The following is a 57,671-nucleotide window of genomic DNA, read 5'->3' on the forward strand; positions in this document are numbered from 1 at the left end:
TTAGTTAAGGCTCTTAAATATTCAATCCCTAGTATATTATTAGGAGATTCTAGAATTTTTTCTAAAGTGCAAGGTGAAAAGCCCAAAGCTGTAAGAGAGTGGATTAAAGCTTTTTGTCTTGCACGAGGAAAGCTTTCACCTTGTTGAAGTGCATGTTTGAGAGTCTGAGAAAAAAGAGGAGTTTCTTTTGATAGAGTAGAGGCAATTGTTTGGAGAAGCTCTAGATTTCCTACTTCACTACCAAAGGAAAGTGTATGGGTACAGCCTGTCTTGTGGAGAAGAGAGACAGCTGCTTCTGAAAAACGCTCTGCACTAGCTGTTGCGAAGGGAACAGGTAGTTCAAGAACGAGGTCGATACCACTGTGAAGAGCCATTTGAGTACGTGTAAATTTATCTGCAATACTTGGAAGGCCTCTTTGTGTAAAATGACCGCTCATAACAGCTATAACAAAATCTGAACCTATTTGTTTTTTGCAATAAGTGAGTTGATACAAGTGCCCATTATGAAAAGGGTTGTATTCGGCAACGATTCCTGTAACGTGCATAATTACCTCCAATTTAGATGTCGAATAAGCTTTTATTTTTATTGTAACGGAAACTTTTTAAAAAAGAAAGGCGATAAATTTTTGAATTATGTCTTGTATACACGAGATACATTGCATATAATAAGAAATGAGGGCATAATGAAATTATAATTGAAAGGGGTCATTGTAAATGTCATTTATTGAAGATATTAAAGCAAGAGCAAAAAGTAATAAAAAAACAATTGTATTACCTGAAACAACAGATATACGTACTTTGAAAGCAGCCCACCTTGTATTGCAAGAAGAGATTGCTAATGTAATTCTCATTGGTGATGCAGCTGAAATTCAAGATAAAGCAGAAGGCTTAGATCTTAGCCAAGCGGAAATTATAAATCCTAAAACATTTGAAGAAATGGATACGTATATAACAGAGCTTGTAAAACTAAGAGAGAAAAAAGGAATGACAATTGAAAAAGCAAATCAACTCTTACATAACGATCCTTTATTCCTAGGCGTTATGATGGTTAAACAAGGTAAAGCAGATGGGATGGTAGCAGGTGCAATTAATGCAACTGCAGATGTACTTAGACCTTCTCTTCAAATTCTAAAAACAGCACCTAATACAAAACTTGTTTCAGCTTTCTTTGTAATGGTGGTACCAGACTGTGACATGGGGGCTAATGGTACCTTTATTTTCTCTGATGCAGGCCTTAACCAAAATCCTAATTCAGAAGAGCTAGCAGCTATTGCGCAAAGTTCAGCTAAAAGCTTTAGTCAGCTTGTAGGACAAGAGCCTGTTGTAGCTATGCTTTCTCATTCTACTTATGGTAGTGCAAAACATGCAGATGTGGATAAAGTAGTAGAAGCAACTCGTATTGCAAAAATGGAAGCACCTGACTTAAAAGTAGATGGGGAGCTACAATTAGATGCAGCAATTGTAGCATCTGTTGGTAAAGCTAAGGCACCATCTAGTTCAGTAGCAGGACAGGCTAATGTCCTTATCTTCCCTGATTTAGATGCAGGTAATATTGGGTATAAATTAGTGCAAAGGCTTGCAAAAGCAGAAGCTTATGGACCTATTACACAAGGTATTGCAAAACCTGTTAATGATCTTTCAAGAGGCTGTTCAGCAGAAGATATTGTAGGTGTTGTAGCGATTACAGCTGTTCAAGCACAATAAATTAGTAGATAAAATTAAAGGAGTGGAAACTAAAAATGAACGTATTAGTTGTAAACTGTGGGAGTTCTTCCCTTAAATATCAATTATTAAACATGGATAATGAGTCTGTTATTGCAAAAGGAATTTGTGAACGCATTGGTATTGATGGTTCTTTCATCAAACATACAACAGAAGGGCAAGACTCTGTAAAAGTAGTAGTAGATTTTCCTAATCATAAAGTAGCACTTGAAAAGATGCTTGCTATGTTAACGCAAGGTGAAACAGCTTGTGTTAAACCAGAAGAGATTAATGTTGTAGGTCACCGTGTTGTACATGGTGGGGAAAAATTCAATGGTTCTGTTATTATTACTGAGGAAGTTGAGAAAGCAATTGAAGAGTGTAGTTCACTTGCACCCCTTCATAATCCAGCTAACTTACTAGGAATTGACGCGTGCCGCGAACTGATGCCTAATGTACCAATGGTAGGTGTATTTGATACAGCCTTTCATCAAACAATGGCGAAAAGTGCTTATATGTATGCTATCCCACAAGAATATTACAAAAAGTATGGTATCCGTAAATATGGTTTCCATGGAACTTCTCATAAATATGTTTCTGAAAGAGCAGCACAGATGCTTGGTAAACCTCTTGAGGAAACCAAAACTATCGTTTGCCATTTAGGAAATGGGGCAAGTATTTGTGCAGTAGATGGTGGAAAATCTGTTGAAACAACAATGGGATTTACACCACTTGCAGGACTTATCATGGGAACACGTTCAGGGGATATCGATCCAGCTATCGTAACGTTCCTTATGGAAAAAGAAGGTCTATCTGCTAAAGAAATAGATACTATTTTAAACAAAAAGTCAGGTGTTGAAGCACTTTCTGAGTTATCAAGTGACTTCCGTGAAATTGAAGATGGCGTTGTAGCTGGCGATCCAGCTTGTCGTTTTACAATGGATGCTTATCAACATAGAGTAGTAGCTTATATTGGTGCTTATGCAGCACTTATGAATGGTGTAGATGCCATTGCCTTTGCAGGTGGACTTGGTGAAAACAATGCTATTATGCGTGAAGAAATTGCTAATATGCTTACTTGGTTAGGTGTTGAAATTGACCCAGAAAAAAATAAATGCCGTGGGGTAGAAAGAGATTTAACAAAGCCATCTTCAAAAGTAAAAATGCTTCTTATCCCTACAAATGAAGAGTTAATGATTGCAAGAGATGCTGTGACATTAGTTGCTAAATAAGTCATTGACAAATAATCCTAAGCTATGTATAATTACAGAAGTGTTACTTAATGGAGTGAAAAAATGAAGATTGATATCCATGAACTTTTAAACAAGTCGGAAATTGTCTTTAGAGGTGAAGAAGTCATTAGTCTTCTTGAACACAATTTATCTGACCAAACACATGACTACAAAGTAAATGTGGAAGGAAAAGTGACGAAGCAAGGCAACCGCTACTTGGTCCAAGGAACATTATCTTCTACATTAAAACTGTTATGTGACCGTTGTATGAAAGAAGTTGAATATCCTATTCATACGGAATTATACAGGGTATTTTCATCTGATTTGAATGAACAACATCAAGATGAGGATGTTACTCCGTTAACAGAGTCAAGTGTTGATTTGTCAGATGCGATTAACGAAGCAATTGCCTTGGAAATTCCAATGAAGGTACTTTGCAAAGAGGATTGTAAAGGGATCTGTCATGCATGTGGACAAGACTTAAATGTGACGTCTTGTACTTGTGAAAAAGCAGACATAGACCCAAGACTTGAAAAGTTAAAAAATATTTTTCACCCTCAGAGTGAAGAGTAGTATTAAGAGGAGGTGTTAATATGGCAGTGCCAAAAAGAAAGACATCGAAAGCTAGAAGAAATCAAAGACAAGCAAATTGGAAACTTTCTCCACTTAATTTAGTGAAATGCCCTAAATGTGGTGAATTAATGATGCCACACCGTGTATGTAAAGCTTGTGGTTCTTACGCTAATCGCGTTGTAGTAAAAGTAGATTAATTCCCTAAAAAGACAGCTTCTAGCTGTCTTTTTGTCTATTTAATTTCATGTATATTTAATGGATGTAGAGAGAATGATAAGGATGATGCAAATGTCAAGAATAGCTATAGATGTTATGGGTGGGGATAATGCCCCTTATGAAATAATAAAAGGGTGCGTGGAAGCAAGCAAAAACATTTCTTCTACGTTGGTTCTTGTAGGTAATGAACAAATCATTAGTGAGCAACTTAAGGGTGCTACTTATAATAAAGATAAAATAGAAATCATTCATGCAGAAGAAGTAATCACAATGGAAGATGCACCCGTACAAGCTATCCGTCAGAAAAAGCAATCTTCTATGGTAATTGGCCTAAAACTTTTAAAGGATAAACAAGTGGATGGGTTTATTAGTGCAGGAAGTAGTGGTGCTCTCTTAACAGGAGCTACTTTAATTGTAGGGCGGATTCGTGGAGTGGACCGTCCAGCTTTAGCACCGATTATCCCTACTAAGACAGGTTATAGTTTACTTATTGACTCAGGAGCCAATGCAGATGTTAAGCCAGGGTATTTAGTACAGTTTGCGCGTATGGGTTCTGTTTATATGAAATGCTGTATGGGGGTAGAGAAGCCTAAAGTAGGGCTTATCAATATAGGTGTTGAAGAAGAAAAAGGGAATCAACTGACTAAAGAGGCATTTAAACTACTTTCTGAGGATACTCAAATAGCATTTTCGGGAAATATAGAGGCACGAGATATTCCATCAGGTAAAGTAGATGTTTTAGTGTGTGATGGATTCGTTGGTAATGTGGTATTAAAATTTATGGAGGGCTTTGGAGGCTGGATTTTATCTATGCTTAAAGCGGAATTTATGCGTAATTTTAAAACAAAATTTGCTGCATTACTTTTAAAGAAAGGTATTTATACCATTAAAGATAAATTTAGTTATTCTACTAAAGGAGGGGCACCTTTCTTAGGAGTAAAAGGACTTGTGGTGAAAACACATGGTAGTTCCAAAGCCCAGGAGATTTATAGTACAATTTTTCAAACAGAAGGCTTTATACGTGAAGGGCTTATTGAAAAGCTAGAAAGTAATTTAAGTGAAAATATAAATTAAATATTGACTAGCTCGTAACTATATAATATTATCAAACTATAAATATTTATAAGAGGTGTTGACATGGTATTAGATAAAGTGAAAGAGATAATTAGTGAGCAATTTAATATTTCACAAGAAGAGGTAACAGCGTATACGTCTTTTACAGATGATTTAAATGCAGATTCTCTTGACATTTTTCAAATCATAATGGCAATAGAAGAAGAATACGAAATAGAAATTTCCAATGAGGATGCTGAAAAAGTATCTACAGTAGGAGAAGTTGTAGAATATATTAAAGAACAAACTGGATTAGAGTAATGAAAGGGCCTCGCATAGCGAGCTTTTTAGTATATGAAAAGACATAGGATAAGGAGATAAATGCATGGGAAGAAAAATAAATCCAGAAAATCAAATACAAGTAATGGAACGCCTACAAGAAGTAATAGGTTACGTATTCAAAGAACCTTTGACTTTGAGAGAGGCCTTAACACATAGTTCATATGCTAATGAACATCGTCATAAGGGTTTAAAAGATAATGAAAGACTTGAATTTTTAGGCGATGCTATTTTAGACCTTATTATTAGTGAGTATTTATTTAGGAAATGCAAGGCAATGCCTGAGGGGGACTTGTCTAAAATAAGAGCTAGTATTGTTTGTGAAGGTTCTCTTGCTCAAACTGCCAAGATATTGCAGCTAGGAGATTATTTGCAGCTTGGCAAAGGAGAAGAAATGACCGGTGGAAAAACAAGGGCTTCTTTATTGGCAGATGCTTTTGAAGCATTAACAGGGGCTATTTTTTTAGATGGTGGGTTTGAGCAGGCTAAAGCTTTTTTGGAAAAGACTCTGGTAAAGGAAGTAGAAAAGTTAGGACCACTAGAGGATTTATATAAAGATTATAAGACACTTCTTCAAGAGCATATTCAAAAGGAAAGTACGACCCCTCTTATTTATGAAGTGACAGGTGAAGATGGACCGGACCATGATAAAAACTTTTATGTAGAGGTTTATCATGATACAATATGTCTTGGAAAGGGTGTCGGTAAAAGTAAAAAAGAAGCTGAGCAGGATGCTGCAAAAAGGGCTCTTTATACAGTAAGACATTAGAGGTGGAGTATGTACCTAGATAATATAGAGATTCATGGCTTTAAATCTTTTGGAGATGCCGTGAAATTAAATATTCCCCATGGAATTACAGGGGTTATTGGTCCGAATGGAAGTGGAAAAAGCAATGTAGCGGATGCTATTAGATGGGTATTAGGGGAACAAAGTGCAAAAAGTTTACGTGGAAGTAAAATGGAAGATATTATTTTTGCAGGAACCTCAAAGCGTAAATCCTTAGGTTATGCAGAAGTAGCGATGGTTATTAAAAATCCTAATAAAATCATGTCTATAGATTACTCGGATGTAGTGATCAAAAGACGCATTTACCGTTCAGGGGAGAGCGAATACTTTATTAATGGAAGTCAGTGTCGTTTAAAAGATATACAAGAACTTTTTATGGATACAGGGGTGGGGAAAGAAGGTTATTCCATTATAGGACAAGGTCAAATTGATAGAGTACTTAGTTCTAAACCAGAAGAACGTCGTACACTTTTTGAAGAGGCAGCAGGAATTTATAAATACAAGGTAAGACGCCTAGAAGCTGAAAAGAAACTTGACAAAGAAAGAGAAAACTTAACACGTGTAAAAGATATTCTAAGTGAAATTGAAGGACGTTTAGAACCTTTAGAGAAAGAAGCTGAAAAAACAAAGCAATTTTTGCGCCTCAAGGAAGAATTAAAAACATTAGAGCTTACTATCTTTTTGCATGAGGTAGACCGCTTAGAGCAAGAACTTACTACATTAAAATTAAATAGTAAAAATCTACAAGAAGAAAATCAACAAGTTACCTTAGAGAAAGAAAACTTAAATATAAAAAATGTGGCTTATAAGAGACAAAAGAGTGAGTTGTATGAAAATATTGAAAAACTTATTGAACAAATAGCTTTAATTGAAAAAGAAGAAGAAAAAAAGAATAGCCAAATAGAACTCAATAAGGAGCGTATGCTTCATACAGAAAAACTTCTGACTCAGCTTAAAGAGGACCAGGAGAAGCAGGAAGCTACTCATAAGAATCAGCAAGAAAAAATAGCTTTATTTGAAACCAAAAGTACTGCCTTAGAAATGGAAAAAGCTTCAAAAGAAGCTGTTTTAAAAGAAGCAGAAGAAGCATTTATGATACTTAATAAAGAGTTAGAAAATATGGAAGGTACTATTGATATATCTAAGGCTGAATTTTATAAAAAACTAAGAGAAATGGATGCTTTTAAAGCAGAAATTCAAAAGAATAGTAGTGTGGAAAGTCAGCTTGATTATCGCATAGCTCAAATTACAGAAAATATTGCGATTATGAATAGTGAGATCCAACATGAAGAGGTGCATATCAGCGTACTTGAACAAAAAGTGCAGCAAGTAGATGGGCAAATACGTCTTTCTAAGGAACGGTTAGTAGAGGAAGAAAGTACTAAAAAAGATCTAGAAATACAATATGAAACGCAAAATCAAAAGACAATTGTCAACGAGCAAAATCTTATGCAAGCTACTAGACAATTGAAGTGGCTTCAAACTATTAAAGCAGAACACGAAGGCTATTTTGCAAGTGTGAAGCAAGTTTTAAAGCAAGTAGCAGAAGAGCCTAAAAAGTGGTCAGGCATTATAGGGGTAGTAGGAGAGATTATTGAGGTACCTCAAAAATACGAAACCGCTATTGTCACAGCGCTAGGTGGGGCTATCCAATACATAGTGACTGAGACAGAACAAACGGCAAAAAACATGATTAGATTCATGAAACAAAAAAATATTTCAAGAGTGACTTTTTTGCCTAAAGATACAATGGCAAGTGGAAATGACATTAACGAACCGAGTATGCTACAAGAAGAAGGTTTTTTAGGTGTGGCTAGTCATTTAGTTACTTATGAAAAGAGTTATGATGCCATTATACAATCTTTATTAGGACGAATTCTAATAGTTGATAATATGGATAATGCTTCCCGTATTGCTAAGAAATATCACTATAGGTATAAATTAGTGACACTAGAAGGGGAAATTTTTAATGCAGGTGGAGCTTTAAGTGGAGGTAGCACTAAAAATCAAAGCAATAATATTTTTTCACGTAATCGTGAAATTAAAGGTTTAGAAGAAAAAGTAAAAGATTGTACAAAAGAAGCAAAACTGTATAAAGAAAGTTTAGAGCAACTTAAGGAGCAGTTATTAAATGTTCAAATGAATTGGGAAAATTGTAGACAGCATGTGCAAGTATTACAAGAAGAAGCTAATAATATTAATCTTGAACTAGAAAAAAAGAGACATGCCCTAAGGCTTATTAAAGGTAATCAAATTCAGCTGATAACAGAACGGAATAATTTAGAAGAACAATTAGAAAAATTAAAACAAATAAATGGAACTATTGAAGAAAAATTAGAGTTTTTACAAGAAACGATTGGTCAAGAAGAACGTTCTATTACTACTTTAGAAGGTCGCTTAACACAACTTAAAGAACAAAAGGAAAAGGCTTTACAAGAGGTAACAGAAAAGAAAATTAGTTTATCAGTGACAGAACAAAATAGAATTTATCTTAAACAGCAACTTTTAGATTTGCAGGAACAATTAGTACAACATTCAGCCAAAGAGGTAGAGGTAGAAGAACTATTAAGAAGCTATGAAGAAGAAAAAGAAAAGCTTTTAAAGGCTAATGAAATGATTAGGATACAAATAACTACCTTAGAAGAGCAAAAGGAAATCTGTCATTTCAAACGTCAGGAATACAATGTACTAAAAATAGAGTTAGAGAATCAAGAGCTCGAAATGGAAAAACAAATGGAAATTAATAATGAGCGTTTGGAAAAGCTAAGGGAAGAAAGATTTCGTTTAGATAACAAAAAAGAAAACTTAGAACTCCAAAAACAAACTTGGGGGAATACTATTTGGGAACAGTATGAACTTACTTATAATCATGCACAGGCTTATAGACAGCCCTATACTCATATTGGAGAACTTAAAAAGACGAGTGCAGATATAAAATTTAAAATTAAGCAAATGGGAAGTGTAAATACCAATGCTATAGAAGAGTTTTCAGAAATCTCACAACGCTTTCATTTCCTAAATAATCAAAGGTTAGATATAGAAAAAGCAGAAATGACTCTTTTAGAGATGATTCAAAATCTTACGGAGCAAATGCAAGCTATCTTTAAAGTACAGTTTGAAAGTATTGCAAAAAACTTCTCAGTAGTTTTTAAAGAACTATTTGGTGGTGGCGAGGCCTATTTGGAATTAACGAATCCTGAAAATATACTCGAATCAGGCATCGAGATTATTGCTATGCCACCAGGTAAAAAATTACAAAACATGACATTACTTTCAGGTGGCGAACGTACACTAACAGCTATTTCACTTATATTTGGTATTCTTACCTTAAAGCCATCCCCTTTTTGTGTGTTGGATGAAATCGAAGCAGCCCTTGATGATGCTAATGTTATTCGGTTTGCAGACTACTTAAGTCGTCTTTCTCATGAAACTCAATTTATTGTTATTACACACAGAAAAGGAACAATGGAAAGGGCGAATACTCTTTATGGTGTAACAATGCAAGAACGAGGAGTATCTACTGTTTTATCTATTCAACTAGAAGAAGCAAAGGACTATCTTGAAAATAAAAAGACTAGCTAGGAGGAACAAGTGTGAGTTTATTTAAAAAATTATTCGGTAAAAAAGAAGAAATCAAGCCAGAAACAGCTTTAACAGACAGGCCTGAAGAAGGAATAGTATCTGCTAAAATAGTTGAAAGTATAGAGGATGGAAAAGACGAAAAGAAGCAGGCCATACTTGAAGAAGTATCTGAACCTTTATCTAAAGTTTTGGATAAAGAAGAAGGCATTACAAGTGAAAAATTAGAAGAGAGTATTCAAGTAAGAGAGGATGAAAAGGAAGAGGTGATAGGGGCACCTAAGCAAGGATTTATAAAAAAATTATTTAGTGGTCTTACTAAAACCCGTGATACCTTATTAAAAGGAGTTGATGAGGTATTAGGTGCTTTTAAACAGATCGATGAAGACCTTTATGAGGAATTAGAAGAAGCACTCATCATGGCGGATTTTGGAGTAGATACGACTTTGCACATCATGGAAGAGTTAAGAAGTTATGTAAAAGCACATAAAATTTCTGAGCCCTCTGCTTTAAAAGAAGCCTTACAAACGATTATTACAGAAATGATTATGGCTCAACCAGAAGATTTAATGGTTCAAGAAGGGCCTACTGTTGTCCTTGTTATTGGTGTGAATGGAGCAGGTAAAACAACAAGTATAGGAAAACTAGCCCATCTCCTAAAACAAAATGATAAAAAAGTTCTTTTAGCAGCAGCAGATACTTTCCGAGCAGCAGCTATTAATCAACTTCAAGTATGGGCAGATCGAGCAGGGGTAGACCTCATTAAACATGAGGAAGGATCTGATGCGGCGGCAGTAGTATTTGATGCTATTGCAGCAGCTAAATCACGTAAAGTAGATGTGCTGATTTGTGATACAGCTGGACGTCTTCAGAATAAAGTTAATTTAATGAAGGAACTAGAAAAAATATCTCGTATTATTGAAAAAGAGTATCCAGAAGCCAAAAAAGAAATTTTAATTGTTTTAGATGCTACAACTGGTCAGAATGCTTTACAACAAGTAAAACTTTTCAAGGAAGTAGCTAATATTAATGGCATTATTTTGACCAAGTTAGATGGGACTGCAAAGGGTGGAGCAATTGTAGGGATCTATTCAACCTTCCAAGTACCTGTTAAATATATTGGTGTAGGAGAAAAGATAGATGACCTTCAACCCTTTGATTCTGAAGCTTTTGCTAAAGCACTTTTTAAAAACAACTAAAAGTTTTTTGAAATAATGGTTGACAAATAACAAGGTTTTCTTTATAATTCAGGTGTAAAGTAAAAAGGGCTGACAGTAGTCGAGGTGGAAGATGGAAAAGTTTGTAGTCATCACCTATTTATTTGATTTTTATCAAGAACTTCTTACAGATAAACAAAGAAATTTATTAAGAGAGTATTATTTTGAAGATCTTTCTTTAGGTGAGCTTTCGGAGCAACATCAAATTAGTAGGCAAAGTGTATTTGATACTATTAAAAAAGCCGAGCAAAAATTACTCGATTATGAAAGCAAGTTAAACCTTTTTTCGAGGCATCAAGTAGAACAGCAAACCTTCCTTAAGATAAAGGCGTTGTGTGAGAAAATGTATGCACATGTAGAAGGTGAGTATGCAATAGCTCTGAACGAGATTGTCACATTAGTAGATGGATTTATTAATAAGATTTAGGAGGACTTTTAGATGCCCTTTGATCAATTATCATCTAAATTGCAAGATGTGTTTAAACAACTAAAAGGTAAAGGTAAGCTTACAGAAAAAGATTTGAAGGTAGCTTTGCGTGAAGTAAAGCTTGCTCTTTTAGAAGCAGATGTTAACTTTAAGGTTGTTAAGAATTTTATTAAGACGATAGAGGAACGTGCTGTTGGACAAGAAGTTATGGAGAGTTTAACTCCTGGACAGCAAGTGATTAAGATTGTTAATGAAGAGCTTATTGCTTTAATGGGTTCGACTCAAAGTAAGCTAACTTTTGCAACACGTGGTATTACGACCATTATGATGGTAGGGCTTCAAGGAGCTGGTAAGACCACAACAAGTGCCAAACTTGCGGCACTAATAAAGTCCCAAGGCAAGCGTCCTTTATTAGTAGCATGTGATGTTTATAGGCCTGCTGCTATTGAGCAACTTACGAAGGTAGGTAAACAAGTTAACGTCCCTGTTTTTTCCATGGGGATAGATGTGAATCCTGTAGACATTGCTAAAGCCAGTATGGAATATGCCAAAGAAAATAACTTTGATGTCGTATTAATTGATACAGCGGGTAGACTCCATATTGACGAGGTGCTTATGGATGAACTTAAGTGTATTAAATCCTCTCTAAAGCCTCAAGAAATTCTATTAGTAGTAGATGCGATGACAGGTCAAGATGCAGTAAATGTGGCAGAAGCCTTTGATAATGCTTTAGGTTTAGATGGGGTAGTCATGACAAAGTTAGATGGTGACAGCCGTGGTGGTGCCGCTTTATCTGTTAAGGCAGTTACTAATAAGCCTATCAAATATGTAGGGATGGGTGAAAAGTTAGGTGATCTAGAGCCTTTCCACCCAGAGCGTATTGCTTCGCGTATACTAGGAATGGGTGATGTGCTTACACTGATTGAAAAGGCACAACAAAATATAGATGAAAAAAAGGCAAAAGAGTTAGAAGCTAAATTTCGTAAGGCAGAGTTTAACTTTGAAGATTTTCTTGAGCAAATGGAACAAGTAAAGAAAATGGGGCCTATTAGTCAGCTTATTGGGATGATCCCAGGATTAAATACAGCTAAACTAGGGGATGTCCAAATAGATGATAAGCAAATGAATTATGTGGAAGCTATCATATTATCTATGACTAAGGAAGAGCGTCTTAATCCTAGCCTTCTCAATATGTCACGTAAGAAACGTATTGCAAAGGGATCAGGAAGAGACATTCAAGAAGTCAATCGTCTGATTAAGCAGTTTGAACAAATGCAAACAATGATGAAGCAATTTTCAGGCGCTATGAAAGGCAAAAAAGGTAAATTTAAATTTCCTTTTATGTAAATAAATAATTTAATTATAAGGAGGTGAAAAAAATGGCAGTAAAAATTCGTTTAAAAAGAATGGGTGCAAAAAAAGCTCCTTTCTATAGAATCGTTGTAGCTGACTCTCGTTCTCCAAGAGATGGTCGTTTCATTGAAGAAATAGGTTACTTCAATCCTTGTCAAGAACCAAATGAATTAAGCATTAATAAAGAAGCTACTCAAAAATGGCTTAACAATGGTGCACAACCAACTGATACAGTTAAAGATTTACTTAAAAAAGCAGGTATGGAAATGTAATTCCTTATAAGGGAGGCAATCCTATGAAAAGTTTATTACAAACAATTGCTAAAGAATTAGTAGATTATCCTGACAAAGTTACTGTGTCACAAAAAGAAGAAGAAGACAAAATTATTTTAGAGCTTAAAGTAGCCCCAGAAGATATGGGTAAAATAATTGGTAAACAAGGTCGAATAGCTAAGTCTATTCGTACTATTATAAAAGCTGCAAGCCTTGATGTAACTAAAAAGGTTGTAGTGGATATTGTTGAATAGGTTAGGGATTTTCCCTAACCTTTCTTCTATATTTTAGAGAATACACGTTTATACTATGAAATAAAAGATTCTCTATGAATGAGGATAATTTATTTTATAGTATAACTATTTAAACAGATGAAAAGGGTGATAGACAAATGGAAACAATGTTTACAATTGGCAAAATCGTAAATACACATGGCGTAAAAGGAGAACTCAAAGTGGTGCCTATGACAGATGAACCTCAACGCTTTAGTTTGCTAAAAGAAGTTTTTATACAACGAAATACATTAGAGAAATATGAGATTCAAGGTGTACGTTATCATAAAAATTTTGTACTCTTAAAACTAAAAGGTGTAGAGGATATGGATGCAGGTGAGTTTTTTAAAAATGCTACACTTAAAATTGAGCGTAAAGATAGCTTACCTCTTAAAAAAGATGAATATTATATAAGTGACCTCTATGATTTAGAAGTCTATACGGAGGAAGGCCGCTATTTAGGAATTATAAGTGATATTATTTATACGGGAAGTAATGATGTTTATGTTGTTAAGCGTCCAGAACAAGGAAAAGACTTATTATTACCAGCTATTAAAGAGGTTATCAAGGAGGTTAATTTAGAAGTAGGTAAGCTGACTGTAAAACTTTTAGAAGGGCTTGAAGATCTATGAAAATAACTATCATGACCTTATTTAAAGATGTTGTTGAGCAGATGCTTAACTATAGTATTATGGGACGTGCACAAAAAAACAATGAAATGGAGTTTGAAGCAGTTGACATTCGTGACTTTGCTGGAAATAAACACTCACAAGTAGATGATTATCCTTATGGTGGAGGAGCAGGGATGCTAATGATGGCGCCTCCTATCTATAATTGTTTTGAGCATATTCAAATGACAAATACTTGTAAACCTTCTCGAGTAGTTTACGTGACCCCAAAAGGGCGTACATGGAATCAACAGATGGCACAAGAATTTTCAAAAGAGGAGCATATTGTTATTCTGTGTGGGCATTATGAAGGGATAGACCAGCGAGTACTAGATGAGATTGTAACAGATGAAGTTTCTATTGGTGATTATGTTCTAACAGGAGGAGAATTAGCCGCTCTTGTTATGGTGGATAGTATCGTTCGTTTAGTACCTGGTGTATTAGGTAAGCAAGAGTCTTTTGAGGAAGAATCCTTTAATGAAGGCCTTCTTGAGCATCCTCATTATACGCGCCCTGCTGTGTTTAGAGGTAAGGTTGTACCAGAAATTCTTTTGTCAGGTAATCACAAAAAGATTGAAGCTTATCGTCGTGAGCAATCTTTGATTGAAACGTATCATAAACGACCAGATTTACTAGAAAAGGCACCACTTACAGAAAAAGATAAAGCTTTTTTACAAGACTATGCAAAAAAAGTTGCTAAATAGTACAAGACATGTTATAATGCTAAATGTTATTACAGGTGGTCCGCTGTCACGCTCGTGTTAAGAACATCTTAGAAAAAAGGAGAAACGATTATGAACCCAATTATTAGAGAGATTGAAAACGCACAACTTAAAGCAGAAGTACCTTCATTTAACGTAGGTGACACAGTACGTGTTTATGCAAGAATCAAAGAAGGTCAAAGAGAACGTATACAAATGTTTGAAGGAATCGTTCTTAAAAGACAAAATGGTGGCGTACGTGAGACTTTCACAGTTAGAAGAATGTCTTATGGTGTAGGCGTTGAAAAAACATGGGCTCTTCATTCACCAAACGTTGAAAAAATTGAAGTAGTTCGTTTAGGTAAAGTAAGACGTGCAAAACTTAACTACTTACGTGACCGTGTAGGTAAGAATGCAAAAGTAAAAGAACTTATTAAATAATAAAAAAAGGACTTTCAAAGTCCTTTTTTTATTATTATCTTATTTTAAAGTAATAGACTTGTGAGAAAGAGCTCAAATGCATATAATAAAGATAGGGCTTTATTAAGCAGACTAGAAATAAACAATTAGCAAAAGTAAAGGTGAAAGCATGAATATACAATGGTATCCAGGTCATATGACCAAAACAAAACGATTAATTGAAGAGAATATTAAATTAGTAGACATTGTTATTGAATTATTAGATGCACGTGCCCCTTATAGTACAAAAAACCCAGATATTGATAAATTAGCTGGTAGCAAGATGCGACTCATTATTTTGAATAAAGCAGACTTAGCGGATGAAAAAATGACAGAAGTATGGATTAAATGGTATAGTGGAAAAAATATCAAGGTCATCCCCATTATTGCCACCAGTGGGAAAGGTATTAAAGAAGTTATAAAAGTAGCTGATGATATGATGCGTGAAAAAATAGAAAGAGATAAAGCAAGAGGACGTATTTATCGCCCCATACGTGCCATGATTGTAGGAATTCCTAATGTGGGAAAATCTACTTTTATCAATTCTTTAGTAGGAAAAGCTAGCACTAAAACAGGTGATAAACCAGGTGTAACTCGGGGAAAACAATGGGTAAAAATTAAAAAGGGCTTTGAACTTTTAGACATGCCAGGTATTTTATGGCCTAAGTTTGAAGACCAAGAGGTGGCTTGTAATTTAGCCTACATCGGTTCTATTAATGATAATATACTAGACAATCGTGAATTAGCCATTGGCCTCATTAAGCTAGGAACAAATCAATTTAAAGAAAAGTTAGAAGAACGCTATAAAGTCTCTTTACAGGAAGATGCCTATGAATCCTTTAAAGCCATTGCCTTAAAAAGGGGACTTATCAAGTCGGGTGGAGAGTTAGATGAGTTAAGGGCTTCACAAATTATCCTTGATGAGTTCAGAGCAGGAAAATGGGGACGTATTACTGTAGAAAAACCTAAAACCCATTAACAGAGAAAGAGAGATAACGATGGAAAATACTATGAATCAAGTGAAAAAAGGAATTGAATTTATTAAAGAGCTTGTTTTGGCTGTTTTGTTAGCATTACTTTTTACATCTTTTATTATGAGTCATAATAAAATTCCTACAGTATCTATGGTGGATACGATTAATGTAGGTGACCATATTTTAGTAAATTTACTTCCTTATTATTATCGGGATCCAGTTCAAGGAGAAATAGTTGTTTTTAAACAAGGTAAGGAGAGCTGGGTAAAACGTGTTATTGGCGAACCAGGAGATCTTATTGATATTCGTGAAGGCAATGTATATGTTAATGGTGAGAAATTAGATGAAAGTAGCTACTTAGCTGGAGAAGGGATTTCTGAGCCTACACATGCCACTTCGATTATATTTCCTTATCAAGTAGGAGAGGATGAATATTTCCTTATGGGGGATAATCGCCCTGAAAGTGGCGATTCACGTTATATTGGAGCAGTAAAGCGTGATAAAATTTATGGAAAAGGATGGATTAAGATTTATCCTTTTAATCAAATGGGTTCTTTAAATTAAAAAGTTATTTAACATAAATGGAGAAATGAGTGGCTGGTTTGAAAAATTATGAGCATTCTATAAAAAAAGTAATCGAATGGATAAAAGAACCTTTACTGGCTGTTTTGGCAGCTGTAATGCTATCTTGCTTTATTATCAGTCATACACATGTTCCTACAGGTTCTATGATTCCTAATATTTATCCAGGAGAACACCTGATTGTTAATCGTATGCCGTACTACTATAGGGATCCTAAGCCAGGTGAGATTGTTGTCTTTAAATTAGGAGGAGAAAATCTTATTAAACGTGTGATAGCTGTTCCTGGTGATATAATAATGATTCAAGAAGGAAAGGTATACATTAACGCCGTTCCACTAGATGAAGTAGATTATGTAGAGTCAGAGGAAAGCACGTATCTTTTTTCTGATTCCCCACTTACCTTTCCTTATAAAGTGCCTGAAGGTTATTATTTTATGATGGGAGATAACCGGAAAAATAGCAAAGATAGTCGCTATTTTGGGGCTATTCCTAGGGAAAGGATTTTTGCAAAAGCGGGTTTTTGTATCTATCCTTTTGAACGTGTCGGGTTAGTAAGATAGGAGAAATGATGAAAATATTAGAAATAGAAAACGATTTAAAGAAACTGAGTATAGAAGAGCTAAATAAAGGTATTGAAAAATATAAAGATGATGAGCGTTTAGGTGTAGTTAAGCTCCTTCAAAAATATGAAAAAAAGATGATGAGTTATCAAAAAGAAAAGCAAGAATGGCAGGAAAAGTGTGGTTTTGACAGAAGCTATCATCAGCAATCTCTTACACTTGCGGGTGTAGATGAGGTAGGGAGGGGGCCACTTGCAGGACCAGTAGTTGCAGCGGCAGTTATCCTTTCACCAGAGGCAAAGCTTATAGGGGTAAAAGATTCTAAAAAGCTTAGTGAAGAAAGACGCGAGGAACTCTATGATGCTATTATAAAAGAGGCGCTTGCAATAGGTATTGGTATAATAGAAGCACCTATTATAGATGAGATAAATATTTTACAAGCGACTTTTGAAGCAATGCGTCAAGCACTTCATTATTTAAAGAAGCCTTATGATTATTTACTAGTAGATGGTGATAAAACGATTCCTTGTATAGAAGTTTCTCAAAGTGCTGTTATTAAAGGAGACGATAAGAGCGCAAGTATTGCAGCAGCGAGTATCATTGCTAAAGTTACTAGAGATAGATTAATGAGAGAATATGCTAAAGAATATCCTGGATATGATTGGGAAAACAACAAAGGATATGGTAGCAGTAGGCATTATGAAGCTATTCAGCGATTAGGACTTACACCACTTCATCGTAAATCTTTTTTAAAAAATGAGGGGATAGATTGATTAATCGAGTAACAGTATTCCAAGAATTAATAAGTCAGATAAATAAAAATCAGGTAAAGGGATTCACCGATTCCCGTTTACTCCTTCAGGCGAAGGAGTTATTTTTAACTCAATTAAATGTAGGAGATATAGTACAAGGAGTTATATCTAAAGGGGATACAAATAAGCTTTTATTAGAACTTAAAATGGGTTTAAGTTTACCTATAGAACTTGATGGACAGGTGGAGATTGGAAAATGGATGCAGTTTATTGTACAGGACAAAACACAGGGAAAATGTGTTTTAAAACCTCATGATATAGGAAAAGAGGTAGGTGTTGTAGATAAAACACTGCAAGAATGGAAGTTGCCTGATAATTCTCAGATGAGAGAAATAATTAATGATTTTATAAAGAAACAATTACCTATGAATAAAGAAGTTTTAATGAAAGTGTATGGTTTAGCTAGAGGGCTAGAATTACCAATTAAGGTTTTAGTAAACTTTATAGAGGGTGGAATACCTTTAACAGAGAATAAGGGACAAATATTAGTTCAACTTAAAACAGGAGGTCTTGATGAACTGGTACGGTCTATAAAGGAGTTACTTATAAAGATAGAAGAACCTATTCTTTTGAAAGAGGCATTTGAAACCTTAGCAGCGAAAGTATCACCAGGAAAGCTAGAAGATGTTTTAAAGAGTCTTGTAGTAGAAAATATAGTCTATAATGAAAAAGCACAAGGTCCTATATTGATCAATAAAGATGGAGGAGCCCTGTTTTCAACTAACCTTACCTCAGAGCTATTTAACCAAGAGAAACAGGAAGGGTTAAATAGTATACAAGGAGAGGCATTTTCACGTCTTTTACAATTTGTTGAAAAGCAACCTTTTCTTTTGAAGAAGGTAGTAAGTTTACTCTATGATGAAAAAATAGTGTTTCAGCCCAAGGACACAAAAGCAATAAAAGAAGAGGCAAGTAAGCCGGTAGCAACTTATGAAGTGCTTGAAAAGCTTACAAAAACCTTAGAAAAAGCAAATCTATCTCTAGAAGATAAAGAGATACTTCATCAATTAAAACAGCCACTAACTGTTTTAAAAGAAGCGAATGTGGAAGGACAGTACTATCTCTTCCCTATTGCAACACCACAAAAAAATGTGCAAGGTGAAATGTATTTTTTTGAATCTAAAAAAGGAAAAAACAAGAAAAAGAATTCACTTTATGTTGTTCTTGCACTTACTTTCCCACATTTGCATAATATGGAAATACATATTCAAAAAGAAGAAAAGACTCTTCTGTTTCAACTCAAGGTAGAGGATGAAAGTATTAAAAATCATATTTTACCGTACTTGCCAAATCTTCAGCAATTAGTAGAGGAGACAGGCTTTACTATGCAAGGGCTGTTTTGGAGTTATTTAAAAGAGGAGGACCTTCCTGTTGAACCACTTAAGGATGGTAGCTTACAGCATATGGATTACAAAGTGTGAGGTGAGAAATGAAATATAAACATGAGAGAAAAGCAGCAGCTTTGTCCTATAACGAAGAAATGACTGCACCTACTGTTGTGGCAAGTGGTAAAGGTAAAGTTGCTGAAAATATTTTGAAAGAAGCAGAAAAGCATGGTGTACCTGTTTATCAAGATAACAAACTGGCTACAATCTTAACAGAAATAGAAGTAGGAAATCAAATTCCTGCAGAACTTTATGAATTAGTAGCAAAGATTATGGTGTTTGTAGGAGATATGGATAAATTATATGCAAAAACAAAAAGTACACATGAATAAAAGAGAACTAGGTAACTACTATGAAGAGTTAGCTGTTCAATATTTAAAGGAAAAAGGTTATAGAATACTAAATAAGAATTTTTATTGCCGCTTTGGTGAAATAGATATTATTGCTGAGCAAAATAAAACACTTGTATTTGTAGAAGTTAAATATAGGCAAAGCAGTTATTTTGGTTATCCTTGTGAAGCAGTTAACTATAAGAAAAGACAACGGATTGGACGCACTGCCTGTTTTTATTTAAGACAGTATTATCGTTATGAAGTAAGTTGTCGATTTGATATTATTGAAGTTTTAGAGGGCAATATACATCATATAGAATCAGCTTTTTAAAAGGAGTAAGAAATGAACGAAAAGTATCCTTATCGATTGATAACGAATAAAGAGGTGACTTATTTACAATTTAGTTTATGGGAAAAAGAAGACAAACTAGTCCATGGATTTACCACAAGGCACGGTGGTGTAAGTACGGGTATTTTAGCTAGCCTAAACCTGGGTTTTAATAGAGGTGATGACAAGGAGAAGGTATATGAAAACTATCAACGAGTATGTAAGGCCCTGGAGGTAGAGTGTTCTTCTTTGGTTCTTTCTAAACAAGTACATGAAACACATATTGAAAAGGTGACAGAAGAAGAAAAAGGAAATGGGTTTAATCGACCCAATAAGTGGGAGAGTGTAGATGGTCTTTATACACGCACAAAGGGAGTAACATTAGTTACTCATTTTGCAGATTGTGTTCCTCTCTTTTTTTATGCTCCTGGTTATGATATTGTAGGAATGGCACATGCAGGTTGGCGTGGAACGGTGGGGCAAATAGGACGAAAGATGGTAGAACTTTGGGTGGAAAAAGAATGTATACCTCTTTCGGCTATTCAAGTAGCTATTGGCCCTTCTATTGGCCCTTGTTGTTTTGAAGTAGATAAAGAGGTAGCAGATATTTTTAAAGCTGTTTTTGGTGAGGAAGATTTTATACAAAACACATCTAAAGAGCAAAAATATAACATTGATTTATGGGCCTGTAATAAGCAGGTACTTATGAATTGCGGAATCCTTGAACATAATATAGTAGTAAGTAAGCTGTGTACATGTTGTCACGATAACTTGTTTTTTTCACATCGCAAAACGAAAGGACAACGAGGAACATTAGGAGGATTTATGGCTCTGAAAGACTAAGGAGATGAGAGACTTGAATTATAAAGAACATAAAATTATGGCAGTTGAGCCAGAAAGTATTGCAGAAGAAGTAGGAATAGAGGCAGGTGATACACTGCTTGGGATTAATGAAGAAAATATACAAGATGTTTTTGATTATCGTTATCTTATAGCAGACGAAGAAATAACGTTAGCTATTCGTAAGGCTAATGGAGAGGAATGGGCCATTGAGATAGAAAAGGAATATGGTGAAGATTTAGGGTTAGTATTTGAAAATAGTTTGATGGACGAATTAATCCGTTGCCGTAATAAGTGCCTTTTCTGTTTCATTGACCAACTTCCTCCCAATATGCGTGAAACGGTTTATTTTAAAGATGATGATTGGCGTATGTCCTTTTTAAATGGAAACTATATTACATTAACAAATATGGCGGAAACCGATATGGACAGACTTATTAAATATCACTTATCGCCTATCAATATTTCTATACATGCTACTTCTAAAGAGATTAGAGAACATATGCTTACTAATCGTTTTGCAGGTGATATTATTAGTCAAATTAAACGTTTAGTTGAAGCAGGTATTGAAATTAATGGACAGATTGTACTTTGTAAAGGGATTAATGATGGCGAAGTACTTGATCAAACGATTCGTGATTTAAGTGCCTTTATTCCACATATTTTATCACTTACTGTTGTACCAGTTGGCATTTCAAAATTTAGGGAGGGTCTAGCTTCTTTGAAGGGATTTGATAAAGAGTCTTCTAGAGAAGTTATAGATATTATTCATAGTTGGCAGAACTATTATTTGGAAAAGATGAAGACACGATTTGTTTTTGCTGCTGATGAATTTTATATAAAGGGGGAGGTACCACTTCCTACCTATGAAGAGTATGAGGATTTTCCTGTTTTAGATAATGGGGTAGGGATGGCTACCAAGTTTAGACATGAGCTCCTAGAGGCACTTGAGCAAAAGGATTGGAGTAAAGTCTCACAAAAACCTTTTAAAGCCAGTATAGTGACAGGATGTCTTACCGAGGATTTTATGAAGGAATGCGTTCAACTTTTAAAAGAAAAATGTCCAAGTCTTACCCTAGAAGTTTATCCAGTAAGTAATCATTTTTTTGGCGAAGAGATTACTGTAACCGGTTTATTAACGGGACAAGATATTTTAAGAACCTTAAGGCAAAAAGAAAATTTAGGACAAGTCGTGCTTTTAGCTGAAAATATGTTAAAATGTGGTGAAAACATTTTATTAGATGATTACAGTATAGAGCGTCTACAAGAAGAACTACGTCTACCTATTGTGATTGTTCCTAATCAAGGGAGCCTGTGGCTAGATCAAATTATAGAATTAAAGGAGAAACAAATATGAGCAAACCAATTGTAGCTGTTATAGGGAGACCAAATGTTGGAAAGTCTACCCTATTTAATCGCTTAACAAAATCAAAAACATCCATTGTTGATGATACACCTGGCGTGACACGTGACCGTATTTATGGAGAAGTAGAATGGCTTACCCATAAATTCACCTTAATTGATACAGGAGGAATTGAACCAGAAAGTACAGATATTATTTTAAGTCAAATGCGTAGACAAGCTGAAGCCGCTATTGAAGCAGCAGATGTTATTGTCTTCCTTGTAGATGTGAAAACAGGTTTAACAGATTCAGACATGCAGGTAGCAAACATGCTACGTAAGTCACATAAACCAGTTGTGTTAGTAGTAAACAAAGTAGATGATATGATTAAACAAGTGATGGGAGTATACGAGTTTTATAACTTAGGATTAGGTGATCCTGTACCTATTTCAGCAGGTCAACCTCTTAACTTAGGAGATATGCTTGATGAGATAGTAGCACATTTTAAAGTAGATCAAGAAGAAGTTGAAGAAGATGATCGCATTAAAGTAGCTATTATTGGTAAACCCAATGTAGGAAAATCCTCTTTAGTTAATAAAATAGTAGGAGAAGAGCGTGTTATTGTTAGTGACATTGCAGGTACTACAAGAGATTCAGTGGATACAGACGTAGAGATAAATGGTCAAAGATATACACTAATTGATACAGCTGGACTTAGGCGAAAAAGTAAAATTAAAGAATCTATTGAAAAGTATAGTATTATTCGTACTGTAGCAGCTATTGAGCGTGCAGATATTATCCTCATTATGATTGATGCAAAAGAAGGTATTACAGAGCAAGATACTAAAATTGCTGGAATGGCTCATGAAGCTGGTAAAGGTTGTATTATCGTAGTTAATAAGTGGGATGACATTGAAAAAAATGATAAGACCATGAATGTCTATTTAAAGGACATTACGAATACACTAGCTTATATGCAATATGCACCTTGCCAATTTATTTCAGCTAAAACAGGGCAACGCCTATCTAAGCTTTTTGAGACTATTTATGCAATTGCTCAGAATCAAACAATGCGTATTAGTACAGGTGTATTAAATGATGTACTCTATGAAGCAATGGCTATGAATCAACCACCCTCTGACAAGGGTAAACCACTTAAGATTTTCTATATGACTCAAGTGAGCGTCAAACCACCTACTTTTGTTATTTTCGTCAATGATAAGGAATTGATGCATTTCTCTTATCAGCGCTATATAGAAAACCAAATGAGAGAAGCTTTTGGCTTTAAAGGTACACCACTTAGGTTTATAATAAGGGAAAAAGGGGAGAAGGATTAATATGTATCGACTTATATCATTTGTGATCGGCTACCTATTTGGGGGCATTCAGTCAGCTATTTTATATGGTAAGCTTAAAGGGATTAACATCACAGAACAAGGAAGTGGTAATCCAGGAACAACAAATGCTATTCGGGTTATGGGTAAAAAAGCAGGTGCTATTGTACTAATAGCAGATGTTTTTAAGGCAGTAGTAGCCATTTGTTTGGCTAGAATGTTATTTCAAAACGAGCCAAGCATTTTAGTTGGACTTTACAGTGGAATAGGTGCCATTATTGGGCATAATTATCCTGTGTTTTTTAAATTTAAAGGAGGAAAAGGGATTGCAACAACAGCAGGTACACTTATTGCTGTTGATTACCGTTTATTTTTAATTTCTGCAGCAATCTTTTTGATTTGCTTTGGGATTACTCGTATTGTATCGCTAAGCTCTCTTTTGTTATCTGCTGCAGTACCCATTCTCCTTATTTTGTTTTACTGTGGGGAACAAGGAAATGTTGGCATAGAGGCAATGCTTCTTGGATTTGTCATTACAGCACTTGCTTTTTACCGTCACAAAGCCAATATTCGCAGACTTATTGATGGAACAGAAGCAAAGCTAACGAGCAAAAAATAGAAAAGAAGGTGGTTCCTATGAAAAATATAGCAGTAATAGGCGCAGGAGGTTGGGGACTTGCACTTGCCCTACTTCTTAATGAAAAAGGAAATAATGTAACGATTTGGTGTTATGATGAAGTAGAAAAAAACATGATTCTGCAGCATAGAGAAAATAAACGATGTCTACCAGGTATTAAATTGCCAATTGAAATGGCTTTTTTAACCAATATGGATGAAGTATTAAGAGATAAAGATGTTGCTATTTTAGCAGTACCTTCTAAAGCTATTCGTACAACAGCAGAGTTAATGAAACCCTATCTTTCTAAAGATACGATTATTGTAAATGTATCAAAAGGAATAGAAAACGAGACTTTAATGCGTTTGTCAGAAGTTATTAATGAAGTTTTACCTGAAAATAAAGTTGTTGTTTTGTCTGGACCAAGTCATGCAGAAGAGGTTGCACGCCATGTCCCCACAACAGTGGCTGTGAGTAGCTTGGATGAAGCGAGTAGTGAGTTTATTCAAGAGCTATTTATGAGTCATTATTTCCGTGTTTATACAAACGATGATTTAATCGGCATAGAAATGGGAGGTGCACTTAAAAATGTAATTGCTCTTGCAGCAGGTGTGATTGAAGGAATGAATTATGGTGACAACACTAAAGCTGCCCTTATTACACGGGGCATTGCAGAGATTACTAGGCTAGGTGTAGCTATGGGAGGAAAAGCAAGTACTTTTGCAGGCTTAGCTGGTATTGGCGATTTAATTGTAACTTGTACGAGTGGTCATAGTCGTAATCGGCGTGCAGGTGAACTTTTAGGACAAGGCTATACCATTGATGAAGCTTTAAAAAAGGTAAATATGGTAGTAGAAGGTGTACCTACTGCAAAGGCAGCTCATGCATTGATGCTTAAATATGCTATTGAAATGCCTATTATTGAAGCAGTCTATCAAGCATTATTTGAAAATAAATCTACAGCAGAAGCCATTACAATGCTTATGCAACGTGATAAAAAAAGTGAACTTTAAATAAAGAATAAGGTATATATCTGCCCTTTGTACCATATATTTAAATGTACCCATACATTTAAATTAAAGGAGGAAAAAATGCTATGGAATATAATGATATCTATAGAGATATTTCGGAAAGGACAAATGGCGATATATACATAGGTGTAGTAGGTCCTGTAAGGACGGGAAAATCTACTTTTATTAAAAGATTTATGGAGACACTTGTATTACCTCATATTAAAAACGAATATAGTAAAGAAAGAACGCAAGATGAGTTACCTCAAAGTGGAGATGGTAAAGTTATTACAACAACTGAACCTAAGTTTATCCCTAATGAAGCTATTGGTATTACTATTGGTGGAGATTTTGATGTAAAAGTACGGATGATTGATTGTGTAGGCTATATGGTATCAGAGGCAGAAGGACATATCTATAATAATGCACCACGTATGGTGAAAACACCTTGGTTTGAAGAGGAGATTCCCTTTAGTCAAGCTGCAGAGATCGGAACCAAAAAGGTAATCACAGACCACGCGACTATTGGGATTGTAATAACAGCAGATAATACAATTACGGATATTTCAAGAGGAAGTTACATAGAAGCAGAAGAGCGTGCTATTAAGGAGCTTAAAAAACTAGGCAAACCCTTTGTTGTTGTCTATAATACAAAAAAACCTTTTGATACCACTGTTGTAGAAGAAGTAGCAACTTTATCAAGAGAGTATGATGTACCTGTTATGCCTATGGATGTGGCGCAGATGAAAACCGAAGATATTCATCAAGTACTTGAAAAAATCCTTTATGAATTCCCACTAAGTGAAATTCAGTTTATGCTTCCTAAATGGGTAGAGACATTGGACAATGAGCATTGGGTGAAAAAAGCATGGATTGATTATGTAAAGGAATATATTTTTCCACTAGAAAATATACGACAAATGCGCGAGGCTATTAACGAATTTAAAAATGTAGATTTTGTAAAAAATATTTATATGGAAAAGATTGCATTAGGTGAGGGAATTGTTAAGGTAGATATCAATACAACAGAAGAACTCTTCTATCAAGTGCTATCCGAGACAACGGGTATGGAAATTCATGGAGATCATGAACTCATGAGTCTTATTAAGGAATTAGCAGCAACCAAGAAAGAGTATGATAAAGTGGCCTATGCGCTTAACGAAGTAAAAGAAAAAGGATATGGTGTTGTTAGTCCAATCTTTGAGGAATTAAAATTAGAAGAACCGGAAATCGTTAAACAAGGTAACCGCTTTGGTGTGAAACTACGTGCAAGTGCACCAAGCTATCATATTATTCGAGCAGATATTCAGACAGAAGTCTCACCTATTGTAGGGACAGAAAAACAAAGTGAGGAATTGGTTAATTCACTTTTAAGTGAATTTGAAAAAGACCCTGTTAAGATTTGGGAATCAAATATTTTTGGCAAGTCTTTACATGAATTAGTTAATGAAGGGTTACAAAATAAGCTCTATCGTATGCCAGAAGATGCACAACAAAAACTGCAAGAAACACTACAAAAAATTATCAATGAAGGCAATGGGGGACTTATTTGTATTTTATTATAAGAGATAAAAGACAAAGGCAAAATGATGCCTTTGTTTTTTATTGTAAAAATGTAAACTATAGGTTACTTTCTGTGTTTGTAGTCTTGCCAGATACAGGAATCCATTATATCATGAGTAGTGAGAGGATAGGATTGGAAGTGAACGCATGAATACGAATAAAAATAAGAAAAAAGCATCTCAAAAAAATTATTTTAACCCCTATGATCCGCAGCCTAATTTTGTAAGACAGTCCACTTCTTTAAAAAGGAAAAAGACTTCTAATACCAAAAGGGTATCCTTTAATAAAAATTCCCAGCGTAATCGGCAAGTAGAATATGGAAAGCCAGTTCCTTTATATAAAGAATATACGCCTCAAGAACGTCAAAGGGAATTACAACGTAACAATAAAATTTCACCTAAGCAATTGAAAAAAAATAAAAAGCGTAGACAGCGCCGATTCCTATTAAAAGTATCTATCTTAATGTTGCTTACTATAGGTTTGGCATGGGGAGGAATAACCTTAAAAGAACAGCTTACTTATCCTAAAGTAACCTATTTGAAAGTACAAAAAGGCTATTTAGATGATTCTGAGAGTTTTGATGGCCTTATTGTACGTAATGAAAAGGTCTATTATAGTGAAGGCGCAGGGAGCATTGGTTATATTGCTGGAGAAGGTGAGAAAATCAGTAAAAAAGGAAAAGTATGTGTCCTTCTTGATGAGGCAGCAGTGCAAGCTACCATGAATGAAAAGGAGGCAGTAAGTAGTACACTCTATAATGAAGCAGAAAAACGCAAAGAACTTTCTTATTATCAAGATGAAGATTATCAACTTGTATTGGAAGTTAAAAATGTTTTTCAAGACTTTTATAGCCAAAACAATAAAGAGAATACAGATGCAGTATATACACTGAGAAAAGCACTGGATACGCTCACGGAAAAGCGCACTGACCTGTACATAAAAGATCAAAAGCAAGTAAATAATACGCTTACTACACAGTTAAGTGCAATTGATAGGGAGCTTGCTAGTGGTCAACAAGTGAGCTATGCTGAACAAGCAGGGATTGTATCGTATAAAATTGATGGCAAGGAAGAGCTACTGACTAAAGATCAATTAGAAGAGCTAGATTATGCAACTTATAAAAGTTTAAAAGAAAATAGCAAGTATGATATTTTAAGTAGCAGTATGGTTGAACCAGGTAAGCCACTTTATAAACTAGTATTAGAGGATTCTTGGTATATTGTAAGCTATATGAATAGTGATAAAGCAGAAAGGTTCCAAGAAGGTGAAAGCTATATTTTAACGTTTGATACGGCAGGACAAGAGGAGCTTAAAATGAAAGTTATCAAAAAGAGAGAGGATGATAAAAGAACCCAACTTATTTTTGAAACGCAGGAACAAGGGAATAAATTTCTAGGGCTACGTACTGTTAATTATAGTGTTGGTAATAAGCGCGTAGAAGGTCTAAAAATTCCTGTACAAGCTATTGTAGAACAACATATGTTAAAAATTCCAGCTACCTACCTAGTAGAGCGAGAAGGAGAACAGGGTTGCTATCGTAAAAAGAATGAAATAACGGAGTTTGTCAAAGTGGATTCACATTCATTAGTAGGTGATTCTGTTTATATTTTACAAGAACTAGGAAAGTCAGATGCATTGCAGTTAGAGGATGTATTAGTTTTACCTGAGTCAGGAGAGTCTACGGTTTTAAAAGAAGTCGAGCCTATTTCTGGTGTATATGTTATCAATGGGAAACTCGCACAGTTTAAGGTTATTGAAATGGTTTTACAAAATGAAGAGTATGCGCTTGTAAAGCCAGGAGGCAATACAGAGCTTAAAGAATTAGATAAAATTATTTCTAATCCAAAGAGTATTAGTAAAGACCAACTTTTAGATCATATGAATATACAAAATGAGTAGAAGGTGAAGAAAATGATGAAAGAACAGCTTGAAAGTATTCAACACACGATAAAGAAGGCAGCTGAAAAGAGTGGTAGGAAAGAAGAAGATATTACACTTATTGCTGTATCTAAAACATATCCTGCTTCAGCAATCCAAGAAGCCATTGCTTTAGGCTGTAAGGATTTTGGAGAGAATAAAGTTCAAGAATTAGTGCAGAAAATAGAAAGTATAGAAGAACCAGTCAATTGGCATATGATTGGTCATTTACAAACCAATAAGGTTAAATATATCATTGGTAAAACGGCACTTGTTCACTCCGTAGATAGTTTAAAGCTTTTAAAAGAAATTCAGAAGCAATCGCTTAAGAAAGATGTAATAACCTCTATTTTATTAGAGGTTAATGTAGCACAAGAAGATAGTAAAAGCGGTATCTTGCTAGAGGAGGCTATGGATTATGCCAGTAGCATTTCCAAGCTTTCACATGTACGTTGTGAGGGATTGATGACAGTGGCACCTTATGTAGAAAATCCAGAGGACAATAGACTTGTATTTAGACAACTTTATGATTTATCAGTTGACATGCAAAAGCAAAAGTTTGATAATATAAATATGCATGTTTTATCGATGGGAATGAGTAACGATTACTGGGTAGCTATTGAAGAGGGTGCCACTATGGTGCGCATTGGAACAGCCCTTTTTGGTGCCAGAAATTACACATAATCGATGAAGAATATAGAGGAGGAACCTTATGAGTAGTTTAATGTCAAAATTCAAAAATTTAATTTCACCCCAAGATGAATACGATGATGAAGATCTAGAGGAAGATGTAAGAGAAATTGAACATCCTACACGTCCTACTAGTTATGTGTCACCTTTACAAACACCAAAGGTTGTGACTCTTAATCAAAATAATAAAATGGAAATTCTTAATTTTACCATGCTGACTTATGATATGACAGGTGAAATTTGTGGTTATATTAAGGCAAAGAAGCCTATTATTGTAAATATGGAGAAGTTAGCACAACATGAAATGCAGCGTTCTGTGGATTTTTTAACAGGAGCATGCTGTGCTTTAAATGGAACAGTTGAAAAGATTACAGATCATATTTTTATTTTTGCACCAGAAAATGTGCATATTAATCCAGAGAAATTAAAGCAAAAATCTGTTTTTCCACCTACCCTATAGTAAAGGATTAGATAGATGAAGGATGTATTGCAATATGTAACTGACCCAAAGGAAAAGTTGTTTTTAAAGACTCTTATAGAGTACATTGCAAGAGTAGAGAAAAATGACTACTCTCTTTTTACCAACTTTCACGATGGTCTATGGATGAAACAAGTAGTGCAAAAATATTTAGGAGCAAGTTGGATGTCTCAGTTTGCCTACTTTGGAGGTTATAAAGAGGCTCAGAGACAGATTCTAGGCGTTTTAGCCTCCTATGATAATGAACCAGAAGTACCGATTTGTTGTTTAAAGCTTACAGTAAAAACAGGAATTGGTAAGCCCCTAAGTCATCGGGATTATTTAGGGGCTTTATTAGGCTTAGGTTTAGAAAGAGATTTAATAGGCGATATTATTGTTCAGTTAGAAGGAGCTTATATTGTAGTGAAGGCCAATATAGCAGACTATATTGCCTGTTCACTAACTCAAATTGGACGTTATACGGTAAGTGAAATGCAAGAAGTCCCTATGTCAGCTATTCCAGAAAGTATGCAGCCAATAAAGGTGATTAGGACTACGGTGGCTTCACTTCGTGCAGATACTGTTCTGGCAGCAGGGTTTGGTTTATCCCGCAATAATTGTGCAAAACTTATTCAAGGTGATAAAGCAACTTGTAATGGGATGAAAGTGAGCGTAAGTACACCCTTAAAAGAAGGCGATATTCTTACTTTAAGGGGATATGGAAAGATGAAGTTAAAAGAGATAAATGGACAAACTAAAAAAGAGCGATTTCATATTTGTATTGAAAAATATATATAGGGGGGATAGCTTGTGTTATCACCAGTAGATATTCAAAATAAGGTGTTTAGAAAAGCCAAGTTAGGTGGCTACCAGGTAGAGGATGTCAATGAATTTTTTGACGAAGTGCTTAAAAGCTACCAAGAGCTAACTAATGAGAATTATACACTTAAGGATAAAGTAAATGTTTTAAATGAGAGCATTCAGTATTATCGTACGATGGAAGAAACCATTCAAAATGTACTGGTATTAGCGGATAAAACAGCACAAGATACCAAGAGTACAGCTTATGAAAAAGCTGAACAAGTAAAAAAAGAAGCAGAACAACGAGCAGAAAAAATAATTTTTTCTGCCGAGGAGCGCGCGAATAAAATATTGGATCAAGTACGTAAAGAAGCCTTTAATTTAGCTAAAAAAAATGAAGAACTCAAAGCACAATATCTCACTTATCGTTCGCAACTTAAACAAATGCTTTTAGCACAGTTAGATATGTTAGAACAAAGTGAGGAGGCACTCAGTCAAAAAGAACAGGAGAAACCAGAAGAAGTAACCTGTGAGGAAAAGCTAGCAATAGAAGTACCTGAATTTGAGTCACTTCCTCAAAATACAGAGGAAAGGTATTATACAAAAGAGTATATGCCTGTGGGAGAAGAGGAGCATTAATGAAACAGTTAAAAGAGACACTTAATCGGCCGTATAAGATTTGTATCGCACAAGATTTTAATGGTTTATGTTCTTATATTAGTCAAGTTGTGAAGCCTAGTAAGATTTGTATTATAACAGATAGCCATGTAGCACCTTTTTATTTAGAGGTTGTTGCAAGGGAACTTATGCCATTAGCACCTGTTATAAGCACAATTTTTGAAGCAGGAGAAGCTTATAAAAATAGTCAAACAGTAGCCAAACTCTATGAAAGCTTAATTGAACATGGGCTAGATAGAAGTAGTTTAATTATAGCTCTTGGTGGAGGTGTTGTAGGGGACATGGCAGGTTTTGTAGCAGCCACGTATATGCGGGGTATTGGGTTTGTACAAGTGCCTACTACTGTTTTAGCACAAAATGATAGTAGTATTGGAGGGAAAGTAGGAATTGATTTTATGTCCTATAAAAACATGGTAGGAGCCTTCTATAATCCACTTTTAGTTTATAGTAATGTAGGCACACTACATTCTCTTCCTAAAAGAGAAATCATAGGTGGCTTAGCAGAAGCTATTAAGCATGGTTTGATTGCAAATGAAGCCCTTTTTTATTTGATTAAAGACAAAAGAGAAGCTCTTTTAAAGGGAGAATTAGCAATACTTGAAGAGATGACAGAAATCTCTTGTAAAGTGAAATGTGAAGTAGTGGAAGCTGATCAAAAAGAGCAAGGCTTAAGGAGAATTTTAAATTTTGGTCATACTTTAGGGCATGCTATAGAGACGCTTAGTCATTTTAATTATTCTCATGGAGAGTCTGTGGCTTATGGTATGGCTATGGCAGCATTTATTAGTTTTAAACGAGGCTATTTACAAAAAGAGGCATTAAAAGAGATTATTTCTGTATGTCAATCCTTTGGTTTACTAGAGCCTATACAAAGCTTTGAAGCACAAGCAGTATGGGAGAATATGAGCCATGACAAAAAGAAACAACATGGACAAATTGCCTTTATCTTGTTACGTCGTATAGGTGAGACTGTTATTGTAAAGGATGTAAGCTTTGAAGAAGTAGAAGCAGCTCTTCAATTTATAGAAGAAACGTGTCAGTAAGCACGTTTTTTCTCATTTTATAAGTCATAGGTAAGGAGAAAAGGAATGGCGATCTGGACAATTGTGGTAATTTTAGGTTTAGTGGGACTTGATCAAGTAACTAAGATATGGGCAGTGCAAAAACTTAGCAATGGGCAAGATATCTCTTTATGGCCGGATGTTTTTCATCTCACTTATGTAGAAAACAGAGGTGCTGCTTTTGGTATGTTACAAAATAAGCAGTGGTTTTTTATTGTTATTACAGGTATCGTTTTAGTTGGTCTTATTTGGTATTATAAAAAATTGCCTGTAACGTTTTGGGGAAAGATGAGCCGTATTTCTTTTGTTTGTATTATAAGTGGCGCAATAGGTAATCTTATTGATAGGATCATGTTAAATTATGTACGGGATTTTTTTTACTTCAAACTTATAGATTTTCCCGTTTTTAATATTGCAGATATTTTAGTTGTAGGTGGTGTAGGACTCTTGCTTTTGGTAATATTGATGGGAGAAAAGGATTTTGAAAAGCAAAAAGAAGGAACAGCAGAATGAAAGAAATAATCAGTCTTATTGTAGAAGATAAGGAAGGGACACGTTTAGATAAATATCTTTCTCTTGAATTAGAGGACTATACGCGAAGCTTCCTTCAAAAACAAATAGAAGGTGGGCAAGTTACTGTTAATGGACATGTTCAGAATACCAAATACAAGGTGAAGTTAGGGGAGACTATTTTAGTAACTATTCCAGAACCTGTAGAAGTAGGTATTTGTGAAGAAAATATTCCATTAGACATTGTTTATGAGGATGAGGATCTCTTGATTGTAAATAAACCACAAGATATGGTAGTTCATCCTGCTCCAGGAAATTACACAGGTACCTTAGTAAATGCCCTTATGTATCATGCCAAGGATCAACTCTCTGGTATTAATGGTGAAATAAGACCGGGCATTGTGCACCGTATTGATAAGGATACTTCGGGACTTTTGATGGTAGCTAAAAATGATAAGACTCATTTGGCACTTTCAGAAGCTCTTAAAGTGCATGCTATTACACGTAAATACCATGCAGTAGTTCATGGTACCTTTAAGGAAGAAGAGGGGATTGTAGAAGCACCTTTAGGACGTTCCACACAAGATCGTAAAAAGATGGCAGTAGTGGCAGGAGGACGTCCTGCTAAAACCCATTACCGTGTACTTGAAACGTATAAGGAGTTTAGCTATGTAGAACTCACCTTATTTACAGGAAGAACTCACCAGATTCGTGTGCATATGAAGCATATTGGACATCCACTTTTAGGAGACCCTGTTTATGGGCCTTTAAAAAATAAATTTGGACTTACTAAACAGACCTTACATGCTAAAGTATTAGGCTTTGTGCATCCTACCCAAGGATACTATAGGGAGTTTAATAGTGAATTGCCCAAGTATTTTGAACAAATTATTGACAAATTAAGAAAGTCATGAGAAAATCAATAAAGATTTAATAAAAATTTATTCCTTTAAAGTAGCACGAGAGGCTAATAAGGATATACACTAATAGAACGTGTCATTTTCACGCATGAGTATATCAAACAGACTTCTAAAGGAATTTAGAAGTCTGTTTTTATGTAATAGCCTAAGAAAATGAGTAAATCAAAGTTAAAAAGAAAGGTGGACTGATGGCCCTATGCATGAACAAAAAGTATTGCTCGATGAAGCTGCCATGAATCGTGCGCTTACGCGTATTGCTCATGAAATTATTGAGGCAAATAAAGGAGCAGTAGATATTGTACTCATTGGGATTGAAACGCGAGGTGTACCACTTGCTAAAGTACTTGCTGAGAAAATAAAACGTATAGAAAATGTAGAAGTTCCTATCGAAAAAATTAATATTACTTTTTATAGGGATGATCTTGAAAAACGCTTTCCACAGCCAATGACAGGTGAGAGTATTATTGGATCAGATATTAATGGGAAAACAGTGGTATTAGTGGATGATGTCATTTATACAGGACGTACAGTACGAGCAGCACTGGATGCTATTATGGATGTAGGAAGACCAAGTTATATTAAGTTAGCAACCTTAATTGACAGGGGGCATCGCGAACTTCCTATTCGTCCAGATTTTGTAGGTAAAAATATTCCAACCTCTAAAAAAGAAATTGTACGCGTTCACGTTGAAGAGGTAGATCACGAAAATGTTGTTCTACTTGAAATGAAAAATGGTATCAATGAATAAAAAGGGAGAGATGAAAATGGATCAAATCAGTACCAGTAAAAAAATTATTTTAGGCTTGCAGCATGTACTTGCTATGTTTGGAGCAACGGTTCTCGTGCCTATTTTAACAGGCTTAGATCCAGGGATTGCCTTACTTTGTGCAGGACTTGGAACACTTGTTTTTCATGGCACAACAAAAGGAATTGTACCTGTTTTCTTAGGTTCAAGCTTTGCCTTTATTACAGCTATTGCTATTAATTTACAAGGCTTAGGGATTGGAGCGGTTAAAGGAGGAATTATTGCAACAGGTTTAGTCTATGTCTTAATGGCAGGTGTGATTAAATATGTAGGAGTAGAAAGTGTAAAATCTTTCTTTCCACCTGTTGTAGTAGGTCCTATCATTATGGTTATAGGTCTTCGTTTAAGTCCTACAGCTATTCAAATGATTGGCTATGACTCAGTAGCTTCGACAATTGATTTTAAGGGTCTAATCGTAGCGGCCATCGTTATCATTAGTATGATTGCTATTTCTATCTTTGCAAAAGGCTTCTTTAAGCTTGTACCTATCTTGATTTCTGTTTTAGTAGGCTACATTGCCGCACTTTTCTTGGGTATGGTAGATACATCTGCTATAGTAGCAGCACCTTGGATTGGTTTTTCTGAAATAGGTAAAGAACATGTTATGGCACTTCCAACTCTTTCATGGGAAGCCATCATCGGCATTGCTCCTATTGCACTTGTTGTATTCATTGAACATATTGGAGATATCACTACTAATGGAGCTGTTGTGGGAAAAGATTTTTTTGCAAATCCAGGGATTCATCGTACACTTTTAGGTGATGGACTTGCAACAATGGTAGCTGGTTTTATAGGTGGACCAGCTAATACAACATATGGTGAAAATACAGGTGTATTGGCTGTAACGAAAGTGTATCATCCACAAATTTTACGTATTGCGGCTATTATCGCTATTATTTTAAGCTTATGTGGTAAATTTACTGCCATTATTCAAAGTATTCCTTCTCCAGTTATGGGAGGAATTAGTGTGATTCTTTTCGGTATGATTGCAAGTGTAGGGGTTAGAACGCTAGTAGATGCACAACTTGACTTTACACATAGTAGAAATTTATTAATTGCAGCAATTATTTTTGTAACAGGTATTGGTATCAATAACGTAGCTATTGTAGGGACAATAACGATTTCAGGTTTAGCTATTGCAGCACTTATTGGTGTGGTACTTAATAAATTGTTGCCTGATAATATATAAAAAATTGTTTAGCAAAAAGCAAGACAAATCCCGTGAAGTTTTCAAAGAAAAGGGACTTGTCTTGTTTTTTTATTCAACAATTTGCCTAAATATAGAGTTTAAAATGAAATGTGGTAGACAGAAAAAGTCATTTTAGATATAATAGAATAAAATTAAAATATTATAAAATATTATTGTAAAATTATTGTATGAATTAAAGGGGAAAAGCTATGGAGGAGAATGTTGCACTGTTTTTGAACTATTTAAAAAATGTAAAGATGTCATCCAGTAATACGATTCAATCCTATGAACGTGATTTAAAGTATTTTATACAGTACTTAGAAACATGTCAAATAGGGGAAGTATCGGAGTTAACCTCAGAGATAATTGATGCGTATTTAAAGGATAGAAAGGAACATCAGAAATCTATGGCAACGGTTTCTCGCACCTTAGCTTCTATTCGAGCATTTTGCCAATATTTAATGAAGGAGGGTTTGTTGGAGCAAAATCCAGCACGTGTTATTGCTTTACCTAAGATAGAGAAAAAGGCACCTAAGATTTTAAGTCAAGCACAAATTATATTGCTTTTAGAACAGCCTAACGTGAAGAGTATTAAGGGGATTCGCGATCGGGCTATGTTAGAATTACTTTATGCAACAGGTATTCGTGTATCAGAGCTAGTAGCCTTAAGGGTGGCAGATATTAATTTACAACAAGGCTACATCATTTGTCGTGATGCCCATAAAGAACGAACGATTCCTATTGGAAAATCTGCTATTGCTGCTCTGCAGGTTTACCTTTCTGAGGTGCGCTACATCCTTTTAAAAGACAATAGGGAAACTTCATTATTTGTCAATTGCAACGGTAATCCAATGACCCGTCAGGGCTTTTGGAAGATTTTAAAAACCTATGCCAAATATGCAGATATTACTGAGGATATTACACCACATATGCTAAGACATTCTTTTGCAGCACATTTGGTGCAAAATGGTGCAAATCTAAAATCCGTTCAGCAAATGTTAGGTCATTCAGATATTTCGACTACTCAAGTGTATATGCATCTTAATAAAGAAACTGAAGAGCTTAAAAATGTTTATAATAAATCTCATCCAAGAGCTTAAAACAACAGCTTAAAAGGAGAAGGGTCTCATGCAAAGATAGCATTGGATACTTCTCCTTTTAAGCTTTCTGTATACTTATTGGTAGGAAAAGGGTATAATAAAGGCATGCAAAATCTTAAGATAGACATGCAAAAAAGAACTGATAAATAAGGGAAGGTGATTTCAATGAAACGCGTTATTTGGATTGTATTAGATAGTGTAGGAATAGGGGCTATGCCGGATGCCAAGCAGTATGGCGATGAAAAAGCCAATACCTTTTCACACGTTTATACCTACAATAAAGCATTAAATCTTAAGCACCTCAAAGAATTAGGGTGGGGAAATATAGATGGTATAGAAGTATTAGGCAAGGAGGCTTGTCCTAAAGGAGCTTTTGCGCGCTTAGGAGAACTTTCCAAAGGCAAAGATACGACTACAGGTCATTGGGAAATGATAGGTATTTACACAGAGGTTCCTTTCCCTACCTACCCTAATGGCTTCCCTAAAGAAATTATGGAAGCTTTTGAGAAACAAATTGGAACGAAAACCTTAGGTAACTGTACTGCTTCAGGAACAGCTATTATTGAGGAGCTGGGAGAAGAACATGTTAAAACAGGTTATCCTATTGTCTATACGTCAGCAGATAGTGTCTTTCAAATCGCTGCCCATGAGGATATTATTCCACTTAAAAGACTTTATGAGATATGTGAGATAGCACGCCGGCTTTTAAAAGGTAAACATGAGGTAGCCCGTGTGATTGCACGGCCTTTCAAAGGAGAAGTAGGAAGCTTTACCCGCACAGCGAACCGCAGAGACTTTGCTATTTGCCCACCTAAGCCCAACTTGCTTACTTACTGTGAGGAGAAGGGCGTACCAGTTATGGCAGTAGGTAAAATAGAAGATATTTTCAATGGTCAAGGTATTACAGAAGCCATTCACACCAAGAGTAATTTAGAGGGGGTGGAAGTTACCTTAGAAAGCATGAAGAAATACAAAGAAGGACTTATCTTTACCAACCTTGTAGATTTTGATATGAAGTGGGGACACCGTAATGATGCAGAAGCCTATGGAAAAGGTTTAGAGGAGTTTGATGCAAAGGTTCCAGAGCTTATGGAGCAAATGACAGACGAAGATATTCTCATTATTACAGCCGATCATGGGTGTGATCCAACGACATCAGGGACAGACCATACCCGTGAATATGTACCACTTCTTATTTATGGAAAAGGAGTAGAAGCTGGTTGCAACCTTGGTACGCGAAAGAGTTTTGCAGATATTGGTCAAACAGTTTGTGAGATTTTTAACTTACCTGCCTTAAAGATTGGCGAAAGCTTTTTAAAGATTATTTTAAAGAAATAGAAAGCCGTACGAAGCTAGGGAGGTTTATTGTATGAGAATGTATGATATTATAGAGGATAAAAAAAGAGGAAGGACCTTATCTAAGGAAGCTATTGATTTTGTAATAAAAGGTTATACAGATGGCAGTATTCCAGACTATCAAATGTCAGCCTTATTGATGGCTATTTATTGTAAAGGTATGAATAGTGAGGAGACAGCACAGCTTACTCTTGCCATGGCAAGGAGTGGACAGATGATGGATCTTTCTTCTATTGAAGGAATTAAAGTAGATAAACACAGTACAGGAGGGGTGGGGGATAAAACCACTATCGTCTTAGGTCCACTTGTAGCAGCTGCTGGTGTGAAGGTAGCCAAAATGTCTGGGCGTGGTCTTGGTCATACAGGAGGGACAATTGACAAACTAGAATCTATTCCGGACTTCCATGTGGAGCTATCTATGGAGGCTTTTGTGGAGAATGTCAATACCCATGGCATGGCTGTTATTGCTCAAAGTGGTGAGTTTGCCCCAGCAGATAAGAAGCTTTATGCCTTACGTGATGTCACTGCTACGGTAGATAATGTTTCTTTGATTGCTAGCTCCATTATGTCTAAGAAAATTGCTGCTGGTGCCCAAGCTATTGTGCTAGATGTAAAATGTGGAAGCGGTGCTTTTATGAAAACAGCAGAAGCTGCTACAGAGCTTGCAGAAACTATGGTTGCCATTGGCAATAATGTGGGCCGTAAAACAGTAGGTATAGTTTCTGATATGAGTCAGCCTCTCGGTTTTGCAGTAGGAAATGCACTTGAGGTTATTGAAGCTTTTGAAACGCTTAAAGGAAAAGGACCACAAGACCTAACAGAGCTGACCATTCACTTAGCAAGTAATATGCTTTATTTAGCCAAGATAGCCGATACAGTTCAAACAGCTAGAGAGAGAGTAAAAGAAGTGATTGCAAACGGTGAAGCTATCCTAAAGCTTAAAGAATGGATTGCTTCTCAAGGAGGTGACCCTAGCGTTGTAGAAGACTATTCTTTACTGCCACACAGTGCTCAAACACAAGAGGTCACCTTAGAGAAGAAGGGCTATGTATCAGCTATTGACACTGAAAAAATAGGGAAAGTAGCACTACTACTAGGTGCAGGTCGTGAAACCAAAGAAAGCACCATCGACCTTGCTGTAGGTCTTATCATTCATAAAAAAATAGGTGACTATGTAGCACCAGATGACCCCATTGCTACTCTCTACCACAGCTCTGCTTCACGTCTTCAAGATGCAGTGCAAATGCTTCAAGAAGCCTATAGCTTAAGTGAAACAGAGGTAGAAAAGCCAACACTGATTTATAAAATGATTTATTAAGAATACGATACAACAAACCTGTCTTAGACGAGAGTTAAGGCAGGTTTGTTTGTGCATTCAGTAGATCCTTCATAGTTAGATGCAATATTATTTTATTAAGAAGTAAGTTGATACCCTATTGCATTATGAGTAATTTAATATTAATTGAATAATTTTAATTTATTAAAAATATCTTATATAAGATATAAAATTAAGCTATAAATTAAGTTAATGCAGTAATGCTAAGGGGGAAATAAATGTCCATTATTAATGATTGTTTAAAAAACATAAGGAAGCTAAGATTGGTCCAAAAAATACAACTAATAGTCTTAGTTATAATAAGTAGTTGTTATGTAGTAAGTTGTGGCAGTAAACCTCAAGAAACACAACAAGTGCTCAATACACCCAGTGTTTCTAAAAAAGAGAATGAAACAATGGACTTACAAAAAAAGGCTAAGGAACCAATAGCAGATGTGAAAGAAAAAAATATAGGCGAATATGAAGAGGTGGAGCGGATTGTTGTAGAGGAAAAGCCTTATAGTTTACTTCCTCTCATCCCAGAAAGAAAGGATTATATAAAAGTATTTAGACCAGATACTACCTTATATAGTTATTGTTTTCTTACAGCATTAAATGAAGATATGAAGGATAGTCTAAAAGAAGAAAAGTCCTATGCCTATGAGTATTTTGATGCTATTACTTTAGAAGAAATTATTACAGGCGAGTACCGTTATTCCTTTGGAGAATGGGTAGAAAATAATTATGGAAATCTGAGTGCATTAGATGAAACAGAATTAGCCAAAGAACAAAATTTTGTTCAAGGTTTTATGCTACGACTAGAATTAGAGTATGCCAAGGGAAGTTTTGAAATAGAGGGTATAGTTAGGCCTAGTCCGGTGCAACAAGGGGAGAAAGTAGTAGAGGAACCAACAACAGAAAATGGAGTAGCTTCTACTCCTACACCATCAGCCAATGTTACACAGGCTCTACCTACTATTTCGTATGAAAAGAATACTGCTTGCTATGCAGACATTACATATGATGGCAAACAAGTATCCCATCTTGTAACTACTACTTTTCCTAAAGAGAATTTTTACTTTGACAAGGGGAAGGAAGCCCATGTACAAATAGGTTCTATGATAGAAGGACCAAGTGTTATCCTTTATCTATCTGATAGAATAGAAATAGGAAAAACCTATACCATGGAGCAGGATACTGGCTATAGCTTTGTGAATGCTGATGCTGTATTTAATGCAGGAATAGCGTATGGGAGTATGTTTGGATATATTTCTTATGATAATCATACCATTCCAAATAGTTTAGGTAATCCCCTCACAGAGGCAACAGTATGTATAACGAAATGGGATAGAGAGGAAGGGATCATTGAAGGTACTGTCACATTAAAAACACGTATAGAGAAGGTATATCAAGCAACCTTTAAAGATAACTACTTACTAAGTGATCACCCTACAAGGAATGAGGAATACTTAGCTTATCTTAATGAAAGTGCAGCATCAGAAGGGAAGCAAGTACTACCAGATAATATGGAAGTACCATCTATAGAAGGTCTAATGCCGACGGAAATCCCTTGTCATTACTGTTCTATGGGCAAAGAAACTTGTACCATGTGTGTTAATGGCACTACCCTTAGGTGGAAAGCAGATAGCTATGGGGGAGAAGGGTGCTATGTAGAAGAAAGTTGTAAGAAGTGTGGTGGTGTAGGTTGGATTAAATGTGGGGTATGCTATGGAGATGGAACAATTACTATGATAGGTTATTAAATTTATGCTCTAGTTATAATGAATTTTATCAATCGATGCTTGATAGTAAAGTCACCCAGTGATATGCTTTAACTATGAATTCTAATGGCTTATGTCATCCTAGATGCAGTAAATAGACTGGCAGTATGCGTATATAAACATGGCAGGAGTTGAATCAGTATGAATCTAAAATTTGAACAGATTATTGAAAAGCTTGAGAATAAGGAGCATTATGTCATAGTATGTTTTGATGAAGAACAGAGAATCGAATCAACACGCTTAATTTATAATCAAAAGATATGGCACAAAGAGCTTCTCTATATCGGTTATGCGAATCAATTAGCTAGTGAGAATCAACCAAAGAACGGTAATTTTCTTTTAATCTGTTCTTACGAGGAGATAGCGGCGTTTAAAGATAAACTAATGAATCAAAAAAGTGGAAATTGGTGTCTTTTGCCTGAACAAGTATCAGTGAATAAACTCATGAATAAGGTTCAGGACATATTGTCAGATTCCCAATCATTTACCCAGAGTTCAGCTGCGCTGCTCAACTCCATCATTCAAGGTCGGGGACTGGCGTATATTATGGAGATTGCCAGTGAATTATTGGGAAACCCTGTTATGTTAGGAGATAATAATCATAGACTTTTAGCTTATTCCCGTTGCGATGACGTTGAAGACAATGCCTGGAACGAGTTTCGCAATACGGGTTATTGTACTTATGAATATACGGTGAAATATGATTTTAAACCTTTTGTAGAGCAATCTGCCAGGTTAAAAGCACCTATTATTGGCAATTTGGGTGAAATCAGTAGGGTAAATCGAATTTTTGCCACTGTAAATATTGATGGTAACATCGTAGGTCACTTGGCGGTTCTTGAACATAGGAGGCCATTTAAGGATAAAGATTTGGAAGTTGTAACATTTGTCTGCGATTTAATCTCTGCTGAAATGCAGAAGAATTCTCAGTATTTTGATTCGAGAAATGTTATGCTACAAAATCTGATTTTGGATCTTTTAAACGGCGACCATTTGAGCAAGGAAAATATTCTTGATCGTGTTAAATATATCAAATGGCGGATACCCTATAAAATGTATGTGCTTGCGATTGAATATAATTCATATGAAGATACCTATACACTCATTCCCTATATTCGTGAGACTCTGACGCAGCTGTTTACTGAGGAAGAAACAGTTATTTATGAGGATAAACTGGTTATCATTCTTGGATGTGAGGATAATGTCTATATCAATGAACGTGGGTTGGGAGCATTAGATGTATTTTTGAGAAAGAATGCTTTGAAAGCTGGAATCAGTCAGGAATTTAATGATATTATTGAATTGAAAGATCGGTTTAGTCAAGCGGTGAATGCCATATCCCTGGGGAAAAAAGTAGGAAAAGACGAAGCGATCTATCTCTATGAAGACTACGGAATTTATCATATGATTCAGCTGGCAGGTGCACATCATGATGTTGAGGATTTTTGTCATCCGTCGGTATTAAAGCTAAAAAAGTATGACCAAAAGCATAATACAGAGTATCTAAAGACGGTCTATGCCTATGTATCAAATATGAAAAATCTTGTTGCTACTGCCAATAGTCTTTACATACATCGTAATACCTTATCTTACAGGATGTCAAAAATTTATGAACTTCTTGGTGACTGTTTGGAGGATGATGCGATAGCGATGAAATTCTTTGTCTCATATAAAATTCTTGAATATACGGGAAAGTTGTAGCTTCTTGTGCAATACTAACAAGAGCTACAACTTTTTTGTATTTTCCTGCACGATGAAGTCGGATAGATGCATATGGTATAATTATATTGTTAAATAAATCACAAATAATATCTGCGATTATTATTAAGGAGGTAGTTACATGCCATTTGAAAAGTTAATGACCCCATATAAAATTGGTAAAATGGAAGTGAAAAATCGTATTGCCATGGCGCCTATGGGACTCAATGCAGGACATAAGGACGGTACCATCGATACAGATGAAATCGATTATTTTGAAGAGAGAGCAAAAGGCGGTACAGGTATGATCATCATGGGATGTCAATTCCTCACCCATGAGCTTGCACAGGGTTCTCTAGAAGGTTATCTGGATACAACCTATCCTATTCCTCAGTTGACGACACTATGTGAAGCCGTACAACGTTACGGAACGAAAATAGTAGCTCAATTAAGCTGTGGTACAGGTAAAAATGCATTTGCTAATATGTACGGTGAACCACCCGTATCAGCTTCACCTATTCCATCCATGTTCAATCCGGATTTAATCTGCCGTGCATTATCAGTGGATGATATTCAGACAATTATGAAGCAATTTGCCTATTCTTCTAAGATTTTAAAAGATGCTGGCTTTGATGCAATTGAGGTACATGCCCATGCAGGTTATTTAGTTGATCAGTTTATGAGTGCTGTCTGGAATAAAAGGGAAGATGAGTATGGGGGAAGTCCAGAAAATCGTATGCGTTTTGCTGTAGAAATCGTTCAGTCAATCCGTTCTGCTATCGGCCCTGATATGCCTATCATTTTTAGAATGGCAATGAAGCATCATTTTGAAGGTGGAAGAACACTGGAAGAAACCTTGCCATTATTAAAATACCTTGAGGATGCAGGCGTTGATGCCTTTGATATTGATACCGGAAGCTATGAAAATATTGACTATATCTTCCCACCGGCTTATCTAGGGGATGCTTGTATGTCAGAGGTATGCGAACCAACAAGAAAAGTAACGAACAAGCCGATTTTAAATGCTGGTAACCATACGCCGGAAACAGCCCTGGCTCTGATTGAAGCAGGACATGCAGATTTTGTTCTGATGGGACGTCCACTAATTGCTGAACCCTATATGGCAAAGAAACTCTTAAAAGGCAAACGAGATGAAGTACGTCCATGCATCCGTTGCAATGAGGATTGCATCGGAAGGATTATTAACCGTCTGACTAAGATCAGCTGTTCGGTGAATCCTGTGACAGGATTTGAAAAACGCTTCCAGTTGGTAAAAACAACCGAACCTAAGAAGGTAGTTGTTGTCGGAGGCGGCCCTGGTGGTATGGAAGCAGCACGTACAGCAGCTTTGATTGGTCATGACGTTACACTTGTAGAAGCTGCAGAAGGTCTTGGAGGCCAATTAAGAAGTGCTGCAACACCTCCATTTAAAAGTCAGCTTAGAGAATTGGTAACATGGTATTCACGTCAGATGGAAATTCTAAATGTAAATGTGAAATTGAATACAACAATCAATGCAGATTCTCAAATCCTTGCTGAAGCAGATGAAATCTTTGTTGCAACAGGCGCTGTGCCTGTAAAAGTAAACATTAAGGGTATTGAGAACACTGTAGACATTCTTCAGGCTCATCTGGATGAATCAAAACTGGTTGGTGATCATATCATCTATTGTGGTGGTGGTTTATCTTCCTGCGACTCAGCGTTAGAGACAGCCATGAAAGGAAAGAAAGTCACTGTTGTTGAAATGTTGGATGAAGTGGCAGTGGGAGATCATTTTATTAATAAAGCTTCCTTGATTCCAATGATGCTTAAACAGGGTGTAACAATCTGTACTGGACATAAGGTTCTTGAAATTACATCAAACGGCGTTAAAGCTGTTAAAAAAGATGGAACAGAAGTATTTATTGAAGGAACAACCGTTGTAGCATCCTTTGGTATGGTACCGAATAGTACTGTTGCAAGAGCAATTGATGAGAAATATCATAATAAGACACATATCATTGGTGATTGTGTTAAAGTTGGTAAGGTTGGCGGTGCCGTACGTGCTGGTATGTATGCAGCAATGAGCATCGACTAGATTTAAAGCATAAGCTATTCAGTGAGATAGTTATAACATAGAAAAATACCTTCGGTTCCCGTAGTGAATCGGAGGTATTTTTTGTATCGTAATTTATTGACAAAGTTAGAAATAAATGATTGAAAATTCTTTAAATAAAGCATAGAATGAAGTCAGAAGAAAAGTACTTAATAAAATAAATAAGGAGGGTATATGAATAGGATAAATGGCAGGAAATTAATCGTAGTAGTTCTAGTAGTAGCACTAATGCTTACTTCTATGACTGCTGTATTCGCAGCTGATTCAGCTACACTAGCAAATGCGGATAAAGCTGTAACATTAAAAGATCTTGGTCTCTATTCAGGTCAAGATGCTAATGATCCTAAGGTAGGGCTAGGAAATGCATTGACTACACAGGATTCATTAATATTTTTAGCAAAGTTATTTGGATACTATGATACTGCTAGTGCATTATCAGCTGACCAAGTAGCTGAAGCTTTAGCTAAGTTTGATGATGCTGCTAGTATATCAAATTATGCTAAGAACGTAGTTGCTTATTCAGCAACAAATAGTATTATAAGTGGTTCAACTCAGAATGATAAATACTTTATTGGAGCTAAGGATACTGTTACAGCTGCTAGATTTGCTACATTCATGCTTAACCAAATGGGTTATACTGTTCCAGACTATAAGCTTTCAGTTGCTAAGCTTGCAGAAACTAAAGGAAGCAAGGTTGATGCAACTTTAACTGGTGACTTAACTAGAGATGCTGCAATAGGAGTTGTATATGGTACTCTTACTGCTGAAAAAGCTAGTGGAAAAACAGTTATCGCTGATATCGTTGGTGACAATGCTGACTTAAAAACTAAAGCTGAAAAAGCAGGTTTATTAATAGCTCAACCATCTCAGACCAACGATTCAAAAAGTGATTCAAGTGACAGTGATTCAAGTGGCAGTAATTCAAGTGGTAGTGATTCAAATGGCAGTGATTCAGAAAATGTTCTTATGGAAAAAGCTCAATTAATAGCTAAGAATCAAATTAGGGTTGTATTCAATAAGGAGATGGGAAGTATTAGTGTGAGCGATATAGTATTAACTAACTTAACCACTCCAAGTTCAATTAATATTGTAGATAGTGGAAAAACCACTATTCATGCGGATGGAAAAACAGAAGTGGATTTGTTTCTAGATAAAGATTTAGCTACTGATGTAACAGATGAGGCAGGAGCTAGGATTGGTATTACTACTATTGCTGCTCCATCTTCAGTGTCAGTAAGTGGTAGTAAGTTGGCATCTGATTACAAGATACAGCTTGATGATAAGATAGCTCCTGAAATTGTTAAGTGGGATCATGATAATGATGTATCAACTCCTGATATTGCTAAGGTTATAGGTAGTACAGATCTTACTTGTCTTCTAGATTATGGCAATGAGAATGTACCACAAGATATTACCGGTAGTATTACAATTTTTTACTCAGAAGCTATTAAGCAATCAAATCTTACAGTAGATACATTCAACGCACCTGGTTTCACAATAACTGATATAACAACTTCAGCTGAATCTAAGGCTGTCTTTCTTACAGTTAGAGCTAACGCTAATAATAGCGTTACTGAGACTATTACTGTAACACAAGTTTTAACAATATATGATGCAGCTGATAATGCATTTGCTGGGGGTGCAACATGGGAAGTTATGTGTGAGGACAAACCAGTAACCTACTAAAAAACGAAGGCTTTCGGATCAGTTTGAAGACTTATGATTGAAGATGTTGGGGCAAATCGAAGTGTTGGGAAATACATTAGTAATTAGATTACTGGATAAAAGAAGGTTAGAATGTAAGCTATAATGATAGGCCAATTGGGGAATCGGATATCCTTAGTTGGCCTATTTTTTTGTACCAAAGATAATTCTAACTTATGTGTTGCAGTAAAATAAATCGAAAGATAAGGAAAAATGTGTACATATTATACTGAATATTATAAAATATAAGAATGATAAGATAGGTTAGGTAAATACTGATGAAGAAAATAGAGTTTTATGGTGATATTAATGAAGAGTTAGGGGTAGTAATGGCATTTTCTAAACTTCATGAAAGTCTAGGGTTTAGTAAATTGGTTCCATCATCTGCAAGAGGCTTTGATATTGCTTCTATTGATTATAACGGTGTAGATGTAACAGTTGAGTTTGAATATGTTTCAAGTAATTTTATACTTCATGGGCATCCTTCTAATATGGAGCAAGACAGAAAATATGTAGTGGTTTGTTAGGAAGATGATTGTGGAATAGTAACGACTCTAAAAGAGGATTATGATGTAGAATTATATAGCATTATTGAACTTCGAAAATACATATCAATTAACCAAAATATAGTGGATGAAAATCAAGAGAAACCATTATATGTAATCCTTTCTTACAACCTAAGTATGCAGATTATAAGGATTTTGGAGAGTGGGCATTTAGTAATTGCAGAACACCAACGGATTCTGTTGTACCTAAGTTTGCGAAGGATAGTCTATTACTGAATCAAAAATACTATTTTATCAAAATGGCTATATCATTGGTGGCTGCACTGTTGTACGTTATGAAGCTATTGATCCACCTCAAACTAAAAAAGACTGGGCTTTATATAAGAAACTATTTGATTATCCTATTTCACTTTATACAATGACTATTGAAGAATATAAAGCTGATTTTAGCAGGGGGCATATCTTCTATAATGATTTTTTTGATATTAGAGATTCAAAGATAAAACTAGGTCATTATATTGATAAGAAGATGTCTAGACAAGGGAAAATGAATATTAGCAGAGATGAGTATTTTAAAGTTTAATTTATAAATAAAAGGGGACTAGCTATTATGAAATATGAAATAAAGTATAAAAAGAAAGAAAATATTGAGTTTGAATCTTTGAGAATTATTTTTAATGGCATAAGTTTTAGGATAAACAAATGTGATCTAGATACAGAATCTTACGATGTAATAGAGTATTTACCTGGAATTTATATTAAGATATATGAAAAATATCCTGAGTTTATACTTTCTGAAATTTATAACAAGATATCAACATGTGATACTTTAATTAAAAAGACAATTTTATTAATTAAATTTATTAGATATAGAAGATTAATTGAGAAAATGCAAGAAACTACTATACTATTAGAAGTAAAAAATATGAGGGATGATGTAGTTATTTTTGAAAATAGAAAATTACTATTTGAGAACAAAAAACCTTATCAGGATCCTATTAATGAAAAGTATATGAGTACTACAAATGATATTTCGCAAGGATATGATAAGTTTGAATATGTAGATACTTCGAAGATAATGTATCCGATTCAATCTGGAGGCTGGGGTAATAGGTGTATAATGAAACAAATTTTTGGAGATTTGAATTTGTTTCATACTTACAATGATACATATAAATTTTTCGAAGAGAATGAAATGCACTATACGATAAGTCAAATTAAATATCTCAAAAATGTTTGTTCTAGAACAGGTCTATGCAAAACATTATTAGAAAAATTTACAACTAATACATATATTTCATCACCGGAAAATAATTGGAGCGATGATATAACTTTAAAAGAAAAAAATGGAGTATATAAAATTTTAAATGGGAATCATAGAGTATGTTGTGCAAAAATATTTGAAATACCTTATGTGAAGGCTAGAGTTTATAAACAACCTACTTGTGAAAAAATAGAAGAACATTCACTAGATGATATGAAAGATAACTATCAACCTATAACAGTACGAAGACCATTAAATCTTTGCTTAACACAAGATTATTATAATATATTACTAAAACTAGGGATAAATAGAAACCACGCTTCTGAGATATTGGAAAAAGGGTTAAGAGGTAAAGCTTTAATAGATTATATCGAGAAAACAACTGGGAAAAACTTGTTGGATTTGTATAGAGAAGTTAATAAGAAATAAGTGGATATATAATTTTGTAAACGAAACATAAATATAAAAAAGTAATATTGAGGTAAAATGTATGTGTAAAAGGTGCAACGCCATATTTGAGTGTAATATAAAGATTAGGAAGTTCTATGATTATATTAAAGAAAAACTGGATAGACAAAATAAAACACTAAAAATTTTTGAAGATTCAACTTTGTCTAGTTTTTGTGGAGAAACTATAGAGGAAAAGAAAGAAAATTTAGATAGTTATTAATAGTAATTTATCCGATGAAAAGTTCAAAGCTGTATTAATTCATGAATTAGGGGAAGCAGATTATATAGCTAATAAATTGCCACGATTAGTGTTTGATGAAGATGAGGAAATAATGTGGAAGTTATATGAAACTTTTACTCATTATCATATTAATAGAGTTGTTGGTGTAATGAATTTAGAAGATGATATAGCTGCAATTAGAACTAATCCTAATAAAATTAGTTTTCTAGATGAGTCTTGGAAAAACCTTATTCTTGCTATATTTATTAGAGCCACATGGATAGGAAATAATAATCTAGAATCCACTAGCATATATAGAGAATTATTTTGCAATATAGAGAATATATTTAGTATTTTGGGAAGATACAACACTGCAGATATTCTTGAAAGTGAAATAGTGAATTTGGAAGATGGCTATAGGGAGGTACTTGAAATAATTAATAAATTAGGTTGTACTGAAAAAGTAACAATTAAAAGTCGCCTAGAAAATTAAAATATAATTTGATAGTGATTGACGGGAATAGTTTTACTAAAATGGTTCAGAATATAGATGGTAGATAGTTACCCCTAGGTTAAGAGAACTTTTTAACGCCAAATAGTTTTCTCAATTTGTCCAAAGGCACGTTGAGACAGTAGTAGAGCTATTTAATTAGTAAAATTTAAATAACAAAGGTATTGATACCTCCAAATAAATTGAAAAGTAGAACTCCTCTTTCGAAAAAAGTATAATTTGCAGATAATGACAAATACTAGAAGCAAATAGAATTGAGGAGGCTACTTATGAGATGTAAGAAAGTTTTGATAGGACTTGTCATTGTGATGCAATTATTTTCTTCTTGTCTTGCCCAAGCGGCTGAGGCTAAAAAAGCGACCACCATAGGAGCAACGGCAAGAAGTTATGTTTTAATGGAAGAAGAAAGCGGTAAGATCTTACTTGAGAAAGAGAAGGATACACCTTTCCCACCAGCTAGTATTACAAAGATTATGACTCTTCTTTTGATTCAAGATGCTATTGCAGCAGGTAAAATTACTTGGGAGGACAAGGTATCCGTGAGTGAACATGCTGCCCATATGGGAGGTTCTCAAGTTTATATGGAACCTGGTGAAGAACAAACTGTACGTGATTTAGTGAAGTGTATTTGTATTGCTTCAGCTAATGATGCAGCAGTGGCTATGGCAGAGTATATTGCAGGCAGTGAAGAACAATTTGTGGAAATGATGAATGAACGTGCCAAGGGATTAGGGATGCATCATACGGTATTTAAAAATGCTTGTGGCCTTCATACAGAAGGACATGTGTCTACGGCAGAGGATATTGCCCTTATGTCCCGTGAACTTATGCAGAAATATCCAGAGCTTTCAAAGACACTAACCATTTGGATGGATAGTATTGTACACCATACAAGACGTGGTGATTCTGAATTTGGTCTATCTAATACGAACAAAATGATTAAATGGTATAAAGGGATAACAGGACTTAAAACAGGTTATACACCTGAAGCTAAACACTGTGTAAGTGCTACAGCTACCCGTGATGACATGCATCTTATTGCTGTTGTTATGGGCGCACAAGATGGGAAAATTCGTTTTCAAGAGGCAGCTCAGCTTCTCGACTATGGTTTTGCCAATTATAAAGTAAAGACAGGGCCTAAAATGGGAACTGTTGTAGGTAAAGTAGAGGTAAAAAAAGGAGATAAAGAATTTTTAGAGGTAACACCTGAAGAGACGAAAGCTCTTGTAGTACCTAAACAAAATGATAAAGAAGAACTAACCTACACCCTAGAATACAAGAAGGGACTTTGTGCCCCTATTGCTAAAGGTGAACAAGTAGGAACGATTATTTATTCTTTAGGTGGTAATGAAGTAGGAAGAGAACCTGTTGTAGCTACTTATGATGTAGCAAAAGCTAAGTTAAGTGATATGTTACCTTATATGTTAAAACGTTATTTTAACTTATCTCATTAAAACAATCAAATAGGGTAAGTAAAATGGGAGTAGGGAAAGATTCCTCAATAATCATTTTTCTTTTTTATGAATTAAAAGGAGAAATTTGAGAAAAGAGAAGATTTTTGGCTTACTCCTTTTTTATGCTCTTTTAATTTAAGGGAAATATGTGGTAAACTTAGAGGGAGTATAAAAAAGTAGGGGGATAAAAGTGTGGCAATAACTTTTAAATTGCAGGATTTTGAAGGGCCATTGGATTTATTATTGTATTTGATAGAGAAAAATAAGATGAATATTTATGACATTGAGATTGCTTCAATTACGGATCAATATATGGCTTATTTGGAAGATACATCTAAGGTAGAGCTTGAGCAATTAAGTGAATTTATTGTAATGGCATCGACCTTACTTGTAATTAAATCACGTATGCTTCTTCCTAAAGAACCACAACTACTTGAATCAGAAGAAGACCCACGTGAAGAATTAGTGCGTAAACTCTTAGAATATAAAAAAGTAAAATATGTTTCGGAGCAGCTTAAAGAACATCAGGAAGATTCAGATACCTATTGTTTTCGTAATCAGATAGCTAAGATGGAAGTACCGGAGGTAGAAATACCTTACAATGTTCTTTTAGAGGATGTGAGTCTTAAGGGTCTTTATGATACCTTTGAGATGCTAATGCGTCAGAAGGATTTAGAGCTTCAAGAGAAAGAAGAAAGAAAAATCGACTATACTCTTCTTAAGAGAGATGTTTATACAATTGAACAAAAGGGCCAGTATATTCTTAATTTAATTACCCTTAAAAAGAAGATAACCTTCTTTGAGATTTGTTCACGTCAAATGCCTAAAATAGAACTTATTGTTACATTTATGGCACTTTTGGAGCTAGTGCATAAAAAACAGATTCAGATTGAACAGAATCAGCCATTAGGTGATATTCAGATAACAGGAGGTATGTGTGATGCAGAAAACGGAGATTGAGAGTGCCGTTGAAGCTTTACTTTTTTATTCAGGAGATAGTATTAGTTGTAATCGGTTGTGTGAACTCTGTGATGTAGAAGCTATAACGATTCATATGGCTGTTCATAAACTCAATGCATTCTACAATGAGACATACAGTGGAATTGAAATTATTGAGGTAGAAGATGGTTATCAAATGTGTACAGCGCCACGTCATATGGCGCTTATTCAACGTTTTAAACAAAAACCAGTCAAAAATTTATTAACACAGGCACTGATTGAAACATTAGCGATTGTAGCCTATTCTCAACCTATTACCCGTACACAAATTGAAGATGTACGGGGTGTTCGTTGTGAGCATACTATCAGTAAATTGATGGAGTATGGACTCATCGAGGAGGTTGGACGTTTGAATGTGATTGGGCGTCCTATTCTTTTTGGAACAACAACAGAGTTTCTAAGGCACTTTGGTTTTAAAAATCTAGAAGAGCTGCCTCAAATTAAAGAAGAGCTGTTAGAGAAGTTCAAAGAAGAAGTGCAGCTAGAGATGAATTATTATGAAGATCACATTAAAGAGGAAGGACCAACTTCTTTTTAAGTCGTGTATAAAAAGGGTATAAATGTGAGATGATTTTAGGGTAAGTAAATGGTAAGCTAGTGCTTACTTTAAAAGGAGATATACCTATGAAAACATTTCCAATTAGTTTGATACTTCTAACAACACTTTTAACCTCTCAGTTTACTATGGCTTACCCCACACCACCAGTGGTGAAAGCTAAGGGAGCTGTCCTTATTGAACAAGAGAGTAAGCGTATTCTTTATGGTAAGGAAGCACAATCACCTCTTCCTATGGCCAGTACAACAAAGGTTATGACGTGTATTATTGCTTTAGAAAAAGGAAAGCTGGATGATATTGTGACCATTTCTTCTAAAGCAGCTAGTGCACCTGAGGTAAAGCTACATTTACGCACAGGAGAGAAACAACGTTTAGGGGATCTACTCTATTCTTTGATGTTAGAGTCCCACAATGATACAGCTGTAGCTATTGCAGAGCATATTGGTGGTAGTGTAGAAGGCTTTTGTGAGATGATGACGCAAAAGGCTTATGAACTAGGTGCTACTTCTACTAGCTTTCAAACACCTAATGGGCTAGATGGACCTAAACATTATACAACTCCTTATGACTTAGCTATTATTGGTGCATATGCTCTTAACAATCCTGAATTTGTTAAAATCATAACTACGGAAAATATAGTTATTCCTACTGTAAAAGTAGAAGGTAGTAGATCCCATAGCTTACAAAATAAAAACCGTTTTTTGTATAGTTATCCAGATGCCAATGGAATGAAAACTGGTTTTACCAATAAAGCAGGTCATTGTTTTATTGGGTCAGCTAAAAGAGGAGATATGCAGCTTATTGGTGTTGCTTTGGCCTCAGGTTGGGGAAATAAAGGCAAAACTCAAAAATATCAAGACGTTATAAACTTAATGAATTATGGCTTTAAAAACTATGAAAAGGTAAAAGTTTTAGAACCAATCAAAGATTATGACCAAGTAAATGTAAAAAAAGGCGTGGTTAAAAAAGTATCGCTAGAGTGTACAGAAGAAGTGACATTACCTTTGCTTCAAGAAGAAAAAAAACAACTGACTATTAAAAAAGTAGTTCCTACAGAGTTAGTAGCTCCTATTGAAAAAGGTCAGATCGTAGGTGAGGTAGAGATTCGCTGTAATGATGTTTTATTAGCAAAGAGAGATTTAAAAACTCAGGAAGCTGTTCGTAAAGCTACAGTAGTCGATTATATAAAAGGATTTTTCATAAAAAATAGATAAGAAAACAAAGAAGAAATTGAGGAGGAGCACATGAGATTACAAAAATATTTAGCCCAATGTGGGGTAGCTTCGCGTCGTAAGTGTGAAGCTTATATTTTAGAGGGGCGTATCACCATTAATGGGCAGGTGGTAACAGAGTTAGGCACACAAGTGAAAGTGGGTGATTTGGTAACGTGTGATAATAGATTAGTAAGCGATGAACAAAAGTATGTCTATTATTTACTCAATAAACCAATGGGATATGTGACCACGGTACAAGATGAAAAGGGACGTCCGACAGTAATGGATATTATGGCAGAAGTAAAGGAACGTATCTTTCCAGTAGGGCGATTGGATTATAATACATCCGGTCTTTTAGTTATGACCAATGATGGTGAGCTGACTTATGCACTTACTCATCCTAAACATGAGGTAGATAAAACCTATAAAGTTCGTGTGTTAGGTGCAGTAAGTGAGAAGAATATTGAGCGTCTTCAAATAGGTGTCATGATTGATGGCAAAGTAACAGCGCCCGCTAAGGTGAAGGTACTTAATCGGAGCAAGGAATGTACAGAAATGACACTTACCATTCATGAAGGACGTAATCGTCAAGTACGTAAAATGTGTGAATGTATTGGTCATCCTGTAAGCAAACTCACTCGTATTGCTATAGGTGAAATTACACTTGATAAATTACCCCGTGGTAAATACCGTCCACTGACATTAGATGAGATTGCTTATTTAAGACGAGTAGGTGGTTTAGATGCTGAGTAAGATAATGACAGACAATGCACATTTTTTAATTCAAGAAGCCATCAAAGAAAGAGAGCCGGCTAGTCTAATAGCTATAGATGCTACCATGGGAAATGGAATGGATCTTTGCTTTTTAGCACAGTGTCCTAATATAGGAAGGGTTATTGGCTTTGATATTCAAAGTCAAGCAGTTGCAGCCAGTTACGAAAAGGTTAAGGCTTTTGGCTCCAAGGTAGAACTTATTTTAAATACCCATGCTGAGCTTCTTCATTATGTGCAAGAAGTGGATGTTGTTATGTTTAATTTAGGGTATTTACCTCATGGAAGTAAGAACTGTACAACACAAAAGGAGAGCAGCTTAAAGGCAATTCAAGCAGCTTTGAAATGCTTAAACCCACAGGGGATTATGACAATTATAACGTACCCTGGTCATGAAGAGGGGAAAAGGGAACATGAAGCTATTCAAGAGTACCTATCCACCAAGCTTCCAGCTCAGTTCTTGGTACTTCAAATGATTTCCTGCAATGTAAAAGGGCAGTGCCCTGTACTTTTTATGATACGGCATCAAAGTTAAGCAAGTGGATTTATTTGTTAAAGAGCCTTTTCTAAAGGATTAGAAAAGACTCTTTTTTTACGTTAGTATAGCTAAAGCCATTAGTAACTAAAAATTTTTTAATAAATGAAATAAAGTAAAAACAAAAAATAATATTTTAACAATATAAGAAATATCTAACAAAGACTCCTATAATTTTGATATACTAGCAAAAACTTACATATATATACAAAATAATAAAAATAAAATTTATAATTTAATATTTTTTAATAAAAATTATTAATTTATATTGAATATTGCCCTATAGTCTAGTAGAATGTAAGTGGCGATTTTTGCACTTTGCTTTAAATAATTTTAAATGGAGGGTATCAGATGAGCACAATAGAAAAATTATCTGAATTAGAATCTCGCAGAGCTGCTATTGAAAAAAGTAGTAATGGAGATGCTAAAAAATCAGCTCTTGCTAAAGGAAAATTAACTGCAAGAGACAGGATTACGAACTTACTTGATGAAAACAGCTTTGTGGAAATGGGAACCTTTGTAAAAAGTAGAAGTTTGGCATTCAACATGGACAGTCAAGATACACCTTGTGATGGTGTAGTATCAGGTTATGGAACAGTAAACGGTAGCCCTGTTTATGTTTATAGTCAAGATGCGAGCGTATTAGGTGGTGCATTAGGCGAAATGCATGCTAAAAAAATTGTAAATGTCTATGATAAAGCCATGAAAATGGGTGTTCCTGTTGTTGGCTTTTTAGATACAGTAGGTCTTCGTTTACAAGAGACAGTAGATGCTTTAGAGGGCTATGGTGCTATTTTTACAAAAATGACACAAGCTTCAGGTGTGATTCCTCAGCTAGCTGTTATAGCAGGAGATTGTGCAGGTGGAGCTGCATTTATTGCTGGGCTTTCTGATTTTGTTTTTATGAGTTCTAAAAATGCCAGAGTATTCCTAAACAGTCCCAATGCAATGGAGGATAAGAAGGCATCTTTTGATACACTTGCAACAGCAAAAGTACATGCAGAAGAAAGTGGACTTGCGAGTTTTATAAGTGATAAAGAAGAAGATTTAATTAAACAAGTAAAAGAATTATTAAGCTACTTACCACTTAACAGTGAAGAAGAAATACCTTTTTATACTGTAACAGATGATATTAATCGCGTAGAAGCAGGGCTTAATAACTTTGATTTTGAAAATGGAAAGGTAGTAGATATCGTAACTGCTATTGTTGATAATGGAAGCTTTCTTGAGTTACAAAAAGATTACAGCCAAAGTGTCTTAACAGCCTTTGCACGTTTCAATGGTGGTACAACAGGTATCATTGCTACAACAGAAGCTCAAGTTGATTACAAAGGTGTTAAAAAAGTAACATCATTTGTTAACCTTTGTGATGCCTATGGAATTCCTGTAGTTACTTTAACGAATATCGAAGGTTTCACCTCAACTGTGGCTACAGAAAATATGGGTATGGTTAAAGAAACCAGTCGTTTAGTGCATGCTTTTGCTAATGCAAGCATACCTAAAGTAAATGTGCTTTTAAATCATGCATTTGGAAGCAGTTACGTAGCCATGAATAGTAAACACATTGGTGCAGACTATGTACTTGCTTGGCCAACAGCACAGGTTTCTACTTTAAATCCAGAAAGTGCTGTACGTATCATGTACGAAAAAGAAATTAAAGAAAGTACAGTAGCTGCTGAGAAGATTGCGGAAAAAGTAGCTGAGTATGAAGCACTTACAAGCAGTAGTTATGCAGTAGCAGCAAAAGGCTATATTGATGATATTATTGAACCAGCAGCAACACGTAAACGTGTAATTGCTGCATTAGAGATTTTAGCAACCAAACAGGTGGATAGCTATAAAAAACACCCAACAGTATAAGGTAGGTGGAAAAAATGAACTTTAGTGATTTTGGTCAAAACGTCAGTAACTTTGTAGAAGGCTTAAATACTTTCTTAATTGGTGTATTTGTTGTATTTGTTACCCTTATTTTGCTTATCTTTATTATGATGCTTATTAGTAAGGCTGTTAATAGTATTGAAAATATAGGTAAGAAAAAGAAAACATCAGAGGCTTTAACAGAGGCTACTTCAGTATCTAGTGTAAGCACTCCAGAACCAACTGTTTTGCAAGATGACCTTGAATTAGTAGCAGTTATTACAGCAGCTATTGCTGCAAGTTTAGGAACTACTTCTGATAAATTACAAGTACGTTCTTTAAGAAAAGTTGAAAGAAAAACACTTTAATCCATAAGAATCATAAAACATGAGGAGGCTATTAAAATGAAAAAATTTCAAGTAACCGTAAATGGTAATGTATATGATGTAGAAGTAGAAGAAGTAGGAGGAAGCTTTACACCAGTAGCACGCACAGAAGTAGCTACGCCAGCTGCTCCAAAGGCAGCGCCTCAAGCGGCACCAGCAGCAGTACCAACAGGTGCAACAAAAGTAGCAGCCCCTATGCCAGGTAAAATTGTAGATATCAAAGTAAGTAGTGGTCAAGCTGTTAAAGAAGGTGATGTAGTAGCTGTACTCGAAGCAATGAAGATGGAAAATGAAGTTGTTGCACCTTGTGCAGGGACAATAGCATCTATTAATACATCAGTAGG

The 57,671-nt window shown here is 35.2% G+C and carries 59 protein-coding genes (2 of these 59 running past the window's edge); 58 read left to right on the plus strand and 1 reads right to left on the minus strand.

Going from position 1 to position 57,671, the window contains the following annotated elements:
- On the minus strand, positions 1-545 hold the 5' portion of the coding sequence (locus CS063_RS07185; protein ID WP_099449016.1) for a nucleotidyltransferase. The gene continues 688 nt to the left of window position 1, outside the view; only the first 545 of its 1,233 coding nucleotides appear in the window; it begins with the start codon at positions 543-545; its stop codon lies off the left edge, out of view.
- A gap of 169 nt (positions 546-714) precedes the next feature.
- Here CS063_RS07185 and pta point away from each other — a divergent pair, with 169 nt between their 5' ends.
- The 58 genes from pta to CS063_RS07480 all read left to right on the plus strand — a co-directional run.
- Positions 715-1,704 (plus strand): phosphate acetyltransferase, encoded by a 990-nt coding sequence (gene pta / locus CS063_RS07190; RefSeq protein WP_099449017.1) that lies wholly within the window; start codon positions 715-717, stop codon positions 1,702-1,704.
- A 35-nt stretch (positions 1,705-1,739) separates the two neighbouring features.
- Positions 1,740-2,933, plus strand: a complete 1,194-nt coding sequence (locus CS063_RS07195) for an acetate/propionate family kinase (protein ID WP_099449018.1) — start codon at positions 1,740-1,742, stop codon at positions 2,931-2,933.
- Positions 2,934-2,996: 63 nt separating this feature from the next.
- Entirely contained in the window at positions 2,997-3,506 is a 510-nt protein-coding gene (locus CS063_RS07200; RefSeq protein WP_099449019.1) for a YceD family protein, read from the plus strand.
- A 20-nt stretch (positions 3,507-3,526) separates the two neighbouring features.
- Positions 3,527-3,703 carry a 50S ribosomal protein L32 gene (rpmF, locus tag CS063_RS07205; protein WP_013657315.1) on the plus strand — a complete coding sequence of 59 codons (177 nt, stop codon included), beginning with the start codon at positions 3,527-3,529 and terminating at the stop codon, positions 3,701-3,703.
- A 91-nt stretch (positions 3,704-3,794) separates the two neighbouring features.
- Positions 3,795-4,796 carry a phosphate acyltransferase PlsX gene (gene plsX / locus CS063_RS07210; RefSeq protein WP_099449020.1) on the plus strand — a complete coding sequence of 334 codons (1,002 nt, stop codon included), beginning with the start codon at positions 3,795-3,797 and terminating at the stop codon, positions 4,794-4,796.
- Between the two features lie 63 nt (positions 4,797-4,859).
- Positions 4,860-5,096 carry an acyl carrier protein gene (gene acpP, locus CS063_RS07215; protein WP_099449021.1) on the plus strand — a complete coding sequence of 79 codons (237 nt, stop codon included), beginning with the start codon at positions 4,860-4,862 and terminating at the stop codon, positions 5,094-5,096.
- Positions 5,097-5,160: 64 nt separating this feature from the next.
- The gene (rnc, locus tag CS063_RS07220) at positions 5,161-5,883 is read left to right on the plus strand and encodes a ribonuclease III (protein WP_099449022.1); all 723 of its coding nucleotides are present in this window, start codon (positions 5,161-5,163) and stop codon (positions 5,881-5,883) included.
- A 9-nt stretch (positions 5,884-5,892) separates the two neighbouring features.
- Positions 5,893-9,483, plus strand: coding sequence for a chromosome segregation protein SMC (gene smc / locus CS063_RS07225; protein ID WP_099449023.1), 3,591 nt, complete (start codon positions 5,893-5,895; stop codon positions 9,481-9,483).
- Positions 9,484-9,749: 266 nt separating this feature from the next.
- A complete protein-coding gene (ftsY, locus tag CS063_RS07230; protein WP_334293218.1) occupies positions 9,750-10,679 on the plus strand; it encodes a signal recognition particle-docking protein FtsY in 930 nt (309 codons plus the stop codon).
- Positions 10,680-10,770: 91 nt separating this feature from the next.
- Complete coding sequence (ylxM, locus tag CS063_RS07235; RefSeq protein WP_099449025.1) at positions 10,771-11,124, plus strand: YlxM family DNA-binding protein; 354 nt, start codon at positions 10,771-10,773, stop codon at positions 11,122-11,124.
- A gap of 12 nt (positions 11,125-11,136) precedes the next feature.
- Positions 11,137-12,471 carry a signal recognition particle protein gene (ffh, locus tag CS063_RS07240; RefSeq protein WP_099449026.1) on the plus strand — a complete coding sequence of 445 codons (1,335 nt, stop codon included), beginning with the start codon at positions 11,137-11,139 and terminating at the stop codon, positions 12,469-12,471.
- A 32-nt stretch (positions 12,472-12,503) separates the two neighbouring features.
- Complete coding sequence (gene rpsP, locus CS063_RS07245) at positions 12,504-12,749, plus strand: 30S ribosomal protein S16 (protein WP_099449027.1); 246 nt, start codon at positions 12,504-12,506, stop codon at positions 12,747-12,749.
- Between the two features lie 23 nt (positions 12,750-12,772).
- The gene (locus CS063_RS07250; protein WP_099449028.1) at positions 12,773-13,003 is read left to right on the plus strand and encodes a KH domain-containing protein; all 231 of its coding nucleotides are present in this window, start codon (positions 12,773-12,775) and stop codon (positions 13,001-13,003) included.
- A 137-nt stretch (positions 13,004-13,140) separates the two neighbouring features.
- Entirely contained in the window at positions 13,141-13,653 is a 513-nt protein-coding gene (rimM, locus tag CS063_RS07255; RefSeq protein WP_099449029.1) for a ribosome maturation factor RimM, read from the plus strand.
- Positions 13,650-14,393 (plus strand): tRNA (guanosine(37)-N1)-methyltransferase TrmD, encoded by a 744-nt coding sequence (gene trmD, locus CS063_RS07260; RefSeq protein WP_099449030.1) that lies wholly within the window; start codon positions 13,650-13,652, stop codon positions 14,391-14,393. The genes rimM and trmD overlap by 4 nt, the downstream gene beginning before the upstream one ends.
- Positions 14,394-14,483: 90 nt before the next feature.
- Entirely contained in the window at positions 14,484-14,831 is a 348-nt protein-coding gene (rplS, locus tag CS063_RS07265; protein ID WP_099449031.1) for a 50S ribosomal protein L19, read from the plus strand.
- Positions 14,832-14,979: 148 nt separating this feature from the next.
- Positions 14,980-15,828, plus strand: coding sequence for a ribosome biogenesis GTPase YlqF (gene ylqF, locus CS063_RS07270; RefSeq protein WP_099449032.1), 849 nt, complete (start codon positions 14,980-14,982; stop codon positions 15,826-15,828).
- A gap of 19 nt (positions 15,829-15,847) precedes the next feature.
- On the plus strand, positions 15,848-16,387 hold the full coding sequence (lepB, locus tag CS063_RS07275) for a signal peptidase I (protein WP_099449033.1): 540 nt from the start codon (positions 15,848-15,850) through the stop codon (positions 16,385-16,387).
- A 29-nt stretch (positions 16,388-16,416) separates the two neighbouring features.
- A complete protein-coding gene (gene lepB, locus CS063_RS07280) occupies positions 16,417-16,965 on the plus strand; it encodes a signal peptidase I (RefSeq protein WP_308415450.1) in 549 nt (182 codons plus the stop codon).
- 8 nt (positions 16,966-16,973) lie between these two features.
- Complete coding sequence (locus CS063_RS07285; RefSeq protein WP_099449034.1) at positions 16,974-17,738, plus strand: ribonuclease HII; 765 nt, start codon at positions 16,974-16,976, stop codon at positions 17,736-17,738.
- Positions 17,735-19,198, plus strand: a complete 1,464-nt coding sequence (locus CS063_RS07290; RefSeq protein WP_099449035.1) for a hypothetical protein — start codon at positions 17,735-17,737, stop codon at positions 19,196-19,198. The genes CS063_RS07285 and CS063_RS07290 overlap by 4 nt, the downstream gene beginning before the upstream one ends.
- Before the next feature lie 8 nt (positions 19,199-19,206).
- Positions 19,207-19,494 carry an EscU/YscU/HrcU family type III secretion system export apparatus switch protein gene (locus tag CS063_RS07295; RefSeq protein ID WP_099449036.1) on the plus strand — a complete coding sequence of 96 codons (288 nt, stop codon included), beginning with the start codon at positions 19,207-19,209 and terminating at the stop codon, positions 19,492-19,494.
- On the plus strand, positions 19,466-19,825 hold the full coding sequence (locus CS063_RS07300; protein ID WP_308415451.1) for a YraN family protein: 360 nt from the start codon (positions 19,466-19,468) through the stop codon (positions 19,823-19,825). The genes CS063_RS07295 and CS063_RS07300 overlap by 29 nt, the downstream gene beginning before the upstream one ends.
- A 12-nt stretch (positions 19,826-19,837) precedes the next feature.
- Positions 19,838-20,665, plus strand: a complete 828-nt coding sequence (gene pgeF, locus CS063_RS07305) for a peptidoglycan editing factor PgeF (RefSeq protein WP_099449037.1) — start codon at positions 19,838-19,840, stop codon at positions 20,663-20,665.
- A gap of 4 nt (positions 20,666-20,669) precedes the next feature.
- Complete coding sequence (locus CS063_RS07310; protein WP_180270721.1) at positions 20,670-22,019, plus strand: DUF512 domain-containing protein; 1,350 nt, start codon at positions 20,670-20,672, stop codon at positions 22,017-22,019.
- Entirely contained in the window at positions 22,016-23,341 is a 1,326-nt protein-coding gene (der, locus tag CS063_RS07315) for a ribosome biogenesis GTPase Der (RefSeq protein WP_099449038.1), read from the plus strand. The genes CS063_RS07310 and der overlap by 4 nt, the downstream gene beginning before the upstream one ends.
- A gap of 1 nt (position 23,342) precedes the next feature.
- On the plus strand, positions 23,343-23,957 hold the full coding sequence (gene plsY, locus CS063_RS07320) for a glycerol-3-phosphate 1-O-acyltransferase PlsY (RefSeq protein WP_099449039.1): 615 nt from the start codon (positions 23,343-23,345) through the stop codon (positions 23,955-23,957).
- Between the two features lie 17 nt (positions 23,958-23,974).
- The gene (locus CS063_RS07325; RefSeq protein WP_099449040.1) at positions 23,975-24,967 is read left to right on the plus strand and encodes an NAD(P)H-dependent glycerol-3-phosphate dehydrogenase; all 993 of its coding nucleotides are present in this window, start codon (positions 23,975-23,977) and stop codon (positions 24,965-24,967) included.
- A gap of 83 nt (positions 24,968-25,050) precedes the next feature.
- Positions 25,051-26,529 (plus strand): stage IV sporulation protein A, encoded by a 1,479-nt coding sequence (gene spoIVA, locus CS063_RS07330; protein ID WP_099449041.1) that lies wholly within the window; start codon positions 25,051-25,053, stop codon positions 26,527-26,529.
- Positions 26,530-26,674: 145 nt separating this feature from the next.
- Positions 26,675-28,426 carry an HlyD family efflux transporter periplasmic adaptor subunit gene (locus CS063_RS07335; RefSeq protein WP_099449042.1) on the plus strand — a complete coding sequence of 584 codons (1,752 nt, stop codon included), beginning with the start codon at positions 26,675-26,677 and terminating at the stop codon, positions 28,424-28,426.
- Between the two features lie 12 nt (positions 28,427-28,438).
- Positions 28,439-29,128, plus strand: a complete 690-nt coding sequence (locus CS063_RS07340; RefSeq protein ID WP_099449043.1) for a YggS family pyridoxal phosphate-dependent enzyme — start codon at positions 28,439-28,441, stop codon at positions 29,126-29,128.
- Between the two features lie 28 nt (positions 29,129-29,156).
- Positions 29,157-29,594: a cell division protein SepF gene (locus tag CS063_RS07345; RefSeq protein WP_099449044.1), complete on the plus strand. Its 438-nt coding sequence runs from the start codon at positions 29,157-29,159 to the stop codon at positions 29,592-29,594.
- A gap of 15 nt (positions 29,595-29,609) precedes the next feature.
- Positions 29,610-30,389: a YlmH/Sll1252 family protein gene (locus tag CS063_RS07350; RefSeq protein ID WP_099449045.1), complete on the plus strand. Its 780-nt coding sequence runs from the start codon at positions 29,610-29,612 to the stop codon at positions 30,387-30,389.
- Positions 30,390-30,401: 12 nt separating this feature from the next.
- Entirely contained in the window at positions 30,402-31,031 is a 630-nt protein-coding gene (locus CS063_RS07355) for a DivIVA domain-containing protein (RefSeq protein WP_099449046.1), read from the plus strand.
- Entirely contained in the window at positions 31,031-32,113 is a 1,083-nt protein-coding gene (gene aroB / locus CS063_RS07360) for a 3-dehydroquinate synthase (RefSeq protein WP_099449047.1), read from the plus strand. Before CS063_RS07355 ends, aroB begins: the two co-directional genes overlap by 1 nt.
- Before the next feature lie 45 nt (positions 32,114-32,158).
- Positions 32,159-32,644 carry a signal peptidase II gene (lspA, locus tag CS063_RS07365; RefSeq protein WP_099449048.1) on the plus strand — a complete coding sequence of 162 codons (486 nt, stop codon included), beginning with the start codon at positions 32,159-32,161 and terminating at the stop codon, positions 32,642-32,644.
- Complete coding sequence (locus CS063_RS07370) at positions 32,641-33,555, plus strand: RluA family pseudouridine synthase (protein WP_099449049.1); 915 nt, start codon at positions 32,641-32,643, stop codon at positions 33,553-33,555. Before lspA ends, CS063_RS07370 begins: the two co-directional genes overlap by 4 nt.
- Before the next feature lie 202 nt (positions 33,556-33,757).
- Positions 33,758-34,309, plus strand: a complete 552-nt coding sequence (pyrR, locus tag CS063_RS07375) for a bifunctional pyr operon transcriptional regulator/uracil phosphoribosyltransferase PyrR (protein ID WP_099449050.1) — start codon at positions 33,758-33,760, stop codon at positions 34,307-34,309.
- Between the two features lie 16 nt (positions 34,310-34,325).
- A complete protein-coding gene (locus tag CS063_RS07380) occupies positions 34,326-35,555 on the plus strand; it encodes a uracil-xanthine permease family protein (protein WP_099449051.1) in 1,230 nt (409 codons plus the stop codon).
- A 209-nt stretch (positions 35,556-35,764) separates the two neighbouring features.
- Positions 35,765-36,655, plus strand: a complete 891-nt coding sequence (gene xerD, locus CS063_RS07385; protein WP_099449052.1) for a site-specific tyrosine recombinase XerD — start codon at positions 35,765-35,767, stop codon at positions 36,653-36,655.
- Positions 36,656-36,820: 165 nt separating this feature from the next.
- Entirely contained in the window at positions 36,821-37,993 is a 1,173-nt protein-coding gene (locus CS063_RS07390; protein WP_099449053.1) for a phosphopentomutase, read from the plus strand.
- Positions 37,994-38,024: 31 nt separating this feature from the next.
- A complete protein-coding gene (locus CS063_RS07395; protein WP_099449054.1) occupies positions 38,025-39,329 on the plus strand; it encodes a pyrimidine-nucleoside phosphorylase in 1,305 nt (434 codons plus the stop codon).
- Positions 39,330-39,565: 236 nt separating this feature from the next.
- A complete protein-coding gene (locus CS063_RS07400) occupies positions 39,566-41,089 on the plus strand; it encodes a hypothetical protein (RefSeq protein ID WP_099449055.1) in 1,524 nt (507 codons plus the stop codon).
- A gap of 159 nt (positions 41,090-41,248) precedes the next feature.
- Positions 41,249-42,808, plus strand: a complete 1,560-nt coding sequence (locus CS063_RS07405) for a PucR family transcriptional regulator (RefSeq protein ID WP_099449056.1) — start codon at positions 41,249-41,251, stop codon at positions 42,806-42,808.
- A 139-nt stretch (positions 42,809-42,947) separates the two neighbouring features.
- The gene (locus CS063_RS07410; protein WP_099449057.1) at positions 42,948-44,882 is read left to right on the plus strand and encodes an oxidoreductase; all 1,935 of its coding nucleotides are present in this window, start codon (positions 42,948-42,950) and stop codon (positions 44,880-44,882) included.
- Between the two features lie 192 nt (positions 44,883-45,074).
- Positions 45,075-46,586, plus strand: coding sequence for a hypothetical protein (locus tag CS063_RS07415; protein ID WP_099449058.1), 1,512 nt, complete (start codon positions 45,075-45,077; stop codon positions 46,584-46,586).
- Between the two features lie 296 nt (positions 46,587-46,882).
- The gene (locus CS063_RS07420; RefSeq protein WP_099449059.1) at positions 46,883-47,131 is read left to right on the plus strand and encodes a hypothetical protein; all 249 of its coding nucleotides are present in this window, start codon (positions 46,883-46,885) and stop codon (positions 47,129-47,131) included.
- 589 nt (positions 47,132-47,720) lie between these two features.
- Complete coding sequence (locus tag CS063_RS07425; RefSeq protein WP_099449060.1) at positions 47,721-48,803, plus strand: hypothetical protein; 1,083 nt, start codon at positions 47,721-47,723, stop codon at positions 48,801-48,803.
- A 353-nt stretch (positions 48,804-49,156) separates the two neighbouring features.
- The gene (locus tag CS063_RS07435; protein ID WP_180270722.1) at positions 49,157-49,537 is read left to right on the plus strand and encodes a hypothetical protein; all 381 of its coding nucleotides are present in this window, start codon (positions 49,157-49,159) and stop codon (positions 49,535-49,537) included.
- A 287-nt stretch (positions 49,538-49,824) separates the two neighbouring features.
- Complete coding sequence (locus CS063_RS07440) at positions 49,825-51,009, plus strand: D-alanyl-D-alanine carboxypeptidase family protein (RefSeq protein ID WP_099449063.1); 1,185 nt, start codon at positions 49,825-49,827, stop codon at positions 51,007-51,009.
- A 192-nt stretch (positions 51,010-51,201) separates the two neighbouring features.
- Positions 51,202-51,969, plus strand: a complete 768-nt coding sequence (locus CS063_RS07445; protein ID WP_099449064.1) for a segregation and condensation protein A — start codon at positions 51,202-51,204, stop codon at positions 51,967-51,969.
- Entirely contained in the window at positions 51,950-52,546 is a 597-nt protein-coding gene (scpB, locus tag CS063_RS07450) for an SMC-Scp complex subunit ScpB (protein WP_099449065.1), read from the plus strand. The genes CS063_RS07445 and scpB overlap by 20 nt, the downstream gene beginning before the upstream one ends.
- 86 nt (positions 52,547-52,632) lie before the next feature.
- On the plus strand, positions 52,633-53,778 hold the full coding sequence (locus CS063_RS07455; protein WP_099449066.1) for a D-alanyl-D-alanine carboxypeptidase family protein: 1,146 nt from the start codon (positions 52,633-52,635) through the stop codon (positions 53,776-53,778).
- Between the two features lie 30 nt (positions 53,779-53,808).
- Positions 53,809-54,531, plus strand: a complete 723-nt coding sequence (locus CS063_RS07460; protein ID WP_099449067.1) for a pseudouridine synthase — start codon at positions 53,809-53,811, stop codon at positions 54,529-54,531.
- Entirely contained in the window at positions 54,521-55,084 is a 564-nt protein-coding gene (locus CS063_RS07465) for a tRNA (mnm(5)s(2)U34)-methyltransferase (RefSeq protein ID WP_099449068.1), read from the plus strand. Before CS063_RS07460 ends, CS063_RS07465 begins: the two co-directional genes overlap by 11 nt.
- Before the next feature lie 351 nt (positions 55,085-55,435).
- Positions 55,436-56,944 carry an acyl-CoA carboxylase subunit beta gene (locus tag CS063_RS07470; RefSeq protein WP_099449069.1) on the plus strand — a complete coding sequence of 503 codons (1,509 nt, stop codon included), beginning with the start codon at positions 55,436-55,438 and terminating at the stop codon, positions 56,942-56,944.
- A 14-nt stretch (positions 56,945-56,958) separates the two neighbouring features.
- Positions 56,959-57,309, plus strand: coding sequence for an OadG family protein (locus CS063_RS07475; RefSeq protein ID WP_099449070.1), 351 nt, complete (start codon positions 56,959-56,961; stop codon positions 57,307-57,309).
- A 36-nt stretch (positions 57,310-57,345) separates the two neighbouring features.
- A protein-coding gene (locus CS063_RS07480; RefSeq protein WP_099449071.1) for a biotin/lipoyl-containing protein crosses the window boundary here: on the plus strand, positions 57,346-57,671 show its 5' portion. The gene runs 43 nt beyond the window's last position; only the first 326 of its 369 coding nucleotides appear in the window; the start codon lies at positions 57,346-57,348; the stop codon falls past the right edge of the window.

The sequence above is a fragment of the Sporanaerobium hydrogeniformans genome (assembly GCF_002735925.1).
Classification (GTDB): Bacteria; Bacillota; Clostridia; order Lachnospirales; family Cellulosilyticaceae; genus Sporanaerobium; species Sporanaerobium hydrogeniformans.

What these genes read in the sequence shown, in the direction of transcription:
- pta (WP_099449017.1), top strand. Translation starts at nt 715, where the DNA reads ATGTCATTTATTGAAGATATTAAAGCAAGAGCAAAAAGTAATAAAAAA.
- CS063_RS07195 (WP_099449018.1), top strand. Translation starts at nt 1,740, where the DNA reads ATGAACGTATTAGTTGTAAACTGTGGGAGTTCTTCCCTTAAATATCAA.
- CS063_RS07200 (WP_099449019.1), top strand. Translation starts at nt 2,997, where the DNA reads ATGAAGATTGATATCCATGAACTTTTAAACAAGTCGGAAATTGTCTTT.
- rpmF (WP_013657315.1), top strand. Translation starts at nt 3,527, where the DNA reads ATGGCAGTGCCAAAAAGAAAGACATCGAAAGCTAGAAGAAATCAAAGA.
- plsX (WP_099449020.1), top strand. Translation starts at nt 3,795, where the DNA reads ATGTCAAGAATAGCTATAGATGTTATGGGTGGGGATAATGCCCCTTAT.
- acpP (WP_099449021.1), top strand. Translation starts at nt 4,860, where the DNA reads ATGGTATTAGATAAAGTGAAAGAGATAATTAGTGAGCAATTTAATATT.
- rnc (WP_099449022.1), top strand. Translation starts at nt 5,161, where the DNA reads ATGGGAAGAAAAATAAATCCAGAAAATCAAATACAAGTAATGGAACGC.
- smc (WP_099449023.1), top strand. Translation starts at nt 5,893, where the DNA reads ATGTACCTAGATAATATAGAGATTCATGGCTTTAAATCTTTTGGAGAT.
- ylxM (WP_099449025.1), top strand. Translation starts at nt 10,771, where the DNA reads ATGGAAAAGTTTGTAGTCATCACCTATTTATTTGATTTTTATCAAGAA.
- ffh (WP_099449026.1), top strand. Translation starts at nt 11,137, where the DNA reads ATGCCCTTTGATCAATTATCATCTAAATTGCAAGATGTGTTTAAACAA.
- rpsP (WP_099449027.1), top strand. Translation starts at nt 12,504, where the DNA reads ATGGCAGTAAAAATTCGTTTAAAAAGAATGGGTGCAAAAAAAGCTCCT.
- CS063_RS07250 (WP_099449028.1), top strand. Translation starts at nt 12,773, where the DNA reads ATGAAAAGTTTATTACAAACAATTGCTAAAGAATTAGTAGATTATCCT.
- rimM (WP_099449029.1), top strand. Translation starts at nt 13,141, where the DNA reads ATGGAAACAATGTTTACAATTGGCAAAATCGTAAATACACATGGCGTA.
- trmD (WP_099449030.1), top strand. Translation starts at nt 13,650, where the DNA reads ATGAAAATAACTATCATGACCTTATTTAAAGATGTTGTTGAGCAGATG.
- rplS (WP_099449031.1), top strand. Translation starts at nt 14,484, where the DNA reads ATGAACCCAATTATTAGAGAGATTGAAAACGCACAACTTAAAGCAGAA.
- ylqF (WP_099449032.1), top strand. Translation starts at nt 14,980, where the DNA reads ATGAATATACAATGGTATCCAGGTCATATGACCAAAACAAAACGATTA.
- lepB (WP_099449033.1), top strand. Translation starts at nt 15,848, where the DNA reads ATGGAAAATACTATGAATCAAGTGAAAAAAGGAATTGAATTTATTAAA.
- CS063_RS07285 (WP_099449034.1), top strand. Translation starts at nt 16,974, where the DNA reads ATGAAAATATTAGAAATAGAAAACGATTTAAAGAAACTGAGTATAGAA.
- CS063_RS07295 (WP_099449036.1), top strand. Translation starts at nt 19,207, where the DNA reads ATGAAATATAAACATGAGAGAAAAGCAGCAGCTTTGTCCTATAACGAA.
- CS063_RS07300 (WP_308415451.1), top strand. Translation starts at nt 19,466, where the DNA reads ATGCAAAAACAAAAAGTACACATGAATAAAAGAGAACTAGGTAACTAC.
- pgeF (WP_099449037.1), top strand. Translation starts at nt 19,838, where the DNA reads ATGAACGAAAAGTATCCTTATCGATTGATAACGAATAAAGAGGTGACT.
- CS063_RS07310 (WP_180270721.1), top strand. Translation starts at nt 20,670, where the DNA reads ATGAGAGACTTGAATTATAAAGAACATAAAATTATGGCAGTTGAGCCA.
- der (WP_099449038.1), top strand. Translation starts at nt 22,016, where the DNA reads ATGAGCAAACCAATTGTAGCTGTTATAGGGAGACCAAATGTTGGAAAG.
- plsY (WP_099449039.1), top strand. Translation starts at nt 23,343, where the DNA reads ATGTATCGACTTATATCATTTGTGATCGGCTACCTATTTGGGGGCATT.
- CS063_RS07325 (WP_099449040.1), top strand. Translation starts at nt 23,975, where the DNA reads ATGAAAAATATAGCAGTAATAGGCGCAGGAGGTTGGGGACTTGCACTT.
- spoIVA (WP_099449041.1), top strand. Translation starts at nt 25,051, where the DNA reads ATGGAATATAATGATATCTATAGAGATATTTCGGAAAGGACAAATGGC.
- CS063_RS07335 (WP_099449042.1), top strand. Translation starts at nt 26,675, where the DNA reads ATGAATACGAATAAAAATAAGAAAAAAGCATCTCAAAAAAATTATTTT.
- CS063_RS07340 (WP_099449043.1), top strand. Translation starts at nt 28,439, where the DNA reads ATGATGAAAGAACAGCTTGAAAGTATTCAACACACGATAAAGAAGGCA.
- CS063_RS07345 (WP_099449044.1), top strand. Translation starts at nt 29,157, where the DNA reads ATGAGTAGTTTAATGTCAAAATTCAAAAATTTAATTTCACCCCAAGAT.
- CS063_RS07350 (WP_099449045.1), top strand. Translation starts at nt 29,610, where the DNA reads ATGAAGGATGTATTGCAATATGTAACTGACCCAAAGGAAAAGTTGTTT.
- aroB (WP_099449047.1), top strand. Translation starts at nt 31,031, where the DNA reads ATGAAACAGTTAAAAGAGACACTTAATCGGCCGTATAAGATTTGTATC.
- lspA (WP_099449048.1), top strand. Translation starts at nt 32,159, where the DNA reads ATGGCGATCTGGACAATTGTGGTAATTTTAGGTTTAGTGGGACTTGAT.
- CS063_RS07370 (WP_099449049.1), top strand. Translation starts at nt 32,641, where the DNA reads ATGAAAGAAATAATCAGTCTTATTGTAGAAGATAAGGAAGGGACACGT.
- pyrR (WP_099449050.1), top strand. Translation starts at nt 33,758, where the DNA reads ATGCATGAACAAAAAGTATTGCTCGATGAAGCTGCCATGAATCGTGCG.
- CS063_RS07380 (WP_099449051.1), top strand. Translation starts at nt 34,326, where the DNA reads ATGGATCAAATCAGTACCAGTAAAAAAATTATTTTAGGCTTGCAGCAT.
- xerD (WP_099449052.1), top strand. Translation starts at nt 35,765, where the DNA reads ATGGAGGAGAATGTTGCACTGTTTTTGAACTATTTAAAAAATGTAAAG.
- CS063_RS07390 (WP_099449053.1), top strand. Translation starts at nt 36,821, where the DNA reads ATGAAACGCGTTATTTGGATTGTATTAGATAGTGTAGGAATAGGGGCT.
- CS063_RS07395 (WP_099449054.1), top strand. Translation starts at nt 38,025, where the DNA reads ATGAGAATGTATGATATTATAGAGGATAAAAAAAGAGGAAGGACCTTA.
- CS063_RS07400 (WP_099449055.1), top strand. Translation starts at nt 39,566, where the DNA reads ATGTCCATTATTAATGATTGTTTAAAAAACATAAGGAAGCTAAGATTG.
- CS063_RS07405 (WP_099449056.1), top strand. Translation starts at nt 41,249, where the DNA reads ATGAATCTAAAATTTGAACAGATTATTGAAAAGCTTGAGAATAAGGAG.
- CS063_RS07410 (WP_099449057.1), top strand. Translation starts at nt 42,948, where the DNA reads ATGCCATTTGAAAAGTTAATGACCCCATATAAAATTGGTAAAATGGAA.
- CS063_RS07415 (WP_099449058.1), top strand. Translation starts at nt 45,075, where the DNA reads ATGAATAGGATAAATGGCAGGAAATTAATCGTAGTAGTTCTAGTAGTA.
- CS063_RS07420 (WP_099449059.1), top strand. Translation starts at nt 46,883, where the DNA reads ATGAAGAAAATAGAGTTTTATGGTGATATTAATGAAGAGTTAGGGGTA.
- CS063_RS07425 (WP_099449060.1), top strand. Translation starts at nt 47,721, where the DNA reads ATGAAATATGAAATAAAGTATAAAAAGAAAGAAAATATTGAGTTTGAA.
- CS063_RS07435 (WP_180270722.1), top strand. Translation starts at nt 49,157, where the DNA reads ATGTGGAAGTTATATGAAACTTTTACTCATTATCATATTAATAGAGTT.
- CS063_RS07440 (WP_099449063.1), top strand. Translation starts at nt 49,825, where the DNA reads ATGAGATGTAAGAAAGTTTTGATAGGACTTGTCATTGTGATGCAATTA.
- scpB (WP_099449065.1), top strand. Translation starts at nt 51,950, where the DNA reads ATGCAGAAAACGGAGATTGAGAGTGCCGTTGAAGCTTTACTTTTTTAT.
- CS063_RS07455 (WP_099449066.1), top strand. Translation starts at nt 52,633, where the DNA reads ATGAAAACATTTCCAATTAGTTTGATACTTCTAACAACACTTTTAACC.
- CS063_RS07460 (WP_099449067.1), top strand. Translation starts at nt 53,809, where the DNA reads ATGAGATTACAAAAATATTTAGCCCAATGTGGGGTAGCTTCGCGTCGT.
- CS063_RS07465 (WP_099449068.1), top strand. Translation starts at nt 54,521, where the DNA reads ATGCTGAGTAAGATAATGACAGACAATGCACATTTTTTAATTCAAGAA.
- CS063_RS07470 (WP_099449069.1), top strand. Translation starts at nt 55,436, where the DNA reads ATGAGCACAATAGAAAAATTATCTGAATTAGAATCTCGCAGAGCTGCT.
- CS063_RS07475 (WP_099449070.1), top strand. Translation starts at nt 56,959, where the DNA reads ATGAACTTTAGTGATTTTGGTCAAAACGTCAGTAACTTTGTAGAAGGC.